The 56,144-nt window shown below is 60.8% G+C and carries 54 protein-coding genes and 2 tRNA genes (1 of these 56 running past the window's edge); 34 read left to right on the top strand and 22 right to left on the bottom strand.

All coding sequences use genetic code 11. The features are described 5' to 3' along the window. The 7 genes from pntA to G5149_RS10485 all read left to right on the top strand — a co-directional run. On the top strand, positions 1–822 hold the 3' portion of the coding sequence (pntA, locus tag G5149_RS10515; protein ID WP_040070064.1) for a Re/Si-specific NAD(P)(+) transhydrogenase subunit alpha. It extends 705 nt beyond the left edge of the window; the window shows 822 of its 1,527 coding nt (coding positions 706–1,527); the start codon falls outside the window, past its left edge; it ends in the stop codon at positions 820–822. Positions 823–833: 11 nt separating this feature from the next. Continuing rightward, entirely contained in the window at positions 834–2,318 is a 1,485-nt protein-coding gene (gene pntB, locus G5149_RS10510) for a Re/Si-specific NAD(P)(+) transhydrogenase subunit beta (protein WP_069526987.1), read from the top strand. Between the two features lie 98 nt (positions 2,319–2,416). After that, positions 2,417–3,196, top strand: coding sequence for a substrate-binding periplasmic protein (locus G5149_RS10505; protein ID WP_421212407.1), 780 nt, complete (start codon positions 2,417–2,419; stop codon positions 3,194–3,196). A 147-nt stretch (positions 3,197–3,343) separates the two neighbouring features. Beyond that, a complete protein-coding gene (locus tag G5149_RS10500) occupies positions 3,344–4,012 on the top strand; it encodes a helix-turn-helix transcriptional regulator (RefSeq protein WP_158113519.1) in 669 nt (222 codons plus the stop codon). 21 nt (positions 4,013–4,033) lie between these two features. Then, positions 4,034–5,335 (top strand): serine dehydratase subunit alpha family protein, encoded by a 1,302-nt coding sequence (locus tag G5149_RS10495; protein WP_041234985.1) that lies wholly within the window; start codon positions 4,034–4,036, stop codon positions 5,333–5,335. A gap of 133 nt (positions 5,336–5,468) precedes the next feature. Next, a complete protein-coding gene (locus G5149_RS10490) occupies positions 5,469–6,869 on the top strand; it encodes an L-cystine transporter (RefSeq protein ID WP_337073283.1) in 1,401 nt (466 codons plus the stop codon). A gap of 98 nt (positions 6,870–6,967) precedes the next feature. Continuing rightward, positions 6,968–8,296: a CoA-disulfide reductase gene (locus G5149_RS10485; protein ID WP_421212406.1), complete on the top strand. Its 1,329-nt coding sequence runs from the start codon at positions 6,968–6,970 to the stop codon at positions 8,294–8,296. 77 nt (positions 8,297–8,373) lie between these two features. On the opposite strand, the gene arnF is transcribed toward G5149_RS10485, so the two are convergent. Genes arnF through arnB form a run of 7 tightly spaced genes read right to left on the bottom strand, consistent with a single transcriptional unit; the run spans position 8,374 to position 15,800 of the window. Beyond that, on the bottom strand, positions 8,374–8,781 hold the full coding sequence (gene arnF, locus G5149_RS10480) for a 4-amino-4-deoxy-L-arabinose-phosphoundecaprenol flippase subunit ArnF (RefSeq protein ID WP_337073285.1): 408 nt from the start codon (positions 8,779–8,781) through the stop codon (positions 8,374–8,376). Beyond that, complete coding sequence (locus G5149_RS10475) at positions 8,778–9,122, bottom strand: EamA family transporter (protein ID WP_421212405.1); 345 nt, start codon at positions 9,120–9,122, stop codon at positions 8,778–8,780. The genes arnF and G5149_RS10475 overlap by 4 nt, the downstream gene beginning before the upstream one ends. Next, entirely contained in the window at positions 9,122–10,765 is a 1,644-nt protein-coding gene (arnT, locus tag G5149_RS10470; protein WP_421212404.1) for a lipid IV(A) 4-amino-4-deoxy-L-arabinosyltransferase, read from the bottom strand. The genes G5149_RS10475 and arnT overlap by 1 nt, the downstream gene beginning before the upstream one ends. 31 nt (positions 10,766–10,796) lie before the next feature. Then, positions 10,797–11,696 carry a 4-deoxy-4-formamido-L-arabinose-phosphoundecaprenol deformylase gene (arnD, locus tag G5149_RS10465; protein ID WP_337073287.1) on the bottom strand — a complete coding sequence of 300 codons (900 nt, stop codon included), beginning with the start codon at positions 11,694–11,696 and terminating at the stop codon, positions 10,797–10,799. Further along, positions 11,689–13,680 carry a bifunctional UDP-4-amino-4-deoxy-L-arabinose formyltransferase/UDP-glucuronic acid oxidase ArnA gene (arnA, locus tag G5149_RS10460; protein WP_421212403.1) on the bottom strand — a complete coding sequence of 664 codons (1,992 nt, stop codon included), beginning with the start codon at positions 13,678–13,680 and terminating at the stop codon, positions 11,689–11,691. The genes arnD and arnA overlap by 8 nt, the downstream gene beginning before the upstream one ends. Then, positions 13,677–14,657: an undecaprenyl-phosphate 4-deoxy-4-formamido-L-arabinose transferase gene (gene arnC / locus G5149_RS10455; protein ID WP_421212402.1), complete on the bottom strand. Its 981-nt coding sequence runs from the start codon at positions 14,655–14,657 to the stop codon at positions 13,677–13,679. Before arnC ends, arnA begins: the two co-directional genes overlap by 4 nt. Positions 14,658–14,663: 6 nt before the next feature. Next, complete coding sequence (gene arnB / locus G5149_RS10450) at positions 14,664–15,800, bottom strand: UDP-4-amino-4-deoxy-L-arabinose aminotransferase (RefSeq protein WP_216979921.1); 1,137 nt, start codon at positions 15,798–15,800, stop codon at positions 14,664–14,666. Between the two features lie 399 nt (positions 15,801–16,199). Here arnB and G5149_RS10445 point away from each other — a divergent pair, with 399 nt between their 5' ends. Together G5149_RS10445 and G5149_RS10440 are read left to right on the top strand one after the other, a co-directional pair. After that, entirely contained in the window at positions 16,200–17,567 is a 1,368-nt protein-coding gene (locus G5149_RS10445; RefSeq protein ID WP_421212401.1) for a UDP-glucose dehydrogenase family protein, read from the top strand. A 25-nt stretch (positions 17,568–17,592) separates the two neighbouring features. After that, on the top strand, positions 17,593–19,236 hold the full coding sequence (locus G5149_RS10440) for an ArnT family glycosyltransferase (RefSeq protein WP_421212400.1): 1,644 nt from the start codon (positions 17,593–17,595) through the stop codon (positions 19,234–19,236). A 290-nt stretch (positions 19,237–19,526) separates the two neighbouring features. On the opposite strand, the gene G5149_RS10435 is transcribed toward G5149_RS10440, so the two are convergent. Beyond that, positions 19,527–20,282, bottom strand: a complete 756-nt coding sequence (locus G5149_RS10435; RefSeq protein ID WP_005339769.1) for an outer membrane protein assembly factor BamD — start codon at positions 20,280–20,282, stop codon at positions 19,527–19,529. A 117-nt stretch (positions 20,283–20,399) separates the two neighbouring features. Between G5149_RS10435 and rluD the strand changes: the two genes are divergently transcribed. The 3 genes from rluD to clpB all read left to right on the top strand — a co-directional run bounded on the left by rluD (position 20,400) and on the right by clpB (position 25,107). Then, a complete protein-coding gene (gene rluD / locus G5149_RS10430; RefSeq protein ID WP_227341786.1) occupies positions 20,400–21,380 on the top strand; it encodes a 23S rRNA pseudouridine(1911/1915/1917) synthase RluD in 981 nt (326 codons plus the stop codon). 213 nt (positions 21,381–21,593) lie between these two features. Continuing rightward, the gene (gene pgeF / locus G5149_RS10425; protein ID WP_421212399.1) at positions 21,594–22,331 is read left to right on the top strand and encodes a peptidoglycan editing factor PgeF; all 738 of its coding nucleotides are present in this window, start codon (positions 21,594–21,596) and stop codon (positions 22,329–22,331) included. A gap of 202 nt (positions 22,332–22,533) precedes the next feature. Continuing rightward, entirely contained in the window at positions 22,534–25,107 is a 2,574-nt protein-coding gene (gene clpB, locus G5149_RS10420; protein WP_337073294.1) for an ATP-dependent chaperone ClpB, read from the top strand. 279 nt (positions 25,108–25,386) lie between these two features. On the opposite strand, the gene asnA is transcribed toward clpB, so the two are convergent. Further along, on the bottom strand, positions 25,387–26,379 hold the full coding sequence (gene asnA, locus G5149_RS10415; RefSeq protein WP_058058982.1) for an aspartate--ammonia ligase: 993 nt from the start codon (positions 26,377–26,379) through the stop codon (positions 25,387–25,389). A 154-nt stretch (positions 26,380–26,533) separates the two neighbouring features. On the opposite strand from asnA, the gene asnC reads away from it, so the two are divergent. Continuing rightward, the gene (gene asnC / locus G5149_RS10410; protein WP_005339783.1) at positions 26,534–26,995 is read left to right on the top strand and encodes a transcriptional regulator AsnC; all 462 of its coding nucleotides are present in this window, start codon (positions 26,534–26,536) and stop codon (positions 26,993–26,995) included. Positions 26,996–27,003: 8 nt separating this feature from the next. Here asnC and G5149_RS10405 read toward each other — a convergent pair whose 3' ends face one another. Continuing rightward, positions 27,004–27,768, bottom strand: a complete 765-nt coding sequence (locus G5149_RS10405; RefSeq protein WP_337073295.1) for a substrate-binding periplasmic protein — start codon at positions 27,766–27,768, stop codon at positions 27,004–27,006. Between the two features lie 87 nt (positions 27,769–27,855). Between G5149_RS10405 and G5149_RS10400 the strand changes: the two genes are divergently transcribed. Next, positions 27,856–28,392 carry a DUF2301 domain-containing membrane protein gene (locus tag G5149_RS10400; protein WP_421212398.1) on the top strand — a complete coding sequence of 179 codons (537 nt, stop codon included), beginning with the start codon at positions 27,856–27,858 and terminating at the stop codon, positions 28,390–28,392. Here the strand turns inward: G5149_RS10400 and G5149_RS10395 are convergent. Next, positions 28,389–28,793: a CBS domain-containing protein gene (locus G5149_RS10395; RefSeq protein WP_421212397.1), complete on the bottom strand. Its 405-nt coding sequence runs from the start codon at positions 28,791–28,793 to the stop codon at positions 28,389–28,391. The two genes, G5149_RS10400 and G5149_RS10395, sit on opposite strands and share 4 nt — an antisense overlap. A 162-nt stretch (positions 28,794–28,955) precedes the next feature. Between G5149_RS10395 and G5149_RS10390 the strand changes: the two genes are divergently transcribed. Then, on the top strand, positions 28,956–29,660 hold the full coding sequence (locus tag G5149_RS10390; RefSeq protein ID WP_421212396.1) for an SDR family oxidoreductase: 705 nt from the start codon (positions 28,956–28,958) through the stop codon (positions 29,658–29,660). Here the strand turns inward: G5149_RS10390 and G5149_RS10385 are convergent. Further along, positions 29,586–30,146, bottom strand: coding sequence for a 2-amino-4-hydroxy-6-hydroxymethyldihydropteridine diphosphokinase (locus G5149_RS10385; RefSeq protein ID WP_421212395.1), 561 nt, complete (start codon positions 30,144–30,146; stop codon positions 29,586–29,588). The genes G5149_RS10390 and G5149_RS10385 overlap by 75 nt on opposite strands. 124 nt (positions 30,147–30,270) lie before the next feature. Between G5149_RS10385 and G5149_RS10380 the strand changes: the two genes are divergently transcribed. The 4 genes from G5149_RS10380 (at position 30,271) to G5149_RS10365 (ending at position 33,668) form a co-directional block, all read left to right on the top strand. Next, a complete protein-coding gene (locus tag G5149_RS10380; RefSeq protein ID WP_005341891.1) occupies positions 30,271–30,363 on the top strand; it encodes a YnhF family membrane protein in 93 nt (30 codons plus the stop codon). 103 nt (positions 30,364–30,466) lie between these two features. After that, on the top strand, positions 30,467–31,876 hold the full coding sequence (locus tag G5149_RS10375) for a sensor histidine kinase (protein WP_421212441.1): 1,410 nt from the start codon (positions 30,467–30,469) through the stop codon (positions 31,874–31,876). Next, positions 31,873–32,391: a hypothetical protein gene (locus G5149_RS10370; RefSeq protein WP_421212394.1), complete on the top strand. Its 519-nt coding sequence runs from the start codon at positions 31,873–31,875 to the stop codon at positions 32,389–32,391. The genes G5149_RS10375 and G5149_RS10370 overlap by 4 nt, the downstream gene beginning before the upstream one ends. After that, entirely contained in the window at positions 32,388–33,668 is a 1,281-nt protein-coding gene (locus G5149_RS10365) for a sigma 54-interacting transcriptional regulator (RefSeq protein WP_236347909.1), read from the top strand. Before G5149_RS10370 ends, G5149_RS10365 begins: the two co-directional genes overlap by 4 nt. 1 nt (position 33,669) lies before the next feature. Here the strand turns inward: G5149_RS10365 and G5149_RS10360 are convergent, their stop codons facing one another. After that, positions 33,670–34,152 carry a DUF1097 domain-containing protein gene (locus G5149_RS10360; protein WP_005341883.1) on the bottom strand — a complete coding sequence of 161 codons (483 nt, stop codon included), beginning with the start codon at positions 34,150–34,152 and terminating at the stop codon, positions 33,670–33,672. Positions 34,153–34,520: 368 nt separating this feature from the next. On the opposite strand from G5149_RS10360, the gene msrP reads away from it, so the two are divergent. After that, positions 34,521–35,522: a protein-methionine-sulfoxide reductase catalytic subunit MsrP gene (gene msrP / locus G5149_RS10355; protein ID WP_337073302.1), complete on the top strand. Its 1,002-nt coding sequence runs from the start codon at positions 34,521–34,523 to the stop codon at positions 35,520–35,522. After that, positions 35,513–36,139: a protein-methionine-sulfoxide reductase heme-binding subunit MsrQ gene (locus tag G5149_RS10350; RefSeq protein ID WP_421212393.1), complete on the top strand. Its 627-nt coding sequence runs from the start codon at positions 35,513–35,515 to the stop codon at positions 36,137–36,139. Before msrP ends, G5149_RS10350 begins: the two co-directional genes overlap by 10 nt. Here G5149_RS10350 and G5149_RS10345 read toward each other — a convergent pair. Further along, complete coding sequence (locus tag G5149_RS10345) at positions 36,136–36,384, bottom strand: PepSY domain-containing protein (protein WP_041209565.1); 249 nt, start codon at positions 36,382–36,384, stop codon at positions 36,136–36,138. The two genes, G5149_RS10350 and G5149_RS10345, sit on opposite strands and share 4 nt — an antisense overlap. A gap of 63 nt (positions 36,385–36,447) precedes the next feature. Between G5149_RS10345 and G5149_RS10340 the strand changes: the two genes are divergently transcribed. Genes G5149_RS10340 through G5149_RS10325 form a run of 4 tightly spaced genes read left to right on the top strand, consistent with a single transcriptional unit; the run spans position 36,448 to position 39,313 of the window. After that, a complete protein-coding gene (locus G5149_RS10340) occupies positions 36,448–36,786 on the top strand; it encodes a PepSY domain-containing protein (RefSeq protein WP_421212392.1) in 339 nt (112 codons plus the stop codon). 21 nt (positions 36,787–36,807) lie between these two features. Continuing rightward, positions 36,808–37,464 (top strand): response regulator transcription factor, encoded by a 657-nt coding sequence (locus tag G5149_RS10335; RefSeq protein ID WP_005339826.1) that lies wholly within the window; start codon positions 36,808–36,810, stop codon positions 37,462–37,464. Continuing rightward, a complete protein-coding gene (locus tag G5149_RS10330) occupies positions 37,461–38,810 on the top strand; it encodes a sensor histidine kinase (RefSeq protein ID WP_236347911.1) in 1,350 nt (449 codons plus the stop codon). The genes G5149_RS10335 and G5149_RS10330 overlap by 4 nt, the downstream gene beginning before the upstream one ends. Before the next feature lie 41 nt (positions 38,811–38,851). Next, the gene (locus G5149_RS10325; protein WP_005341871.1) at positions 38,852–39,313 is read left to right on the top strand and encodes a hypothetical protein; all 462 of its coding nucleotides are present in this window, start codon (positions 38,852–38,854) and stop codon (positions 39,311–39,313) included. 85 nt (positions 39,314–39,398) lie between these two features. Here the strand turns inward: G5149_RS10325 and torA are convergent, their stop codons facing one another. Together torA and G5149_RS10315 are read right to left on the bottom strand one after the other, a co-directional pair. Then, on the bottom strand, positions 39,399–41,879 hold the full coding sequence (gene torA, locus G5149_RS10320; RefSeq protein ID WP_421212391.1) for a trimethylamine-N-oxide reductase TorA: 2,481 nt from the start codon (positions 41,877–41,879) through the stop codon (positions 39,399–39,401). Between the two features lie 23 nt (positions 41,880–41,902). Next, the gene (locus G5149_RS10315; RefSeq protein WP_005339847.1) at positions 41,903–43,033 is read right to left on the bottom strand and encodes a NapC/NirT family cytochrome c; all 1,131 of its coding nucleotides are present in this window, start codon (positions 43,031–43,033) and stop codon (positions 41,903–41,905) included. A gap of 276 nt (positions 43,034–43,309) precedes the next feature. Here G5149_RS10315 and G5149_RS10310 point away from each other — a divergent pair, with 276 nt between their 5' ends. The 3 genes from G5149_RS10310 (at position 43,310) to G5149_RS10300 (ending at position 47,871) form a co-directional block, all read left to right on the top strand. Continuing rightward, on the top strand, positions 43,310–45,277 hold the full coding sequence (locus G5149_RS10310) for an ATP-binding protein (protein WP_421212390.1): 1,968 nt from the start codon (positions 43,310–43,312) through the stop codon (positions 45,275–45,277). Positions 45,278–45,332: 55 nt separating this feature from the next. Next, a complete protein-coding gene (locus tag G5149_RS10305; protein ID WP_421212389.1) occupies positions 45,333–45,830 on the top strand; it encodes a response regulator in 498 nt (165 codons plus the stop codon). A gap of 67 nt (positions 45,831–45,897) precedes the next feature. Next, a complete protein-coding gene (locus G5149_RS10300) occupies positions 45,898–47,871 on the top strand; it encodes a DNA topoisomerase III (protein ID WP_421212388.1) in 1,974 nt (657 codons plus the stop codon). Positions 47,872–47,911: 40 nt separating this feature from the next. Here the strand turns inward: G5149_RS10300 and G5149_RS10295 are convergent, their stop codons facing one another. Together G5149_RS10295 and G5149_RS10290 are read right to left on the bottom strand one after the other, a co-directional pair. Next, positions 47,912–48,352, bottom strand: coding sequence for a DUF417 family protein (locus tag G5149_RS10295; RefSeq protein ID WP_236374765.1), 441 nt, complete (start codon positions 48,350–48,352; stop codon positions 47,912–47,914). Positions 48,353–48,365: 13 nt separating this feature from the next. Continuing rightward, on the bottom strand, positions 48,366–48,899 hold the full coding sequence (locus tag G5149_RS10290) for a carboxymuconolactone decarboxylase family protein (RefSeq protein ID WP_236301802.1): 534 nt from the start codon (positions 48,897–48,899) through the stop codon (positions 48,366–48,368). 101 nt (positions 48,900–49,000) lie between these two features. On the opposite strand from G5149_RS10290, the gene G5149_RS10285 reads away from it, so the two are divergent. Further along, positions 49,001–49,831, top strand: coding sequence for a cupin domain-containing protein (locus G5149_RS10285; protein WP_421212387.1), 831 nt, complete (start codon positions 49,001–49,003; stop codon positions 49,829–49,831). A 41-nt stretch (positions 49,832–49,872) separates the two neighbouring features. Here the strand turns inward: G5149_RS10285 and G5149_RS10280 are convergent, their stop codons facing one another. Both G5149_RS10280 and G5149_RS10275 read right to left on the bottom strand, forming a co-directional pair. Then, positions 49,873–51,228, bottom strand: a complete 1,356-nt coding sequence (locus tag G5149_RS10280; RefSeq protein ID WP_005339856.1) for a TrkH family potassium uptake protein — start codon at positions 51,226–51,228, stop codon at positions 49,873–49,875. Then, entirely contained in the window at positions 51,225–51,878 is a 654-nt protein-coding gene (locus tag G5149_RS10275; RefSeq protein ID WP_005339863.1) for a potassium channel family protein, read from the bottom strand. The genes G5149_RS10280 and G5149_RS10275 overlap by 4 nt, the downstream gene beginning before the upstream one ends. 127 nt (positions 51,879–52,005) lie before the next feature. Here G5149_RS10275 and murB point away from each other — a divergent pair, with 127 nt between their 5' ends. After that, on the top strand, positions 52,006–53,043 hold the full coding sequence (gene murB / locus G5149_RS10270) for a UDP-N-acetylmuramate dehydrogenase (RefSeq protein ID WP_216952231.1): 1,038 nt from the start codon (positions 52,006–52,008) through the stop codon (positions 53,041–53,043). After that, positions 53,040–54,005 (top strand): bifunctional biotin--[acetyl-CoA-carboxylase] ligase/biotin operon repressor BirA, encoded by a 966-nt coding sequence (birA, locus tag G5149_RS10265; protein ID WP_421212386.1) that lies wholly within the window; start codon positions 53,040–53,042, stop codon positions 54,003–54,005. Before murB ends, birA begins: the two co-directional genes overlap by 4 nt. Positions 54,006–54,085: 80 nt before the next feature. Here the strand turns inward: birA and coaA are convergent, their stop codons facing one another. Together coaA and G5149_RS10255 are read right to left on the bottom strand one after the other, a co-directional pair. Next, positions 54,086–55,024 (bottom strand): type I pantothenate kinase, encoded by a 939-nt coding sequence (gene coaA, locus G5149_RS10260; RefSeq protein WP_216979945.1) that lies wholly within the window; start codon positions 55,022–55,024, stop codon positions 54,086–54,088. After that, entirely contained in the window at positions 55,021–55,170 is a 150-nt protein-coding gene (locus tag G5149_RS10255; protein WP_337073311.1) for a hypothetical protein, read from the bottom strand. The genes coaA and G5149_RS10255 overlap by 4 nt, the downstream gene beginning before the upstream one ends. A gap of 117 nt (positions 55,171–55,287) precedes the next feature. On the opposite strand from G5149_RS10255, the gene G5149_RS10250 reads away from it, so the two are divergent. The 3 genes from G5149_RS10250 to G5149_RS10240 all read left to right on the top strand — a co-directional run. After that, positions 55,288–55,372, top strand: a tRNA-Tyr gene (locus G5149_RS10250). 38 nt (positions 55,373–55,410) lie between these two features. Then, positions 55,411–55,485 (top strand) — tRNA-Gly (locus G5149_RS10245). A 168-nt stretch (positions 55,486–55,653) separates the two neighbouring features. Further along, positions 55,654–56,144: GTP-binding protein (locus G5149_RS10240; RefSeq protein ID WP_411600400.1), on the top strand; the 491-nt coding region annotated here is incomplete at its 3' end.

Raw genomic sequence — 56,144 nt, 5'->3', positions numbered from 1 at the left:
GCCGAGATGGAGCTGTTCGCCCAGCAGGCCAAAGAGGTGGATATCATCATCACCACCGCCCTGATCCCGGGCAAGCCGGCTCCCAAGCTGATCACCAAAGAGATGGTCGACAGCATGAAGCCGGGCTCCGTCATCGTGGACATGGCCGCTCAGGCTGGCGGCAACTGTGAATACACAGTGCCGGGTGAACTGCATGTCACCGCCAACGGTGTCAAGGTGATCGGTTACACCGATCTGCCGGGCCGTCTGCCTGCCCAATCCTCCCAGCTCTACGGTACCAACCTGGTCAACCTGATGAAGCTGATGTGCAAGGAGAAGGACGGCAACGTTGCCATCGACTTCGAAGACGTGGTTCAGCGCAACATGACGGTGATCCAGGCCGGTGAAGTGACCTTCCCGCCGCCCGCCATCTCCGTCTCTGCCGCCCCGCAGAAACCGGCCGCCGCCAAACCGGCCGCCAAGAAGGAAGAGGCCAAGCCTTCCAACAAGAAGTTCGTGTTCGGTGCCCTCGGCATCGCCGCCTTCGGCTGGATCGCCTCCGTTGCCCCGGCAGCCTTCCTCTCCCACTTCACCGTATTCATCCTGGCCTGTGTGGTCGGTTACTACGTGGTGTGGAACGTCTCTCACGCCCTGCACACGCCGCTGATGTCGGTCACCAATGCCATCTCCGGCATTATCGTGGTCGGTGCCCTGCTGCAGATCGGGCAAGGGTCGACCCTGGTCACCGCGCTGGCGTTCATCGCCGTGCTGATTGCCAGTATCAACATCTTCGGCGGTTTCACCGTCACTCAGCGCATGCTGAAGATGTTCCGTAAGGATTAAGGGGGTTTAACGTGTCTCAAGGACTGGTAACAGCATCCTATATCGTTGCCGCCGTGCTCTTCATCCTCAGTCTCGCGGGACTGTCGAAGCAAGAAACGGCCAAGCATGGCAACCTGTTCGGTATCGCGGGTATGGCTATCGCCCTGCTCGCCACCGTATTCAACCCGGAGACCAGTGGCGTTCACTGGATCATTCTGGCCATGGTGATCGGCGGTGCCATCGGCGTGCGTCTGGCGCTCAAGGTCGAGATGACCGAGATGCCCGAGCTGGTGGCCGTGCTGCACAGCTTCGTGGGTATGGCGGCAGTGCTGGTGGGCTTCAACAGCTTCATCGATCTGCACCCCTCTGCACCTGCTGAGGTGGTCGTCTCCGTCGGTTCCAACCTGGATGCCACCCTGGCAGCCGCCCGTGCGGCGTTCGAGCAGGCCAACAGCGTTGCCCAGGTCGAGCACCTGACCGGCGCCATGCTGAACATCCATCTGGTCGAGATCTTCCTGGGCGTCTTCATCGGTGCCGTGACCTTCACCGGTTCCGTGGTTGCCTTCGGCAAACTGCGCGGTCTGATCTCCTCCAAGCCGCTGATGCTGCCGCACCGCCACAAGCTGAACCTGCTGGCCGTGGTCGCCTCTCTGGCGCTGATGGTCTACTTCGTCAACGCCGGCGGCTCTACCTTCGCCCTGCTGGTGATGACCTTGATCGCCTTCGCCTTCGGCTGGCATCTGGTTGCCTCCATCGGTGGCGCCGACATGCCGGTGGTGGTCTCCATGCTGAACTCCTACTCCGGTTGGGCGGCGGCGGCGGCGGGCTTCATGCTCTCCAATGACCTGCTGATCGTCACCGGTGCCCTGGTGGGTTCCTCCGGTGCGATCCTCTCTTACATCATGTGTAAGGCGATGAACCGCTCCTTCATCTCCGTGATCGCCGGTGGCTTCGGCTCCGATGGCGTGGCCTCCACGGCTGATCAGGAGATGGGCGAATACCGCGAAACCAGCGCCGAGGAAGTGGCTGACCTGCTGAAGAACTCCAGCTCCGTCATCATCACCCCGGGCTACGGCATGGCGGTGGCACAGGCTCAGTATCCGGTTGCCGAGATCACCCAGAAGCTGCGTGACCGCGGCGTCAAGGTGCGCTTCGGTATCCACCCGGTTGCCGGTCGTCTGCCTGGCCACATGAACGTGCTGCTGGCGGAAGCGAAAGTCCCGTATGACATCGTGCTGGAAATGGACGAGATCAACGAGGACTTCGCCGATACCGACACCGTGCTGGTGATCGGTGCCAACGACACCGTCAACCCGGCCGCGATGGAAGATCCGGGCAGCCCGATCGCCGGTATGCCGGTGCTGGAAGTGTGGAAAGCGCAGAACGTCATCGGCTTCAAGCGCTCCATGAACACTGGCTACGCCGGTGTCCAGAACCCGCTGTTCTTCAAGGAAAATACCCAGATGCTGTTTGGCGATGCCAAGGCCAGCGTCGAGGCAATCCTGAAAGCACTGTAAGTGCCATTCAGAGAGTGGATATTAAGGAGGCTTCGGCCTCCTTTTTTATTGCCCATCCCTTGTATATCCTCAATCCATACGGACCATGAGGGATCTCCATGATGTGGTGTCAGGGTTGGCGAAGGATCGGGTGGTACGGCTGGCTGCTGGCCTCCCTGTTTGGTGCTGGTTCGGCCGTGGCGACGAGCGAGCAGCCGACCCTGACGCTGCTGACCGAACTGTGGCCCCCTTATGTGATGCGTGGTGACAATGGCGAGCTGGCCGGCGCCGATCTCGATCTGGCCTGTACCGTGTTGCGCCAGATGGGTTATCGCACTGAAATCAGGGTGCTGCCCTGGAAGCGGGTTCTGCAGCAAGCCCGTCTCAAGCAGGGGGATGCGGTAGTCGACGTCTTCTTTGAACCTTCCCGCCAGCAGTGGCTCCACTACCCCGAAGAGCCGCTCTCTTACAGCGGTGAAGTGCTCTTCTATCCGACGGTTCGTCCGGTGGATTTCAGTCAGCTCTCCGACCTCAAGGGTCTGCGGATAGGTATTCAGGAAGATTATGCCTACAGCCCCGATTTTCTGACCGATCCCGGGGTGATCCGGATGCCGATGACGGGGGAGGGGAATGCCATCAAACAGCTGCATTTGATGATGGCCGGTCGGCTGGACGGGGTGGTGCTCAACGAGCGGGTCGGTCGCTACTTGCTGCATACCCAGGGGCTGCAGGATCAGGTGAGCCACGGCTCGCGCCTGCTGACCGACGACAACCGCAATTTCCTCGCGTTTACCCACAAGCCCGGCCACGATCAGCTGGCTATCCGCTTCTCCTCTGCCCTCAAGGCATTCAAACAGACTCCCGCCTACAAGCAGCTGCTGGCCCGCTATCACCTCTGAGTTGCCGCCCTGCTGTGCGCCGCTTCACAATTTGTCGCACTTTGTTAAAAGGTGGGCATAATGGCGAGCAAAAAGGGGATGCCGCTCAACATTAGTTGATCTTGTTGATAGTAGAATCAACTGCGGTTTACTCAGAGTTACTCATATATGTCCACAGCAGCCACCACTGACCAGATCAATTCGTTAACGGATGAAGAACGTCATCTGATCGCCAGTTTCGAGCCCGCGGTCGAGGCGCTGGCCGCGCTGTTTGGCGCAGGGTGCGAGGTGGTGTTGCATGCGTTCGATACGCTGGATGCGTCGGTCATCAAGATTGCCAACGGCCATGTCACCGGTCGTCGGGAGGGGGCGCCGGTCACCGACTTTGCCCTCAACCGCTTGCAGGGGGAGGCGGGCAGCCAGTGGAGCAGCTACTTCAGCCGTACCCGCGACGGGACGCTGATGAAGTCCTCTTCCATCACCATCAGCAACCGGCAGGGCAAGCCCATTGGCATGCTCTGCGTGAACTTCAGTCTGGATACCTCCCTTGGCTGCCTGCTCGATACTTTTGCGCTGCCCACGGCACCGGCTCCGCTCAACAACGAGACCTTTGCCAGCTCGGTGGACGATCTGGTGACCCAGGTGATTGAGAAGGTGGATCGGGACGATTCGCTCTCCTGCACGGTGCGCAACAAGGAGATAGTGACCCGGCTCTTCGACATGGGGATCTTCGAGATCAAGGAGGCGGCCCAGCTGGTTGCCCGGATGCTCGGCATCTCCCGTCATACTGTTTATCTGCATATCCGTAATCACAAAGCGGATCTGAACAAGCAATAACTGCCTGCGGGCACCCTGAACATGAGAAACACTGCGATGAAAGCACAATGGACCGACTTTATTACCCTGCTCAAGCGTGAAGTGGTGCCGGCCCTGGGCTGTACCGAGCCGATGTCGGTGGCGCTGGCGGCGGCCAACTGCCGCAAGCTGCTGGGGGAGACCCCGACCCGCATCAGCGTCTGGGTCAGTGGCAATCTGTTCAAGAACGGCATGGGGGTCGGGGTGCCGGGCACCGGCATGATCGGTCTGCCGGTGGCTGCTGCGGTCGGCATCACAGGGGGCAATCCCGATGCCGGGCTGGAGGTGCTCAAGACCCTCACACCAGAACAGGTGGAAGCGGCCAAGGCGTTGCTGCCGGTCATCAAGGTGGATGTGAAGGATGTACCGGATGTGCTCTACGCCGAGGTGCTGGCCGAAGTGGAGGGTCATAGTGCCCGGGTGGTGATCTGTACAGACCACACCCGCATCATCCTGATGGAGAAGGATGGCGAGGTGCTGATGGAGCAGGCCAGTGCCCCCGGCGTGCAGATCCAGCCAGCCAAATCCGCCAAACCGGCCATGACCCTGCGGGAGATCGTCGATTTTGCATTGGAAGTGCCGCTGGCGGAGATCGACTTTATCCGCGAGGCCGCCACCATGAATCAGGCGCTGGCGGACGAAGGGTTGCAGGGTTACGGCCTGAAGATTGGCAAGATCCTTACCGAGCAGGTGGAGCGCAAGCTGCTCTCCGATGACCTGATGACGCTGGCGATGCGCCTCTCCTCTGCTGCCTCCGATGCACGGATGGATGGCGCCATGCTGCCCGCCATGTCCAACTCTGGTTCCGGCAATCAGGGCATTGCCGCCACCATGCCGGTGGTCGCGGCCGCCCGCTTCCTCAAGGCGAGCGACGAGCAGCTGACCCGGGCGCTGGTGATGAGCCATCTGGTGGCCATCTACATCAAGACCTATCAGAACAAGCTGTCTGCCCTCTGCGCCGCCAGTACCGCCGCCATGGGGGCCGGTGCCGCCATCACCTGGCTGCTGGGCGGCCAGTATCAGCAGATCAGCCACTGCATCAACAACATGATTGGCGATGTCTCCGGCATCATCTGCGACGGCGCGGGCAGCGCCTGCTCCATGAAGGTCTCCACATCCACCTCGGCGGCGGTTAAGTCTTCGCTGATGGCCATCAACAACCTGCATGTCCCCCAGAGCGAGGGGATCGTCTCCGACGATGTAGACCAGACCATCGCCAATCTGGGCCGCCTCTCCAAAGAGGGGATGCTGGATACCGACATCGAGATCATCAACATCATGCGAGCGAAACAGCAGAAGCAGTGAATCTGTGACAAGGGGGCGATAGACCCCCTTGTTCTTGTCACGATGGCGCAGACCGTCTGACACGGTTGCCAGGGCAAGCATGGCGCTTGCTCTTGTTTCTCGGGCGCAAGCCCGCTTTTTGGGGAGTCATACCATGACATTTAGCGTTATCGGCAATCTGGCCATCGCCGCCATCTTGCTGTTCTTTCTCTACCGGTTACAGGAAAAACATGTGAGCTTCACCCGCCGGGTATTTGCCGGTCTGGGGCTCGGTATTCTGTTCGGCGCCGCCCTGCAGCTGCTCTACGGAGCGGGTTCTGCGGTGATTGGCCAGACCATCGACTATCTCGATATCGTCGGTAGCGGCTATGTGAAGCTGCTGCAGATGATCATCATCCCGCTCATCATGGTCTCCATCATCAGCGCTATCTTGAAGCTCAATGGTGGCACCGCGCTGGGCAAGATCAGCGCCATGACCATAGGCGTGCTGATCTTCACCACCGCCATCGCCGCCGGGGCGGGCATCCTGATGTCCAACCTGTTTGGCCTGACCGCTGAAGGGCTCACCTCCGGGGCCGCCGAGAGCGCCCGGGGCGCCGCGCTGCAGACCACCCTCGGCAGCGTCGAGAGCATGTCTTTCGCCAAGATGATGCTGGAGTTCATTCCCGCCAACCCCTTCCTCGACATGACCGGGGCGCGCAAGACCTCCACCATCGCCGTGGTGATCTTCTCCATCTTCATTGGCCTCTCCGCTACCGGCATCGCCCGCAAGAAGCCGGAGATCTTCGCCAGCTTCAGCCACTTCGTGGCCGTGGCTCATGCCATCGTAATGCGAATGGTGACCCTGGTGCTGCGCCTGACCCCGTTCGGTGTGCTGGCCCTGATGACCAAGGTGGTCTCCGGCTCCAACTATGCGGATATTCTCAACCTGCTCAGCTTTGTGATGGCCTCTTACGGTGCCATCGCCATCATGTTTGCTGTGCACCTGCTGCTGGTGAGCATGGTCGGCATCAACCCGTTGCGCTTCCTCAAGAAGATCACTCCGGTGCTGGCGTTTGCCTTCACCTCGCGCACCAGTGCGGGCTCGATTCCGATGAACGTGCAGACCCAGACCAAGTCGCTGGGTATTCCTGAGGGGATCGCCAACTTCGCTGCCTCCTTCGGTTCCACCATCGGCCAGAACGGCTGCGCCGGCATCTATCCGGCCATGTTGGCGGTCATGATTGCGCCGACCGTCGGGGTCAACCCCATGGAGCCGGGCTTCATCATGACCCTGATCGCCATCATCACCGTCAGCTCCTTCGGGGTGGCCGGGATTGGCGGTGGCGCCACTTTTGCCGCGCTGATCGTGCTCTCTGCGCTGGACTTCCCGGTGGCGCTGGCCGGGCTGCTCATCTCCATCGAGCCGCTGATCGACATGGGTCGTACCGCGCTCAACGTCTCCGGCTCCATCACCGCAGGGACGGTGACCAGCCGCCTGCTGGGGGAGACTGACATGCATGTGTTCAACAGCGATCACGAAGTGAGTCTGGACGGCGAAGAGTCCACCGTCTGATTTGCTATCGGTTGATCTGGACGTGGGAAGGGGCGACTCTTTCCCGTCATAGACCGCAGGGAGGGCATGCCCTCCCTGCGCCATTGAGAGGAAAAACTATGAGAATTCTGATCATCGGTGGCGAAGCCGCCGGTATGAGCGCGGCCGCCAAGGCACGCCGTCTGGCCATCGATGCCGAAATCGTGGTGTATGAGGCCTCCGAGGTGATCTCTTTCGGTGCCTGCGGCCTGCCTTACTTCGTCGGTGACGAGTTTCAGGAGCCCGGTTACATGGCCGAGTTCACCCCCGAGCAGTTCGCCGCCAAGGGGATCGAGGTCAAGATTGGCCATCGGGTGCTGAGCGTTGATGCAACTGCTCAGACCCTGGTGGTGGAGCATAACGGCGACACCTTCACCGATCGCTACGATCGGCTGATGATCGCCACCGGTGCCCGTGAAGTGATGCCTCCCATCCCCGGTTTGCAGCAGCAAGGGGTATTCGGTCTGCGCCGGATGGCCGACGGACTGGCGCTGAAGGCTGCGGTACAAGACAAGAACAATCGCCGCGCCGTGGTGATCGGCTCCGGCTTTATCGGGCTGGAGGTGGTCGAGGCGCTGGTCCATCAAGGCAAAGAGGTGCGTCTTATCGAGCTGGCGGATCGGGTCATCCCCGACGCGTTTGATGGCGAGATCACCCAGCACATCGAAACCGAACTGCGCGAGCAGGGGGTCTCTCTCCATCTGGGTGAGCGAGTTGAAGCGCTGCTGGGGGATAGCCGGGTGACCGGCGTGCGCACCAGCCAGGGTGAGTACGAGGCCGATATCGTGGTGGTCTGCACCGGGGTCAAGCCCAACACCGAGTTTCTGGCCGATACCGGTATCGAGCGGCTCGGCAACGGCGCCATCAAGGTGGATCGTCAGGGACGCAGCTCGCTGGCCAATGTCTGGTCGGCCGGTGACTGTGCCAGCGTCTGGCACAGCGTGAAGCAGCAGCAGGTCTATGTGCCGCTCGCCACTATCGCCAACAAGCTGGGTCGTATGGTGGGTGAGAACCTGGCCGGGGCTGAGCAGGAGTTCCCGGGCACCCTCGGCTCTGCCGCGCTTAAGGTGCTGGGGCTGGAGGTGGGCCGTACCGGCCTCTCCGAGCAGGAAGCCAAGGCGATGGGCATCGATTACCGCACCGTGGTGATCAAGGACAAGTGCCACACCAACTACTGCCCTGGTCAGTCAGACATCCACGTCAAGCTGGTCTATGAGGCGGGCAGCAAGCGGCTGCTGGGTGGTCAGATCCTCGGTCGCAAGGGGGCGGTCCACCGCATCGACGCGCTGGCGGTCGCCATCACCATGGGGGTGACTACCGAGCAGCTCGGCATGCTGGACTTTGCTTACGCGCCCCCCTTCTCCCGCACCTGGGATGCCCTGAACGTGGCGGGTAACGTCGCCAAATAAAGGGGGGCAGGCCAACCTGACAGTGGCAAGAGGCGGCACAGGGTGCCGCCTCTTTTTTCGCTTAACCTTGCCCTTTGTCAGGAACCGGCAGGGGGAGTCTGCCGCTCCGGCTTGCTTGCCGCAGGTTTGCTGCCGACCAGCACTGCGCCGAAGAAGATAAGCGCAACGCCTGCCGCCTTGCTCGCCACCAGCGGTTCGGCAAAGGCCGGCATGCTCACCGCCAGCAGATAGACCAGCCCGTAACTGGTGCTGAGCAGCGGGTAGGCGATATTGAGCGGCGTCGAGTGCAGCGCCGCCAGCCAGCAGAGCAGCGACAGCCCGTAGCAGAGGATGCCGATGGCGATGGTGAGGAGCGGCAGGGGGTGAGCCAGCATCACGGCGGGATCGGCTTGCCACTCAGGGAGGCTGATTGCCCCCCACTTCATGCAGAGTTGCGCCACCGTCACCAGCACTATGCTGCCCAGTACGTAGAGATAACCCTTCATAGCAGACCTCCCAACAACAGGGCGCCGACGATGATGGCGGCAGCCCCCAGCCAGTTGCGGTTGCTCACCGGCTCGCGGAAAAAGAGGCGCGAGCCGAGCATCACCAGCACCAGATTGAGGCTGAGCATGGGGTAGGCCATGCTCAGTGGCAGCCGCTGTAGCAGGTAGATCCAGAGCAGCATACCGCTGCCAAGGGCTGCAACGCTCCCCAGCAACCAGGGGGAAGCGAGCTTCTGCCAGTGGTCGTGCGGTGTGCGTTGCCAGCTGATGACCGCCTGCTTTTGCAGCATCTGTCCCGCACTGGTGAGGAGGCTGACCAGCAGGAGGAGCAGGATATCCATCAGCGACTCCCGTGGTAGACGAGCAGAGTGAAGCGGTGACTGCGGATGGTCTGGTCTGCCGGAGGCAGCGCAGCGATCTCCTCGTCATCATTGGTGCGCAGCAACAGGGCTAACTGCCCCTTCTTGCGTGCCTGTGCCAGCCAGTTCGGGAACTCCTCTTGCGTGATGTAGCGCCCCTTGCCATCGGGATAGTCAAGGCCATATCTCAGCTCACCCATGCTATCGAGCAGGTTGACCTCGCTGCGTTTGGTCTCCCAGGCGATGGAGGAGGCGGTACCCACCTCGTTGGCCAGCAGGGTGTGGGACTCCATCAGGATCTCCCGGTTGGCCTTGATGAAGTGCTCCGGCAGTTTGGAGTCCACCAGCGATAACGGCAGCGCCAGCGGCAGGGCGATGGCCAGCACCATGGGACAGAATGCACTCAGCTGCCAGCTACGGGCGGGGGCTACCAGCTGGATAAAGCCAAGCAGCGACCAGCCGACGAAGATGGCCATGGCGATGGCCAGCTTGCCCATCTCGTGGCGGCCGTAGACCGCATGTTGCGGCGAGAAGGCCAGTACCGCCAGCACTCCCACGCAGATCAGGCCAAACAGGCCGTTGATCCAGGCGTTGAGGCGAAATGGCTGATCCCGTCCCTCCTTCAGGGCATTGACCGCGCTGTTGGCGAGCAGGATGGCCAGCGGGGCGAAGCAGGGCAGAATATAGGTGAGCAGCTTGCCCTTGGCGATGCTGAAGAAGATGAAGGGCAGTACCAGCCAGGCCAGCAAATAGAGAGTCTGCGGACCTACCTTGCGCTCCTGCCACCCTTGTCGGAATGCTCCCGGCAGTAGTCCCAGCCAGGGCAGGGTGCCGAGCAGTCCCATCGGCAGGTAGTACCAGAAGGGGGATTTGTGTTGGGCATCTTCCGAGGCGAAACGCTGGATGTGCTCAATCCAGAAGAAGTAGTGCCAGTAGTCCGGCTCCCGCTGATGAATGGCGATGGCCCAGGGGGCGGCCAGCAGGGCGGCGCTCAGGATGGCCAGCGGCCCGAAGCGCACCAGCTCGAGCAGGCGTCCCTGGGTCAGCATATATGGGACAAGTACGATTACCGGCACCGCCAGCGCGATAAAGCCCTTGGTGAGGAAACCCATACCGCAGGCGAGACCAAATAGCAGATAGCCCGCCATCCTGCGACCGGGTGGCCCCTCCTGCCGGATGAGGTAGAAGCTCACCATGGCGGCGTTGAGCCAGAGGGTCACCATGGCATCCAGCACACTGTAGGTGCCGATGCCGTAGACAATCAGGGTCGAGAGATAGATGAGGCTGGCGAACCACGCCTTGCGCCGGCACTGCCAGAGCTGGAGGGTAAACCAGAAGACCAGCAACGCGCTCAGCCCGGTCGAGGCGGCTGAGGCGAAGCGGACGGCAAAGTTGCTCTCGCCGAACATCAGCTGGCTGAGGCTGTTGAACCAGTAACCGGCGATGGGTTTCTCGAAGTAGCGCAGGCCGAGGAAGTGGGGCACCACCCAGTCACCCGTGGTGAGCATCTCCCGGCTGATTTCGGCGTAACGGTTTTCGTCCGGGCTCCACAGCATCCGCTGGTTGAGCGGCAGCAGGTAAAAGAGCAGAAAGAAAAGGGGCAGGGCCCATCGGGTCATCTTCATGAGATCCTCGGTTGCAATCTGGTGAGCGGGTTCATGGGGCTGCCTTGCAGCCGAGCCACCCTTCGCGTCCCGGCAGGGTGCCGCGCAGCAGATGACCGGTCGGCAGTTGAGTCGGGTCGGACGGGAGCAGCTCGCCAAGGGGGACGAAGCGGATACCACGCGCTTTGGCCTCACCGAGCAGGGCATCGAACTGATCCGCCATGACGATCCCCTCCACCTCGGCGTGGATGGTGTAGACATGGGGTCCCGGTTGCGGTGTCGCGCTCAGCTGCTCCAGCAGGAAATGGTTGAAACCGTCGACCGTCACCTGATGCCCCACCACCTCGTCGAAGGTGGGCAGGTTGACCGGGATCTGCGGGGTGCCGGGCCGTCCATCCTCCAGAATGGGGCGGAACAGGCCGCAGCCGCGGCAGTCGCTGTTGTAGCGAAAGCCGAACTGCTCCTTGGCTTGGGTGGTGAGCGGATCGGCCCGCCAGCCGGCGGCGGCGGAGCAATCCACCGCGTGCCCCAGGATCTCGCTCAGGGCATCGACTCCGAGCCGGGTCTGGCGGATCAGCTCGGCCTCGTTCCAGCGACCGGTGTTGGCCTGCCAGCCGTGGTGATCCCAGGCGTGCAGCCCCACCTCGTGGCGGGCGCTGTCGGTGTCGCGCATCAGGGAACCCAGCTCTCTGCCGATAGGCTTGCCGGGCCAGGCGGTGCCGGCCAGCAGGATATCGAGCCCATACAGGGATGCTGCGTTGGAACGCAGCATCTTGAGCAGGAAGCGGGGCTTGAGCAGGCGCCACAGGTGGCGCCCCATGTTGTCGGGACCGACCGAGAAGAAAAAACTCCCCTTCACCTGATGCCGGTCGAGCAGTTGCAGCAGGCGGGGCACCCCGTCACGGGTCCCCCTGAAGGTATCGACGTCGATCCGCAGACCCACTTCAGTCATGCTCGACTCCTGTGGTGACCGCCCCTTGCAGGAAGAAGTCCAGCGTCTTGCCGATGGTCTCTTCCATCTCGATGGTCGGTTCCCAGTCGATCAGCTTGCGGGCATTGCGGATGCTCGGACGACGGTGGGAGACATCCTGATAGCCGTCGCCGTAGAAGGACTTGCTCTCCACCAGCTTGAAGCCGGCGAACGGCGGGAAGTGGTCGCGCAGCGGGTGGGCATCGAACTTGGCGAGCAGCACCTCCGCCATCTCGCGAATGCTCGCCTCGTTGTCCGGGTTGCCGATGTTGATGATCTGGCCGTTGCAGCGATCGTTTTTGTTCTCGACGATGCGGAACAGGGCTTCGATGCCATCCTCGATATCGGTGAAGCAGCGCTTCTGGGCGCCGCCATCCACCAGCTGGATCGGGGTACCGTCCACCAGATTGAGAATGAGCTGAGTAATGGCGCGAGAGCTGCCGATGCGGGCAGAGTCCAGACTGTCGAGGCGCGGCCCCATCCAGTTGAAGGGGCGGAACAGGGTGAAGTTGAGCCCCTCTTTCTTGCCGTAGGCCCAGATGACCCGATCCAGCAGCTGTTTGGAGACGGAGTAGATCCAGCGTTGCTTGTTGATGGGGCCGACGATGAGGCGGGATTCATCCTCGTCGAAGCTGTGATCGTCACACATCCCGTACACCTCGGAGGTGGAGGGGAAGATGATGCGCTTGTTGTACTTGACGCAGTAGCGGACGATCTTGAGGTTCTCCTCGAAATCGAGCTCGAACACCCGCAGCGGGTTGCGGGTGTACTCGATGGGGGTGGCGATGGCCACCAGCGGCAAGATCACGTCGCACTTCTTGATGTGATACTCGATCCACTCGGTATGAATGCTGATGTCCCCCTCCACGAAGTGGAAGTTGGGGTGGCCGATGAAGCGATCCACGGCGCTGGAGCCGATGTCGAGGCCATACACTTCGTAGCCGCCATCCTTGAGCAGACGCTCGGTGAGGTGGTTGCCGATAAAGCCGTTGACGCCGAGGATCAGCACCCGGGTCAGGCGCGCCTTGCGCAGGGCATTGCTCGCCTTGGCGCCTATCTTCATTCCTTCGACCAGCCCCAGTTCGCGGGCAAGTTGGGCACCGCGTACATAAAGTCCCCCTTCGGCCTGGCCGGTCAGGATCTCCAGCACCCCCTCACCACAGGCCACCCGCAGCGGGTCGTGGGAGAGAATGGTGCCTGGCTGCAGGTCGCTCTGGATCGCCAGTGGCTTCGCCTGCCAGACCGTCAGCTTGCGATCACCGGCGAAGCTGAAGGCGCCCGGGTAGGGCTGGGTGACGGCGCGTACCAGGTTGTAGAGATCGCTGGCGGGCTTATCCCAGCGCAGCTCGCCATCGGCCGGGGTACGGCGACCATAGTAGCTCGCCTTGCTCTCGTCCTGCGGGGTGAAGGTGGCGTCCCCGCGCTTGAGTTTGACCAGCTCCCCTTCGAGCAGGGCGCGGGCAGCCTGGCGCATCTTGCCATGCAGGGTGAGTGCGGTGTCATCGTGGGCAATGGTTACTGCCTGCCGGGCAAGGATATCGCCGGCATCGGCACGGGCCGTCATCCGGTGCAGGGTCATGCCGGTCTCGGTCTCGCCGTTGACCAGACACCAGTTGATGGGGGCGCGGCCGCGATAGGCTGGCAGCAGGGAGCCGTGCAGGTTGAAGGCCCCGACGGTTGGGATATCGAGGATCTCCTGCTTGAGCATGTTGCGGTAGTAGAAGGAGAAGATGGCCTCCGGTGCCAGCTCGCGAATGCGCTCAATCCAGAGCGGATGGTTCACATCTTCGGGAGAGAAGACCGGCAGGTCGTGATCGGCACAGAGTTGGGCGACCGAGTCGAAGAAGCGGTTCTCGCCCGGATCGTCGGCATGGGTAAAGACCGCCTGGATCTGGTAGCCGGCCTGAAGCAGGGACTCGATACCGGTGCAGCCGATATCGTGATAGGCAAAGACGACAACGTTCATGATTGAGTTTCCTGTTGCGAAGCATCCGAGGTGGAGCGAACGATTTGGTGAATGAAGTAGCGGGGACGGGCGCGCACATCGGTATACATTCGGCCTATGTACTCACCCAGCAGTCCCATCCCGATCAGCTGTACGCCGACAAAGGTGAAGAGAATGGCAAACAGGGTGAAGACTCCATCTGCTGCCCAGTCGGCACCCAGTAACAGGCGCAGCAGCAGCAGCAGGATCGAGAAGATGAAGCCGATCCCCGCCACCACGCTGCCGACGATGCTGAGCAGGCGTAGCGGGGCCGTGGTCATGCAGGTGACCAGGTCGTACATCAGGTTGATAAGGTGCATCAGGCCGTATTTGGATTCGCCGTGGGCCCGCTCGGCGTGGCCCACCTCCAGCTCTGTGGTACGGCGGGCAAAGCTGTTGGCCAGGATGGGGATGAAGGTGCTGCGCTCCTGACAGCAGAGCATGGCGTCGATGATGTGGCGGCGATAGGCGCGCAGCATGCAGCCGTAGTCGCTCATCTGGACGCCGGTCGCCTTTTGTACCGACTTGTTGATAAAGCGCGAGGCCGTCTTGCGAAACCATGAATCCTGCCGGTTTCGGCGGATGGTGCCGACCACGTCATACCCTTCCATGGCGGTGGCGACCAGCCGCGGGATCTCTTCCGGCGGGTTCTGCAGATCCGCATCCAGAGTGATCACCAGATCCCCAGTTGCCGTCTCGAAGCCCGCCATGATGGCGGCATGCTGACCATAGTTGCGGTTGAGCAGCACGGCGACCAGCTTGCTCCCTTCACGATTGGCGGCTTCGCTGATGATGGTGGCGGATCGGTCATTGCTGCCGTCGTCGATCAGGATCACTTCGTAATCCTGGCTCAGCTGCTCGCAGGTGTCGGTCACCCGTTGCAGCAGTTCCGGCAGGCTCGCCTCCTCGTTGTAGATGGGGATGATGACTGAGACCCGTTTGATGTCGTTATGGTTCACGTATTGTTACTCCAGTATGTCGGTCAGGGCTGCCACGACCCGATCCACGTCGGAGAGCGTCATGTCGGGGAAGAGGGGCAGGGTGCAGAGCCGTGACGAGTTCCACTCTGTGTTGGGTAGCGAAAGATCCGGATAGCGCTCCCGGTAGTACTTCTGGGTGTGTGCAGCGCGAAAATGCAGGCCACTACCAATGCCTCGCTCCTGTAGCGCCTGCATCAGCTGATCGCGATTGAGGCCGCACTGCTCGGGGTCGACCCGCACCATGAAGAGGTGCCAGGCATGCAGATGGGGGTAGGTGGGAATGGCAAGCGGTGCCAGCGGCAGGTTGGCCAGACGTTCATGGTAGCGAGACACCAGCTCGACCCGCTTGGCATTGAGCTCGGGCAGTCGGGCCAGCTGCACCAGAGCGATGGCGGCGTTGATGTCGGCCAGGTTGTATTTGAAGCCCGGCATCAGCACCTCCGCCTGCGGCTTGCGTCCCAGCGTCATGCGGTCGAAGGCATCGACCCCCAGGCCGTGGAATTTCAGCATGCGAGCCTTGTCGGCCAGCACCTGGTCATCGGTCACCAGCATGCCTCCCTCGGCACAGGTAAGATTTTTGATGGCGTGGAAGGAGAAGATGGCGGTGCCGGTTTCCCCGACCCAGCGCGCGCGATAGCGGGTGCCGACTGCATGGGCGGCATCTTCGATAACTGGAATATCGTGCTGGCGACCCAGGGCGAGGATGGGGTCGAGGTCAACCGGTGCCCCTGCGTAGTGGACCGGGATGATGGCCCGGGTGTTGGGAGTGATGAGCGGTTCTATCTGGTCGGCGCTGACCATCAGAGTATTCCTGTCCACATCGACAAAGACCGGGGTGGCCCCCAGCAGGGTGATGATGTTGATGGTGGAGACCCAGGTCTGGGAGGGGGTGATCACCTCGTCACCCGGGCCAATCCCCAGCGCCATCAGGGTGACATGCATGCCCGCGGTCGCGGAGCAGAGCGCGACCGCATGCTGGCAGCCAAAGGTCTCGCAGAAACGCTGCTCCAGCTCATGATTTTTCGGACCCGTGGTGATCCATCCCGATTGCAGCACCTCGCTGACGGCACGGATCTCGGCCTCGCCCATGGCAGGCTTTGAGAATGGCAGAAAGTCTTTCATACGACTCCGGTCTTAATGTCGCAAAAAATAAAATGACGATGAAAATCGGCATTACCGATTTTCACTGGAAATATGCCTGGGGAAAGTGTCGAGATTGCTCGATATATTTTGAAAGTAGCTGAATAACGAGTTTTTATTCAAGCGCACAGCAACACTTGGTAACAATTACTGCCGCTTTGGTGATGTAAGTTAATATGGAAATATCTCGTAACAAAAAATTGCTTGGTTTTGTTTTGGGTTGGTGTTTAGCCATTTGCCTGGGTTCACAACCAGAATTATCAGCTGTTGCTGAACGGGTTGGTTGTCGTTCAAATTGACACTGCTTGTTACAAATTGCCCATAGTGCAATTGGGTAAAGGATGTAAAGTTTCCATCATTACGCATTATGGGAAGGTTGTTATGAATATCACAGTATTTGGCAGTGGTTATGTTGGACTGGTACAGGCAATTGTATTGGCTGACGTGGGACATCAAGTTGTCTGTATCGATCTTGATGCAGATAAAATAAATAAATTATCCCATGGCGAATTACCAATATATGAGCCGGGACTGGATGTGTTATTACACCAGACATTGCAAAATGGCTCGCTGACATTCACCACGGATATTCCCATGGCGGTTACCCACGGTGACGTGCAATTTATCGCCGTCGGTACGCCCCCTGATGAGGATGGTTCGGCCGATCTGAGCGCCGTCAGGGCGGTGGCGAGATCGATTGCCCAGCATCGTTCAGATGAGGTGATCATCGTCAACAAATCCACCGTGCCGGTCGGTACGGCAGACAAGGTATTCCACTGGGTCATGGAGCAGCAGGCCGAGCTTGGCAAGCAGTTCGAGTTCGATGTGGTCTCCAATCCCGAGTTTCTCAAAGAGGGGGCGGCCGTCCGTGATTGCCAGCGTCCGGATCGCATCGTCATCGGCACCGGTAAGGAGCGCTCCAGAGCCGTCATGCGTGAGTTGTATGAGCCATTCAATCGCAATCACGACCGCATTCTGTTTATGGATGTTCGCAGTGCCGAGCTGACCAAGTATGCCGCCAACTGCATGCTGGCCACCAAGATCAGCTTTATCAACGAGATGGCTGGACTGGCCGAGCGGGTCGGTGCGGATATCGAGCTGGTGCGGCAGGGGATTGGTGCCGACCAGCGTATCGGCTACCAGTTTATCTATCCCGGTTGTGGTTATGGCGGGTCCTGTTTCCCCAAGGATGTGAGGGCATTTCTGGCGACTGCAGCGGCCCTCGACTACGACACGCCGCTTATTCGTGCGGTGGAGCGGGTCAACGAGCGGCAGAAGTTCAAGCTCTTCGACACCCTAGCCTGCCACTTTCACGAGCAGGGCGAGTCGCTGGTAGGCAAGACCATTGCCATCTGGGGACTCGCCTTCAAGCCCAATACCGATGACATGCGCGAAGCGCCGAGTCGGGTGCTGATGGAGGCGCTGTGGCAGGAGGGGGCGCGGGTGCAGGCCTTCGATCCGGTGGCGATGAAGGAGGCCCAGCGTATCTATGGTTGCCAGCCCGAGCTGTCGCTGATGGGGACCAGGGAGGCGGCGCTGGCGGGGGCGGATGCGTTGGTCATCTGTACCGAGTGGAACGAGTTCAAGGCGCCCGATTTTGCCCAGATCAGGAAGATGCTGGCGCACCCCCTCATCGTCGATGGTCGCAATCTCTACGATCCGCTCAAGATGAAGGGGCTGGGTTTTTCCTACTATGCCATCGGGCGTGGGGAGACCATTGCAGAAGGGATGAGCCATGCAGAGTGCTGATATTTCGCAGCGCACTCTCTGCTGGATGTTGCTGCTGGTTGCACTGGTGCTGCTGTCTGGCCAGTTTGACCATCAGCTCTGGACGCCTGATGAACCCCGCGAAGCGGCTATTGCACTCGAGATGTATCGCAGTGGTGACTGGGTGGTACCGACCCTTGGCGGGCGCAGCTTTGTCGAGAAGCCACCACTCTTTTACATGGCCGCTCTGCCGTTTCTTGATGGGTTTGAATCCTGGCTGGGGGTGACCAATAGCCTGCGGTTGGCGGGCGTGGTCTGGGCGGCGGGTATACTGCTTTTTACCGGCCTGCTGGCCTATCGCCTGCTTGGCAATAGATCGGCCGCGATCTGGTCGGTGATCGCACTGGGCACCATGGAGGGATTTATTATCAACACGCACTGGATCAGAACGGACAGTGCGCTCGCCTTCTTTGTCATATTTACCCTCTGGGCATTTTCAGAATATTACCTTGCACGCCGTTGGTGGATGGCGATATTGGCCGGAATAGGGCTGGCGGGCTGTTTTATGGCAAAAGGTCCTATCGGGCCGCTGACAGTGTTTTTTGGCTGGCTCCCGCTATTCTTCTTCGCTGCAAGATGTGCCACCATCGACAAAAAACTGCCCGAATTTATCTGGCAGCATCTGTTGATACTGCTCTGTTTTATATTGCCAGTGGCAGCATGGATCCGTGAATTAATTAATCATGTTGATGGCGATGCCTTATGGGATGAGTGGTTCTGGCAGAATCAGGTTGGCCGCCTGACAGGCACCTCTACCGAACTCGGCCATATCAAGAAAGGGGCCTATCTCTATTATTTATGGGGGATGGCTGAGTATACCATCCCCTGGTTGCCATTCATTTTCTATTGGGGTTGGCAAACCATAAAACAGCGACGCTGGAGTCGTGAGCGAATATTTCTCTTGTGCTGGGCAGTAGGAACACTTGTGCTGTTAACCCTGTCATCCACCAAGCGTACCCTCTACCTTTTTCCGTTGTTGCCGGTATTTGCCATCATGTTGGGTCAGGTCAGCCTGAACTGGCCGGGATGGACGGCTCGCTATGGTCGGGGATGGCTCTGTTTCATGCTGCTGTTTTGTGTCGTGGTTACGGGGATCACTCTGCTCGGCCCTTCACTACCAGGTACCAGCCATATTCCGGCAGACGTGCTCCACATCGCCGGCAAGCTGGGGTGGCGTTACATTCCCGCGATTACCCTGTTCGTGATAGCGCTGGAGCTATTGTTGCGGCGCAAGGAAGTACATGGTGCCATTCATATCACCAGCTCGGTAGCGATCATCTTTCTGCTTACTTTTACACTGGTTTACCCCTTGATCGATGCCGCCAAGGGGGTATCGGGAAAGATGGCCCTGTTGCTTGATAGGATCCCGCCCGAGACGCGGGACCGCATTGCCGGCTGGCGATTGGGGGAGACGGAGCTTGGTCTGCTATCTGCCTATGAAGAGATGCGGGTAATGAATCTGGACAGGGAGAAAGTGAGGGATGTGGTTGCCTGTCGTGATGCCCGGTTTGATGCCGTGTTGGTCAATGGTACGGCCGGGGAGAGGGTCAAGCTGCTGGAGGGGATTCCCTATCAGTTGCTGGCCCAGACCGCTCTGCGCTCGGACAAAGGGCAACTACTGACTCTGGTGACAGGATTACAGTGCCATTAAGCCATCTATTCCCATTCAGGGGCACTGTATGAGGCAATATGGCCGTGTGGTGACGGTTCCGCTCTTCCCGGCCTGGCGTCGGGCTGACAGCGGGTTTGCAACCCTTGGTGATAAGCGAACTTCACGATGCGGCCATCTCGCAGGTGGCTAATGAATGGGATAGATGGGGTGTGAGGGGCCGCGACCGCTATGGGTTGCAGGAACTTCACCCAGCCGGATTGGTGGATTGCAAAGATAAAAAAACCGATGCCTTGGCATCGGTTTTTTTATTACCGGTTTATCCGTATCACTCAGCCACGGCCGAGGCGGTTCTCCGGGTAGTTCTTGGCCAGCACTTCGCGGGCATGCTTGGCCAGCTGCGGCATCTTCAGGGCGTCGTAAGACTCGACCATGATCTCCAGTGCCTTCTCGGTTTCGGCTGTGTCGGGGTAGGTTTCGACAATCAGCTTGGCCCGGTTGGCGGCTGCGACCAGTGCATCACGCTTCACGTAATACTCGGCCACGCTCAGGTCATATCGGGCCAGACGATTCTTCAGGCCAATCATGCGGGCGCGGGCATCGGCGGCATAGACACTGTTGGGGTAGTTCTGCAGCAGGGTCTTGAAGTCCTGGAATGCCTGACGGGCATAAGCAGGGTCTTTGTCGTCCCGACCGATACCGAACAGGCTCTGGAAGAAGTTGTAATCCGCCGCCATGTTGGTCAGGCCGCGCATATAGAAGACGTAATCGATATTTTTATGCGCCGGATTGAGGCGGATAAAACGGTCGATATTGGCGATCGCCTGAGCGGTATCATCCTGCTTGTAGTAGGCATAGATGAGGTCAAGCTGCACCTGGTTGGAGTAGGCACCGAACGGATAGCGAGAGTCCAAAGCCTCCAGCAATTCAGTGGCTTGCACGTAATTGCCAACGTCCAGTTTGAGGCGTGCTTTCTGGTACAGGGTCTCCGGCGGTTCGTCGGGTACCTTGGGTTTGGTGCTGGAACAGCCTGTGATCAAGGTAGCGACCAAGGCGAGCGACATCAGCAGGTGAGACTTCTTTCCCATCAACAACATCCGGTCCATTTCCACGAAATTGGCAAAGTATCCGTTATGCTTGGCTAAAAGAAAAGCTAGAATACCCGGATTATTTCGAATTGATACCCCCCGCTCAAGAGACCATACATGAGCCAGCATATTGAACTGACAGGCGAATTCCAGGATCACCAATTCGGGCAGCGACTCGACCAGGCCCTGGCCGAATTGTTTCCAGACTACTCCCGCACCCGCATCAAGGAGTGGATTTTACAGGACAGAGTGACCCTGGACGGTCAGGTTGCCAACACCCCGCGCGAGAAGATTTTGGCCGGGCAGCAGGTGCATGTGAATGTCGAGCTGGAAGATGATACTCGCTGGGATGCCCAGGATATCGAGCTCAACATCGTTTATGAAGATGAACACATTCTGGTGATCGACAAACCAGCCGGTCTGGTGGTTCACCCGGGCGCAGGCACGCCGGATGGCACCATCCTCAACGCCCTGCTGCACCGCTACCCCGGCATTGCCGAGGTACCCCGCGCCGGTATCGTGCACCGTCTGGATAAAGACACCACAGGTTTGATGGTGGTTGCCAAAACCGTACCCGCCCAGACCCATTTGGTGGAAGCGTTGCAGGCGCGCCAGATCACCCGTGAGTACGAAGCGATCGCCATCGGTCACATGACCGCAGGTGGTACGGTTGATGCGCCCATAGGCCGTCACCCGACCCAGCGTACCCATATGGCCGTGGTGCCCAATGGCCGCCCCTCTGTGACCCACTACCGGGTGCACGAGAAGTTCCGTGGCCACACCCGTCTGCGTCTGCGTCTGGAAACCGGCCGTACCCACCAGATCCGTGTCCACATGGCGCACATCAAACACCCGCTGGTGGGGGATCCCGCCTACGGTGGCCGTCTGCGCCCGCTGCGCAACGCGACCCCCGAGCTGACCGAGGCGCTGCGCAACTTCCATCGTCAGGCGCTGCACGCCACCATGCTGCAGCTGGCTCATCCCATCACGGGTGAAGTGATGCAGTGGCACTCCCCCACGCCGCAAGACATGGTGGCGCTGATGGAGGTGCTGCGTGCCGACACCCTCGCCAATCCGGATGAATTGGTCTGGAAATAGTGGCTTGATTGAGGCACTGCACTCCTGAATAGCCCTCGCCAACCCGGACGAGCTGGTCTGGAAAGGGTGATGAATCTGGCGGTATTGCGACAACTTCTGCCGTAACCCGCCGATACAGCGCGTAGCACACAGAACCTTGAAACGGGGCGTCTTGACTGGTTGCAGCCAAGCGCCCCGTTTCCATTTGAACGATAGAGCGTGAAGGAGTGAGCAATGAAATGGCTTGAACCCGACTGGCCGGCACCAGCGTGCGTCCGTGCCCTTTCGACCACCCGGGATGGCGGAGTAAGTGAAGGGGTCTTTACCGGTCTCAATCTGGGGGCCCACGTGGGTGACGAACCGGTGCGAGTCGAGGCCAATCGGGCCCGGCTGCAGCAGGCGGCTGCCATCCCGGGGCCCCTCAACTGGCTTAATCAGGTGCATGGCACCGTGGTTCATCCGGTCAGCAGCCATTATCAGCAGGCGCCGGATGCTGATGCTGCCTGCGCCCATGAGGCGGAGCAGGCCTGCATCGTGATGACTGCTGACTGTCTGCCGGTGTTGTTCTGCGATCGGGCCGGTACCGTAGTGGCTGCCGCCCACGCGGGCTGGCGTGGACTGAAAGAAGGCGTGCTGGAGGCGAGTATCGCTGCCATGGGTTGCGAGCCGGGTGAGATCCTGGCCTGGCTTGGCCCAGCCATCGGCCCCACAGCGTTTGAAGTGGGTGGCGAGGTGCGCGAAGCCTTTATGGCTGAGCAGGCTGAAGCAGAAGCGGCGTTCGTCCCTTCGTCCAACGATGGCAAATGGTTGGCGGATATCTACCAGCTGGCGCGGTTGCGCCTCGCCCGTGCTGGCGTTACCGCCGTCTATGGCGGCGAATACTGCACCTTCAGCGATAGCGAGCAGTTCTACTCTTATCGTCGCGACGGCCAGACCGGCCGTATGGCCTCCCTCATCTGGTTGGCCCGCTAAGCAATCACCCGCCAACTAATACCCCGTCTCTCTCAAGAACAGATCCGTATGAGAGAGGCGGGGATCCTGCCCTCTCCCCGCTTTGCAGAAAAAATAACCAGCCCATGCCCTTGAAATAGCCCGTACGGGCCTCATCTTTCATCTCAGAAAGTTATGTTGTTTGCCGCGCAAGCGGCGTCTGCCTGTTTGAAGGGGGAGTGCAATGCGCCTCGATCGCCTTACCAGCAAATTCCAGATTGCTATTTCCGATGCCCAGTCTCTTGCGCTGGGTCGTGACCACCAATTCATCGAACCCGTTCACCTGATGACCGCACTGGTCAATCAGGATGGCGGCTCTATCCGTCCGTTGCTCACCCTGACCGGGATGGATATCAATGCCCTGCGCTCCCGCCTTGGCGAGGAGCTGGATCGCCTGCCGCGCGTCAGCGGTGTGGAAGGGGATGTGCAGCTCTCCAACGGCCTCGGCCGGCTGCTCAACGTCTGCGACAAACTGGCCCAGCAGCGCAAGGACCAGTTCATCTCCTCCGAACTGTTCGTGCTGGCGGCCCTTGACGAGAAGGGCACGCTGGGCGAGCTGCTGCGTGCTCAGGGGCTGACCAAAGAGAAACTCGAAGCGGCCATCGACAAGGTGCGTGGCGGCAAGAAGGTTGAGGATGCCAACGCCGAGGAGAACCGTCAGGCGCTGGAGAAGTACACCATCGATCTGACCGAGCGGGCCGAACTCGGCAAGCTCGACCCGGTGATCGGCCGGGATGACGAGATCCGCCGCACCATTCAGGTGCTGCAACGCCGTACCAAGAACAACCCCGTGCTGATCGGTGCACCCGGTGTCGGTAAAACCGCCATCGTCGAGGGGTTGGCTCAGCGCATCATCAACGGCGAGGTGCCGGAAGGGCTCAAGAACAAGCGGGTGCTGTCGCTGGACATGGGGGCGCTGGTGGCCGGTGCCAAATATCGCGGCGAGTTCGAGGAGCGGCTCAAGGCCGTGCTGAGCGATCTCGCCAAGGAGGAGGGCAACGTCATCCTCTTTATCGACGAGCTGCACACCATGGTCGGCGCCGGCAAGGGCGAAGGGGCCATGGATGCGGGCAACATGCTCAAGCCTGCGCTGGCACGGGGCGAGCTGCACTGCGTCGGTGCCACCACCCTGGACGAGTATCGCCAGTTTATCGAGAAGGATGCCGCGCTGGAGCGCCGTTTCCAGAAGGTACTGGTGGAGGAGCCGACAGTCGAAGATACCATCGCCATCCTGCGCGGCCTGAAAGAGCGTTACGAGCTGCACCACCATGTGCAGATCACCGACCCCGCCATCGTGGCTGCGGCCCAGCTGTCGCACCGCTATATCGCGGATCGCCAGTTGCCGGACAAGGCCATCGATCTCATCGACGAGGCGGCGGCCAGCATCCGGCTGCAGATCGACTCCAAGCCCGAGGCGCTCGATCGTCTCGAGCGGCGCATCATCCAGCTCAAGCTGGAGCAGCAGGCGCTGATGAAAGAGGACGATGACGCCAGCCGCAAACGGCTGGAGCTGATCAATCAGGAGATTGGCGAAAAAGATCGGGAATACAACGAGCTGGACGAAGTGTGGAAGGCCGAGAAAGCCGCCCTCGCCGGTACCCAGCATATCAAGGCTGCGCTGGAGCAGGCCCGTCAGGATCTCGATGTGGCACGCCGCGCAGGCGACCTGGGCCGGATGTCCGAGCTGCAGTACGGCCGCATTCCGGAACTGGAGAAACAGCTGGATCTCGCCACTCAAGCCGAGATGCAGGAGACCAGCCTGCTGCGCAACCGGGTCACTGACGTAGAGATTGCAGACGTCTTGGCTCGCTGGACCGGCATTCCGGTCGCCCGCATGCTGGAAGGGGAGCGCGACAAGCTGCTGCGGATGGAAGAGCAGCTGCACAGCCGGGTGATTGGCCAGGAGGAGGCGGTCGATGCGGTCTCCAACGCCATTCGCCGCTCCCGTGCCGGACTTTCCGATCCGAATCGCCCCATCGGCTCCTTCCTGTTCCTGGGGCCCACCGGGGTGGGCAAGACCGAGCTGTGCAAGGCGCTGGCCGAGTTCCTGTTCGATACCCAGGACGCCATGGTGCGGATCGACATGTCGGAGTTCATGGAGAAACACAGCGTGGCCCGTCTGGTGGGGGCGCCTCCGGGATACGTGGGTTACGAGGAGGGCGGTTATCTGACCGAGGCGGTACGCCGTCGCCCCTACTCGGTGATCCTGCTGGATGAAGTGGAGAAGGCACACCCGGACGTGTTCAACATCCTGCTACAGGTGCTGGACGATGGCCGCCTGACCGATGGTCAGGGTCGTACCGTCGATTTTCGCAACTCGGTGGTGATCATGACCTCCAACCTCGGGTCGGATCTCATTCAGGAGCACCACTCCGAGAAGGATTACGACGAGATGAAGGGCATGCTGATGGAGGTGCTGACCCGCAGCTTCCGGCCGGAGTTCATCAACCGGATCGACGAGACCGTGGTGTTCCACCCGCTCGGCGAGGAGCACATCAAGTCCATCGCCCGCATCCAGCTCAAGAGCCTGATGGGCCGACTGGAGGCTCAGGGTTACGAGGTGGAGGTGAGCGAGGCGCTGCTCGAGAAGCTGGTGCACGCCGGGTTCGATCCCGTCTACGGGGCGCGTCCCCTCAAGCGGGCGATCCAGCACAAGGTGGAGAACCCGCTGGCGCAGGCGCTGCTCTCCGGCCGCATCGTCCCCGGCAAGAAACTGCTGCTGGGAGCCGACAGCAATGGCCTCACCATGACCCAGTAACCAGTCTCGTATCTATGTTTGCAACGCCAGCCCTCGGGCTGGCGTTGCCATATCTGGGCGATGGAAAATAAAAAACGGCAATCCGAAGATTGCCGGGAGGAATGTAGTGAAGCGACCTGACGTGGGTTGAGCGGGTCGCAGGGGCAAGCCCCCGATTGCGAAGCGCGGCCACTGCTGGCCTCGCTTCTTACAGCCTGCCGGGGATGCGCTCGCTCAACCCCGACGGCCACCTGCCTGTTGCCATGCCGACTGTGATGGCGCCGGCATGGCCTTCATTCGTTACAGCATGCCTTGCACGGCGGCTTTCATCTCGGCCGGCCAGACGCCGACCTGAACCTGACCGATGTGCTCTTTTTGCAGCAGCAGCATGGCCAGACGGGATTGGCCGATGCCGCCACCGATGGTTTGCGGCATCCGTGCGGCCAGCAAATCCTGATGCCAGTCGTACTGCAGACGATCCTCGTCGCCGGTGATGGCCAGCTGGCGACGCAGCGCCTCGGCATCGACCCGGATCCCCATGGAGGAGATCTCGAAGCTGTCTTGCAGCACCGGGTTCCACACCAGAATGTCGCCGTTCAGACCTGCCAGACCCAGCTCGCTGTGGCTGCTCCAGTCGTCGTAGTCCGGGGCGCGCACATCGTGGCGCTCACCGTGGGAGAGGGCACCGCCGATACCGATAAGGAACACGGCACCCAGCTCCTTGGCGATGGCGCGCTCGCGCCCCTTGGCATCGAGGTCCGGGTAACGGGCCAGCAGCTCTTCGCTGTGCAGGAACTGGATCTCGGCCGGCAGGAAGGGGGTCAGCTCGTGCTCGGCGCAGACCGCGCGCTCGGTGGCCTTGATGGCGGCCCAGATGCCGCGCACGGTTTCCTGCAGGTAGGCCAGATCGCGGCGCTCGCTCGGCATCACCTTCTCCCAGTCCCACTGATCCACGTAGACGGAGTGGATGGGAGTGAGGCGATCCTCGTCCGGACGCAGCGCCTTCATGTGGGTGTAGATCCCTTCGCCCGGGCCGAAGCCGAAGCGTCCCAAGGTCTGGCGCTTCCATTTGGCCAGTGAATGGACCACTTCGTAGCTGTGCTCCGGCAGGGTCTTCACCTTGACCTGCACCGCATTCTCGTGGCCAGAGAGGTTGTCTTGAGTGCCATCACCGACCCGGCTCAGGATGGGGGCTTGCACCTCCATCAGACCCAGTTGCTGGGCGAGCTGGCGGGAGAACATCTCTTTGACGAAGCTGATCTGCTGTTGGCTGCGAATGTAGTGCTGTTTCATGCTGAATTCCTGTTTCAAACCCCGTTGGATGTGGTGATTCTTCAACGGATTGCCAACTAAATTCAATATTCGATAATAGAAATAGGCTTTTTATATTTTTTTCTTCAAAATTAGCGAGCGTTTAATGAGATATCGCTAACGGGAGTGCAAAAAAATGCCGGAAAATTACCGGATCGATAATCTCGATCAGGCCATCCTCACCGCCCTGATGGAGAATGCGCGTATTCCTTATGCCGAACTGGCCAAGCAGCTGGCAGTCAGCCCGGGTACCATCCATGTGCGGGTGGAGAAGATGAAGCAGGCGGGGATCATCGAGGGGACGCGGGTGCAGGTTAACCCCAAGAAGCTGGGCTATGACGTCTGCTGCTTTATCGGCATCAATCTGAAGAGCGCCAAGGATTACCCCTCGGCGCTGGCCAAGCTGCAGGCGCTGGACGAGGTGGTGGAGGCCTACTACACCACCGGCCACTACAGCATCTTCATGAAGGTGATGACCCGCTCCATCGACGAGCTGCAGATAGTGCTGATCAACAAGATCCAGACCATCGACGAGATCCAGTCCACCGAGACGTTAATCTCGCTGCAAAACCCGATCTTGCGGGATGTGAAACCCTGACCTGTTGATCAGGGTTCGATATAGGGGATGCTGTACTTGTCGTAGAGGGTTTTGAGGCTGCCGTTGCGCTTCATGCGCAGCAGCTCGGCATCGTAGGCGGCCATCTGGGCGGGCGTGTTCGCGTCGGCCCGTGCGCGGGTCCAGGTGTTGAAGTAGGGGCTGCTTTTGAGTGGCTTGGGCAGGTAATCGACTTTGCCCGTCAGCCCCTCCTCCTTGATCTGGGCGAAGGCGGTGACCAGCGGCATGGGCACGGTATCGATCCGCCCGGCCAGCAGTTTGCGCAGTTGCAGCTGGTTCATGGTGATCTCCTGAAACTGATAGGCCGGGTCGGTCATCGCCGCCGCCAGTTCTGGGGTATAGGAGAAATCCTTGGTCACGCCGATGCGCCAGGGTTTGAGATCGGCCAGCGTCTCGTAGCGGATCTTCAGCAGGTCGGCCTTGCGCACGAAGAAGTGCCAGCTGTGGCGTAGATGGGCCTGTTGGGGATAGATGAGATAACTCTCCCGCTCCGCCTTGTAGGAGTGGGTCATCACCAGGTCGCAGGCGCCGGTTCCGGCATTGCGGGTGAGGCGGGCTCCCGAATCGGCCAGTTCAATCCGGAAGGGCATCTCCAGCTTGTCGAAGATGGCGGTGACGATATCGATATCGAGCCCACGGGGTTTCTGATCGGCATCGAGAAACTTGAGCGGGGGCTCCATGGTGCCGCAGATCACCAGCTCCTTGGCCGGCAATCCGAGTGGAAACAGCAACCAAAACAGGGGGATCACACGCAAACTACGTCTCCTGAGCCCGTTTGAAGATATTCCAGAACCTGATTCCAGTATATTGGATGGCACCTGATCCGTTAGAAGCGACTGTTTATGGCAAACCCTGAAATCGAAAGTACGCTGGACGGGATCGACAAGTTGACCGTCTCGATCTACCGTCTGGGCCTGAGTGTGGCAGCCCTGTTGCTGCTTTGCCGTGGTGCGGCGCTGCTGAGCGGGTTGGCACTGCTCCCGTCGGCACAATGGTTGATGTCGCTGGCAGTGGCAAGCGCAATCTGCGGCTTCTCGCTGCATATCTACGACAAGCGGATTCGCCTGATTCTGCAGGGGTTTGGTTGGGGCTCGCTGGCGCTGGCTGCGGTGGGGGCACCGGATGCACTGGTGCTGGGAGCCGCGTTGGCAACCCTCTCCGGGCTGGCGTTTAAGGAGCAGTTTTGCTTCGCCATTCCCGGCATCAAGCTGGTGCCCATTTTGCTGCCGGTGTTATGGCTGCTGGAGTGGTTGCGGGTGGAGTGGGCCGCCGCACTGGTGGCGCTGGTCTGCGGGGCCCTGTTGACCTTGCTGGCGCTGGCCAAGTGGCGGATGCCCCTGCACTTCGATATCGGTGACAAGGGGCGTTACCAGATCTAGGTCTGCTGGCACACCTTCATCTGCTGGTTGAGGGCCTGCATCACCTGACGGCGGCTGATGATGCCGATCACCTTGCCCTGTTGCAGCACCGGGTAGATCTTGGGCTTGGCATCGGCCATCTGGCGGGCCAGCTCCAGAATACAGTCATCCGGCCCGACCGAGAGGGGCGAGCGGTTCATCAGATCCTCCACCCGGGTGCGGGTATCGCAGTGGTAGCTGCCGGTGAGCAGGCTGGGAATGCAATCTTGTTCGGAGAGAAAGCCGATCAGCCGTTTCTGCTCATCCAGCACCGGCAAGCCGCCAAGGCCCGATTGATGCAGGCGATCCAGCGCCTCGGCCAGGCCAAGGCCGGCTGTGAGGGAGTGGGTCAGACGACCCATGTGATGGTGTACTTTCAGCATGGTGGTGACTCCGCAAGAGGGGGATGTCGCCACTATGAGGCGGGTGGGTGGTCCGCGACCAATGGCTTGTGCCGCAGGGATTGATAGGCACCGGCCATCGGCGGTGATCCGCTGGCAGGCGGGCTTCGTTCATGCAAGACCATGAAAGGGAAAGGAGATCGTATGCGTGCATTGGTAACGGGCTGTGGCCGTCGACTCGGATTTTATCTCTGTGAACAGCTGGTGGCAGCGGGTTGGCAGGTGACGGGCAGCTATCGCAGCGAGCGGCCGGAGCTGGCCACGTTGGCTGCATTGGGGGTCGAACTGGTGCAGGCGGATTTTGGCCGGGAAGCGGACGTTGGCAAGCTGCTCGATCTGCTGGCTGCCCATCAGGATCTGGCGCTGGTGATTCACAACGCTTCGGCCTTCGAGCCGCAGGCAACTGATCCGGCGGCGCAACTGGCCCAGTTCGAGCAGTTCTACCGGGTACACATGGCGGCCCCCTTCCAGCTAAACCGGGCGCTGGCCCCCCGGCTGGCCAGCAATCCCAACGCCAGCATCATTCACATCACCGATATCTATATCCATGCCCCGGCCCCCCGTTTTGCCAGCTATGTGGCGACCAAGGCTGGAGCCCATTCGCTGGCCATGAGCTTTGCCCGGGAGCTGGCGCCTGCGGTTCGGGTCAACACCATAGAGCCGGGTCCCATCCTGTTTCTCGACGAGCATGACGAAAGCTGGCGCCAGCAGGTGTTGGCGAAAACACCGCTGGCGCGGGAGGGGGGGCTTGAGCCCATCTGGCAGGCGGTGCAGTTACTGATGGGGAACAGTTATATGACGGGGGCCAGCATCAAGGTGGATGGCGGGCGCGCGCTGGCCACTCTCTGAGGGGCTGCCGAGCACCAGCGGCTCCAGACCGACCTGTCGGGTCAGCAAGCCCTTGCCAGACAGACCTGGCAGTTCCACCAGCAGCGCGACCTTGGGGTCATGCACTTCGCCATGGCCGTAGAGTTCCGCCAGCAGCTCCGCCAGATAGGAATCGACCTCTGCCGTGGCAAAATCACCGTGCGTGTTGCTGGCCAGAATATCGATGTCGAGCGGCCGATCGTGCACCTTGCAGAGCGGGTCGCTGCGATCCCGGCCGTGAGCCACTTCGAGGGCGACAAAGCGCTGCTTGAGGCGGACGGCATCGAGCGGGCTCTCCACCACCAGCAGGCAGTTGAGAAAGTCGTGGCTGGAGTGCATTCCCACCGGCTTGGTGCGGATCACCGAACTCAGTTGCAGGGGGCCGACGTGCGCAAGCAGCTCGGCCAGCGCACGGCTGACATGGATATGCGGATCAAGATTGGAACCAATGCTACACAGATAGAACATGCTCACCTTCCCGGGGTTGGGCTCATCTGAAATGTATACGCAGCTCACGGTTATCGGATTAACTATGGCTTAACATTGTCTTATCTATTGTGATCCGGCACTGATTGGCAGAAAGGAGGTTTGCATGAGTGTGGAGCTGAAATGGGCGCTGTTGACCGCTTCGGGTGCATTGGCGATGATCCTGACCATCTGTCTGGCCTCTGTCGCGTTAGCGTGAATCATCACAATCCAGATAATCCAAACCGGCCCGTTGGCCGGTTTTGTTTTTCGGGGCGCTGCGGCTATGCTGGCGCACCGGTGAGAAAGCAAGAGAAGAGATGATGACCAAGGTTCGCCCACGCTCCCTGCTGCAAGTGGTATTGATGGGATTCGTGCTGGTGCTGATGCCGCTGGGCGGGATGATCTGGCACAACAGTACTGCCCTTGCCCACCTCAGCCAGCTCACCAGTGACGAGATGGAGCGGGCGGTCAAGGATACCCGTCGCGCCACCCTGCTGACGGCGCAGGTTATCGACATTGAACGTACCTTGCGCCGCTTCGCGGTGCTGGGGGATCGCCGCAGCCTCACCAGCTATCAGCAGCAACTCGACGGGTATCGGGTATTGCTGGCAGAGCATCGCAACTCCATCTCCGACGGCCAGCTCTATAGCGGGCTCGACCAGGGGCTGGCCTGGCTCGACAGCTTGCAGGATGCCGCGTTGGCACGAGCGGCAGTGGCTGGCGACAAGCTAGAGCTGTTTAACGATGCCAACAAGCAGCTCGAAATGGTTACCCGCAGCCGGGTTGATGAGCACATGGATCGGGTACGTCTCACCATCGCCGGATTGACCAGGGAGCTCTGGTGGGTGAGCGGTGCCGTGGCAGCCATCAGCTTGCTGCTGGTCTTTATCTTCACTTACCTCATCATCCACCCGGTACGACAGATTGAGTCGCGCATCTTGAGTCTGGGGGCGGGGGTGGAGCCCGATCCTCATCCGGTCGATGGCCCTGCCGAGCTGGTGTTGCTGGGGGAGAGGATCCTCTGGTTGCACGACAAACTCAAGGAGCTGGAGCAGCAGAAATACCAGTTCCTGCGCCATGTCTCCCACGAGCTCAAGACCCCGTTGGCAGTGCTGCGGGAAGGCTCGGATCTGCTCTGCGAGCAGTTGGTCGGGCCGTTGACGCCGGATCAGCTGGAGATCTGTCAGATGCTTGACGAGAGTAGCCGTCGTCTGCAGACCCTGATCGAGCGGTTGCTCGACTTTAATCGCCTCAGCCAGCAGGAAGCCTTCGAGCTGGAGTCCGTTCCCCTGCAGCCCATGCTGTCAGAACTCATCGTGGAATATCGGCTTGCATTGGAGTCCAAGCAGATCCGTGTACACTTGCCGACTGGGCAGGTTGCCCTGTGGGCGGAGCCTTACCGGCTGCGACTGATCCTCGATAACCTCTTCTCCAATGCCGTCAGTTACGGCGCCAGCGGGGGCAATATCTGGATCAGGGCAGGACAGGACAAACAGATAAGCTGGCTGGAGGTAGCCAACGAGGGGCCAGAGATCCCCGCTGCCGATCAGCAACGTATTTTTGAACCCTTCGAACAGGGCAGTACAGTGCGGCAAGGTGTATTGAAAGGCTCTGGTATGGGCCTCTCTATCGCCCGTGAGTCTGCCCATAGCCTCGGAGGTGAGTTGGTTCTGGTAAGAGATGAACAGGCAGATGTCTGCTTCAGGTTGACGTTGAAAAGAGAACTATGAAGATACAGCGCGTATTTCCAGCTCTGATGGCAGGGCTGCTCGCGGGTTGCTCCTTGCTGCCGCAGCAGGCACAGCGGGACTCCTCCGATATCGCTTTTGCCAAGCGGATGGAGTTTGCCAACAAGGAGATGCAGGTGCGTCTGCAATACTCCGACTGGCTGCTGGCCAGTCACCCCCAGCAACGGGTGCAGGAGCGTCAGCGTCTGAAAGGGGCCGACGATCTGGAGAGCCGGGTCAGTCTGGCCATGGTGGACTCCCACCCCGCCGAATCGGTGGCCAATCGCACCGCCGGTCTGGCGCGCCTGAAGCAGATGCTGCCCGAGCTGGGGCTCGATGCGCAGGCCTTTTTGCGCAGCTGGATCGCCCTCGGCGAACAGCTGCTGGCCCGCGACAGCCGTCGCGATGACCAGAGCCAGGAGATCCAGCGGCTGCGTCGTCAGATCGAGCAGCTGACTGCCATTGACGACCAGCTCAACCAGCGCAAGCTGAATGAGAATCGTGAGGCTATACCATGAGCCGGATCCTGTTGGTGGATGACGACGTCAGCCTGCTCAAACTGATGAGCATGCGGCTGCGCAGTCAGGGTTATGAGGTGGATACCGCCGACAGTGCGGAGGGAGCCCTTGATCGGCTTCGTCAGCAGCGGGCCGATCTGGTGTTGAGCGATTTGCGGATGGGGGGGATGGATGGCCTTGCTCTATTCGAGCGGATCCAGGCCCAGTGGTTGGGGCTGCCGGTCATCATCATGACTGCCCACGGCACCATACCGGACGCTATTCAGGCCACCCGCTCCGGCGTCTTCAGCTTTCTGACCAAACCCATCAACAAGGACGAACTACTGGCCACCATCGAACATGCGCTCAGCTTGACCCGGCCGAAACAGCAGCAGGAGTGGCAGTCGTTGATCCTGACCCGCAACCCCCAGCTGGAACAGTTGCTGATTCAGGCCCACAGCATCGCCACTATGGAGGTCCCTGTGCTGATCATGGGGCCATCCGGTTCCGGCAAGGGGGCAATGGCACAGGCGTTGCACCAGGCCAGCCAGCGGCGCGACAAGCCGCTCTATACCATCAACTGCGCCGCCATTCCCTGGGCTTCCCTCGATCTACAACTGTTTGGTGAAGATGGCCAATCCGGTCTGTTCGAGCAGGCCAAGGGGGCGACCCTGTTTCTTGACGAGATTGGCAGCTTATCTGAATCCTTGCAGGCCAAGCTGCTGCAGGTGATGGAAGAGTATGGCCAGGGCACGCCTGAGGTACGGGTGCTCAGCTCCAGCCATCAGGATCTGGTCAAGGCGATGGAGGAGGGGCGCTTTCGGGACGATCTCTTTTACCGTCTTAACGTTGCCAACATCACTTTGCCCTCTCTCAGTGCCCGTAGTGAGGACATTCCGCTGCTTGCCAGACAGGCGCTGGATGATTATCGCTGCCGCCACAGCGACTGTGCGGCTATGGGCTTCTCACCGGAGGCGCTGGCGATGTTGGCCGCAGCCGCCTGGCCGGGTAATGTGCGTCAACTCTGCAACCTGGTGGAGCAACTCGCCAGCCTCTGTTGCAGTCCGGTGATCGGGGTCTCCATGGTGGAGTCCGCGTTGAGTGGTGGTGGCGGCGGCATCCCCTCGTTCAACGAGGCGCGGGCCGAATTCGAGAAGGAGTATCTGATCCGTTTGCTGCGCACCACCGAGGGCAATGTGACCCTGGCGGCCAACATGGCGGGCAGAAACCGTACCGATTTTTACAAACTATTGAATCGGCACGGTATCGAGGCAGCAAACTTCAAATCGAAGGGATAAATCAGGCGGGATCAATCGCTGCCGGAGCAGCATCGGCTTTTTGGGTTTTATGGGAGAGCCATAAGCCGCTTGCCTTCATCAGGTAACCGAACAAGGCGCCGATGATGAGGGAGGGGAGGATCAACCGCCACTCGCCAGCCGCCCCGAAGGTGGCACAGCAACCGGCAAAGGTGCCTGGAATGTAGCCGAGCCACTGCTGCTTGGCCTGCACGCACATCAGGGTTGCGACTACCCCCGTCATCACATAACCCGCCACACCCGCCCCCCACAGACTGTCACCATGGATCAGCAGCAGTGCCCACAGCATGCCGCTGGTGTTGCAGAAGATGGTCTGCAACAGCGCCTTGTAGCCACCGCTTGACGCGAAATAGCTGGTGCAGCCGAGAAAGCCGACCCAGGAGATAAGGCCGAACGCGACGGCAATCCAGCCCCAGACGGCGGAGAGAATTCCAGTGGTGATGGCGATGGCGATCAGTGGGCTCATGGGGCGACTCTTCAGTTGGCTTCGCAAAAGGGGCAGCCTACCTCCGGCAATCGGGCCGGCAAGCGGGGGCCGAATTGTGTGTGATCTACATCACTCTTTTCAACTCAGGAATACGCTTGCGCTCGCGAAAAAAATTCATTGGTGACCGGCCTGACACTCGACCATAGTTAGAGGCCCTGTCCTGCTCATGGAGTGAGTCTGATGGCGCCCAATGTGATCGTTCCCCTGTTGGTGTTCGTAGTCCTGTTTCTGGTCGGCAATATGGCCAAGGCGCTGCCTCTGCACCACATAATGTAATCTTGTGTGAAATAAAAATCTGCCGGGGCGGGTCTTATCCATAGTGCCTCACTCAGCCCTGGGAGTTTTTCATGTTGATCAAGCGTCGTACCGCCCACCCCCTCACCGAACAGGATGTCACCCCGGAAGCCGTCTATCAGGACCGCCGCCTCATTCTCAAGGGGCTGGGTCTGGGGGCGGCCACCCTGGCGTTTCCCACTCAGGCCGGTGTACTCGATCTGCTGCGCGGTAAAGAGGATGCTCCCCAATTAGCCACCCAGCCGCTCAACAGCAAGCCTGCGGAGCACCCGGCCAATCTGGTGCTGACACCGGAAGAGAAGGCAACCAGTTACAACAACTTCTATGAGCTCGGCACCGACAAGTCCGACCCGGCTCGCAACGCACATTACCTCAAGCCCGAACCCTGGACCCTCAAGGTGGAGGGGGAGGTGGCCAAGCCCTTTACCCTAGATGTGTGGGATCTCATCAACAAGAGCGAGCTGGAGGAGCGGATCTACCGGCTACGCTGCGTTGAAGCCTGGTCCATGGTACTGCCCTGGAACGGCATCTCGCTGGCAGAGATCATCCGCCGCGCCGAGCCCACCAGTCGCGCCAAGTTTGTCGCCTTCGAGACCCTGTTTGACCCGAAACAGCTGCCGGGGCAGGCCTCCAGTCTGGGGGGCGGCATCGAGTATCCCTACGTGGAAGGTCTGCGTATCGACGAGGCGATGCACCCTCTCTCTTTCCTTGCGATGGGGCTCTACGGCAAGACCCTGCCCGCCCAGAATGGCGCGCCGATCCGGTTGGTGGTGCCGTGGAAGTACGGCTTCAAGAGCATCAAGAGCATCGTCTCGATCCGGCTGGTAGAGGAGATGCCTCCGACCACCTGGAACCTGCTGGCTCCTAACGAATATGGCTTCTACGCCAACGTCAACCCGCAGGTGGATCACCCGCGCTGGAGTCAGGCCAGCGAGCGCTTTATCGGCGAGGGTGGAGTGTTTGGCGCCAAGCGTCAGCCGACCCTGATGTTCAACGGCTATGGTGACGAAGTCGCCTCGCTCTATCAGGGGATGGATCTGCGCCAATGGTACTGAGATTGAAACCGGCCCATGTTAGCGGCTTGCGGGCGCTGGTGCATCTGGGCTCCCTCGGCTTCCTGCTTTGGCTGGTTTTTGCCATTCCGGCAGGTTTGCTGGGGGGCGACCCTGTACCCGAGCTTATCCACTACCTCGGCAAGGGGGCGCTCAACCTGCTGTTGCTCACCCTGCTGGTCTCGCCGCTGGCCAAACGCTGGCGGCAGGGGCAGCTCATCAAGCTGCGCCGCCCCCTCGGGCTCTGGTGCATGGTCTGGGCGTTGCTCCACTTCATGGTGTGGCTGGGGCTGGATCTGCAGTTTGACTGGGGGCTGATTGGTGGCGAGCTGGTCAAACGCCGCTATATCGTGGTGGGGATGGTGGCGCTGCTGCTGTTGCTGGCGCTGGGCATCACCTCGCTGCCGGCGTTGCAGCGGCGGCTGGGGGCTGCGTGGCAGAAGCTGCACAACTGGGTTTATGCGGTGGCCCTGCTGGTGCCGGTGCACTACTGGTGGTCGCTCAAGAGCGGTTGGCTGGAGCCGCTCATCTACCTGCTGCTGGCCTGCACCCTGCTCTGGCCGAGGCGGGAGAAGCTGCTGCGCCCGTGGCGGCTGCGCTGGAAAGCAAAAGAGGCCTAATCGGCCTCTTGTTTTTTGATCTCGCCAGTGTAGGCATCGACGATGAGATGTACCTTTTCATTCTGGCGGTCGAGGGTTTTGACCTCGAATTTGTCCCCTTCCAGCTCCACTTCGCGAATGTCGTGGTACCCTTGCGCCAGCAACAGTTTGACCAGCCCGGCCATGTCGAGGCGGCTCTGGGCAGCCCAGCTTGAGGCGCTCAGCAGGCAGAGGATCAGCAGGAAACTGCGCGGGATCATATTCATTCCGGATTCATGGCTGGCAGACTATAAACGCCATTATGTTAGGTTTTTGGAGATGAATCATCCATGAATAGAGCGCTCCCTCTGATCGGGTTGTTGTTGCCAGTGCTGGCGCAGGCGCTGACGCCTGACGAAGCCCTGTTGCAGCAAGCTGTCCATGAGGGACGGGCTCGGCCCTTCCACGAAATGATGGAGGTGGCATCCAGATTGCCGGTGCGGGTGTTGCGGGTCGATCTGGGGGAAGAGGATGGTATCTGGCTCTATGAACTGCGCGTGATCGATCGGGAGAACAGCGTGCTCAAGGTGGCCTATCGGGCCGACAACCTGGAGATGGTGTGGGCCAAGGGCCACCATCTGGAGCGGCTGTTCGAGCCACCCAAGCCCCCGGTCGAGGATGATGAGTAACCTCTTTGTGGAAGCCTGTTCATGCGAATTCTGATTGTTGAAGACGAAAAAATTCTGGCCGGCCAGCTGGCTGAACAGCTGCGCCTCTCCGGCTTTGTCACCGACCTCTGCCACGATGGCAACGAGGCCGGTTTTCTCGGCGAGACCGAGCCCTACGACGCCATCATTCTCGACCTCGGTCTGCCGGGTCGCGATGGCCTGAGTGTGCTGAAGGAGTGGCGCAGCAAGGGGATCGATACCCCGGTGCTGGTACTGACCGCTCGTGGCCAGCTGCACGAGAAGATCGAGGGGCTCAACGCCGGTGCCGACGACTACCTCACCAAGCCGTTCCAGGTGGCCGAGCTGGTGGCGCGGGTGCATGCGCTGGTGCGCCGGGCGGCGGGCAACGCCAGCTCCATTCTGGAGATCGGCGGGGTGCGCCTCGACATGGCTGCGTCGCAGGTGTGGTACGAAGGGACCCCCATCAAGCTGACCGCCCACGAGTTCCGGGTGCTCGGTTATCTGATGCAGCATCGGGGCAAGGTGGTGTCGCGCAGCGAGCTGATCGACCACATCTACGCTCAGGATTTTGACCGCGACTCCAACACCGTCGAGGTGTTCATCGGCCGGATCCGCAAGAAGACCAACCCTGATCTGATTGAGACAGTGCGCGGCCTCGGGTACCGGATCAACGAATGAGGCTGGTGAGAACCCTGCGGGGGCGACTGCTCGCCATCGCGCTGGTGTGGTGCGGGCTGTTTCTGTTCGCTACCGGCTTCAGCCTGCAGACCATGATGCGCAACTACTGGCAGGAGGCAGAGGCTGACGGCTTGCGCCTGCAACTCTACGATCTGCTCTCCCGGTTGGAGGTGGAGAAGAGTGGTCTGCCTGTGGTGATCGAACCGATGGCCGATCCCCGTTTCAGCCAACCTTACTCCGGCTACTACTGGCAGCTGGAACTGGGGGAAAATGTGGTGGGCCGCTCCCGCTCCCTGTGGGACACCCATCTGGTGAGCCATGGCCTCAAGTCTGCCTTTGGCGATCCTGACCTCTTTTTTGGCAAGGGACCCAACAAGGAGCCGCTGCTGATCATGACCCGTACCGTGCTGTTGCCCGGTTCGGATCGGGTCTTTACCCTGGTGATGGCCAAGGACAGCAGCACCCTGATCCAGACCCTGAAGAAAACCCGCATCAGCCTGTTCCTCGGTCTCGGTTTTGCCGCCGCCGGTCTGGTGCTCGGCTTCATGTTCCAGATCGTCTACGGTTTGCGGCCGCTGCACCTGCTACGCCGTGAACTGGGGCGGGTTCACGAGGGTCATCAGGAGGGATTTCGGCTGCGCTATCCGCTGGAGATCCAGCCGCTGGTGGAGGATATCAACCGGCTGCTGCACCACTACGGCGAGCTGCTGCAGCGGGCCCGTGCCCACACCGGCAATCTTGCTCACGCCCTCAAGACGCCGCTCAGCATCATGCGCAATCAGGTGGCACAGTTGCCGCCGGAGGATCAGGCCGCCATCGGCGAGCAACTCGACCAGATCCAGCGCCATATCGACTATCACCTCGGCAAGGCGCGGGTGACCGGCGCCGCCAAGATCCTCGGGGTCTCGACCCCGGTGCGGGCGCGGGTGGAGTATATCTGCCGCGCCTTCTCCCGCCTCTATCCGGGCAAGACGGTGGATCTGCAGGTGCCCGCCAATCTGGCGGTCGGGGTGGAGGAGCAGGATTTCGACGAGATGGTGGGCAATTTGCTGGAGAACGCCTTCAAGTGGTCAGCCAGCGAGCTGCGTATCTCCAGCGCCGAGCTGGGGGGCTGGATCACCCTGCGTATCGAGGATGACGGCCCCGGCATGAGCGAGGATCAGATCGCCAAGGCGGTGCTGCGCGGGGTGCGGCTCGACGAGAAGGTGCCGGGTTCCGGTCTCGGTCTCAACATCGTATCCGATCTGGCGGAAGCCTATCGAGGCAGCTTTATTATGGGCCGCGCCGAACTGGGCGGGCTGGCCGCCTCCCTCTCGTTGCCCAAGGTGGCAAGGGTCGAGAGCTAGGCATAAGATATGGCATTTGTTTTAGCCTGAGGAAGAGAACCATGACCGACGATCCGTGGGCCCTGTGCCATCTTGACGATTCATTCGATGCCTCTGTACTGGGGGTCAAGGGCGCCCAGATCCAGTGGTTTGAAGATCGGGATGGCCTGATTGCCTATCTGCTGGAAGATTATGTCGATCTGCTGGCCGATGTGGGCGAGCTGGACGAGGAGCAGACCGAGCAGGCGCGTGAGCGCTTCACCCTGCTGGTGGAGCAGAGCTTTGACGATCGCACCCTGATGGATGCCATCAACGATCTCGCCTCCGGCTTGCGCCGCATCGCCTGGTTGGGGCCACTCTCGGAGCTGGCGGAGATCAGCGACGACTTTGCTTCCGGTCTGCGCCGTTACTTCTGGAGTCAGTACGATGGCGATGAAGATGACCCGGACGCCTGGGTGCCGGAAGAGCTGTGGCCGCAGCTGGTGGAGTGCGCGCAGGAGTATATGGAAGAGGGGGATTTTTAAATCTGTCCGGACTATGTGTGCTCTTTGGCAGACAGATAAAGAAACGGCGCCTTGATGGCGCCGTTTTTATTGGGTGGCAATCGCCTTAGCCGTTGGCCGGTACCGCGTGGGCGGTGTTGGCCAGCACAGGTCCTGTGTACTTCTCGATCTGCAACTGGGCCATGTGGCCGCAGTTGCCCTGTGCCAGACTGGACGAGCCTTCGTCGAAGGTGAGGCAGTTGACGTTGCCGTTTTTGCAGATGCTGCCCGCTTCGCCCGGCTTGGCCGGGTCGTACCAGGCCCCTTCGCAGATCCGCACCACCCCTTGGCGCACATCTTCGGAGAGCAGGGCGCCCACCAGGATCTGGCCGCGCTCGTTGAAGGCACGCACCAGATCCCCCTGGGCGATACCACGAGCCTTGGCATCCAGCGGATGGATCATGATCGCCTCGCGGTCGGCGATGGCGAACTTGTCCCGCAGCGGAGTGTTGTCGAGCTGGGAGTGCAGCCGCTGGGTCGGGTGGGAGGTGTTGAGCGACAGCGGATAGCGCGCCGCCACCTCGCTCTTCACCCACTCTTTGGGCTCATACCACTTGGGATGGCCGGCGCAGTCGGCATAACCCATCCCGGCTACCGTGTTGGAGAAGATCTCGATCTTGCCGGACGGGGTACCGAGCGGGTTGAGCAGCGGGTTCTCGCGAAAATCGGCGTGACGGATCCACTGGCGGTTGGCCTCCGGGATCGGGAAGCGGATGTAGTTGTTGGATTCCCAGAACATATTGAACGGCGGCAGCGCCACGCGGGCGCCGCGGGCCTGTGCCGCCATGCCGTCGTACATCTGCTTGAGCCACAGCATCTCGTCCTTCCCTTCGGTGTACTGCTCCTGCACGCCCAGCTTGGCGGCGATGGCGCTGAAGATGTCGAAGTCGTTGCGGGCTTCAAACTGGGGCGGTACGCACTGGTGCATCGGGAACACATAGCGCTGGGAGTAGTCGCCCCCCATCTCCAGATCATTGCGCTCGTAGCTGGTGGTGACCGGCAGCACGATATCGGCGTGCTTGGCGGTAGCGGTCCAGTAAGGCTCGTGAACGATCACGGTCTGCGGTTTGCGCCACGCCAGCAGCAGGTTGTTGGTGTCCTGATGGTGGTGGAAGGGGTTGCCGCCCGCCACGTAGACCAGCTTGATGTCCGGATAGGTCACCTTGCGGCCGTTGAAGTCGATGGTCTTGCCCGGATTGGCGAGACAGTCGGCGATGCGGGCCACCGGGATCGGTGCCGGGCTGTTCTTCGGTGCGTTGCCGGCGGAGATACCGGCCAGAATGCCGCCCTTGGCGGTGGGGCTGCCACCGGAGGAGTAGTGGTAGCTGAAGCCGTAGCCGCCGCCTGGCAGGCCGATCTGGCCCAGCATGGAGGCCAGAGTGACCAGCATCCAGTTCGGCTGTTCGCCATGCTGCTGACGCTGCATGCCCCAACCGGCCATGATCATGGTGCGCTTGGCGGCCATGTCGAGGGCCAGCTGGCGGATCACCTTGGCATCGACGCCGCAGACAGTGCTCGCCCACTCGGCGCTCTTCGGCTGACCATCATCCTTGCCGAGCAGGTAGTTCAGGAACTTGTCGAAGCCGACGGTATAGCGATCGAGGAAAGCCTGATCGTGCTTCTTCTCACTGTAGAGGGTGTGGGCCACACCCAGCATCATGGCCACGTCGGTGTAGGCGTTCGGCGCAATCCACTCGGCACCGACCAGCTTGGCGGTCTCGTTGTAGATGGGGTCGATGCTGATGACGCGGGTGCCTTTCTCTTTCAGCGCCATGAAACCGGCCTGACCTTCGTGATCCGGCATGTTCCAGCTGTTCTTCAGAGTTACTTGAGCGTTGACCCCCCACAGCACCACCAGTTCGGCGTTCTCTACCACGTTGGGCCAGGCGGTCTGCTGCTCGTACACCTCGATGGAGCCCATCACGTGGGACATGATCACTTGGGCCGCGCCGGTGGAGTAGTCACCGGCATAACCGGTGAAGCCGCCGGAGAGGTTCATCAAGCGGTGCAGCAGGGTGCGGCTGTTGTGGAACATGCCGACGCTCTTCCAGCCGTAGGAACCGGCGTGGATCGCCTGCGGGCCGAAGTCACTCTGCACGCGCTGGATTTCACCGGCCACCAGTTCGATCGCCTTGTCCCAGCTCACTCGCACCCACTCGTCTGCGCCGCGCAGTTCGGGTTTGGCGCCCGGGCCATGCTCCAGCCAGCTCTTGCGTACCATGGGGTACTTGATGCGGTTCTTGGCGTGCACCTGGAACGGCGCCATGTCGATGAGATCGTTCGGCGCCGGATCATCGGCCACCGGCTGGACGCGCACCATGCGGCCATCTTCGACGATCGCCTCGAAAGCCCCCCAGTGGGCGCCGGTCAGAATGCCCTTCTGGGCGGGCATCAGGGTCGGGAACTGACTCAATGCGGTGCTGATGGCTTGCGCCAGCGCACTCTTGGGAAAAATGCCGCCGAGCAGGGGCAGGGCTGCGCAGGCGCCGAGCCCCTTGAGCAGGTTGCGGCGGGACAGATTGGTCTTCTTGTCATTGAAAAAAGTCATAACGGTTTTCCTCTGTGCCAGCCTTAGTGGGCCGCGCTCATGTCACTGGCGTGTTTCTGGACATACTGGGTCAACATGCGAGCCTGTTCCGGGGTCAGGGAGGTACGAGATTCCATCCCCTTGATGACGCCGATCCACTGGTTGGCATTAAAGTGATCCAGCGCGGTGAGGCCGTGGCAGCCGGTACAGTTGTTGGACATCAGGGTGGAGGCGTATTGCCACAGCTTGCCCTGATCGCCGATAAGCTGGCTCTGGTCGACCCAGGCGGTCAGCTTGACCTGATGCCAAGTGAGGTTGGTGGCGCTGTCGGTTTCGCTCTGGCCGGTGACCAGCGCTTTCTTGGCGGCATCGCCGACCAGTACGCTAAGGATCCGTTTGCCCGGTGCGGCGTAGAATACTTCGCTCACACCATCCTGTTGCCAGCCTTCGATCTGCACCTTGGCTCGGCCGTTTTCGTTGGCCAGCACTTCCACCTTGGTGGAGGGCATCAGGGTGCCTTCGTCGGTCTTGGCGGCAGCATCGAGGAACAGCGGGGTGGTGGCGATGGCGTAACGGGTGGTGACGTTGGCCGGGGTCTGGGCCGCAGCCTGCGCCAGCTCGCTGGCACCGGCGGCAGCCAGGCCGCTCATGTCAGGCATGATGTGGGCGACACCGCGGTGGCAGTCGATACAGGTCTGACCCTCCTTGATGGCGACCGGGTGCTCGGCACGGGCATTGGGGCGCTGGGCCAGAATATCCATCGCCTCGTAGCTGTGGCAGCTGCGGCAGGTGGCGGAGTCGTTGGCTTTCAACTCGTCCCAGACGGACTGGGCCATCCGCAGCTTGTGGGCTTCATACTTTTCCGGGGTATCCAGGGTGCCGATCGCCTCGTGATAGATATCCTTCACGGCGCGGATCTTGGTCCACAGGTAGGAGGTGGGATCGCCCGGGATGTGGCAGTCGGCGCACTCGGCGCGGATCCCCTTGGTGTTCTGGAAGTGGACACTGCCCTGATACTCGGCGAGCGGAGTCTGCATGGAGTGGCAGGAGACGCAGAATTCGGTGGAGCTGGTCTTGTGCAGCACGGTCACGGTGACACCCAGTGCCGCGACACCCAGCAGGGCCCCGAGCAGCAGGAGCCAGAACCAGGTTTTTCTTATCAGTTTTCCAATCATGGCGGCGTTTTCCTACGGTCAATAATTACCTACATAGTACTAGTCCAATAGTAGTAGTAATGACAGGGATAAGGCGTTGACCTCCATCATGGTTTATATTTTTGATTGTTGTCACATTTTGTCTTTTATTTTGTTATTGATTTAATTGTCGAATTAAATTCAGTTGTTTTCTGTTTTATCTATTTGTGCACTTTCCGCGACAGCTGTTAGCGCCCTCGCAAAACCCCACAAGATTCGCTGATATAGTGAGCAGTGAGCCTCAACGGAGTGTCGCTGATGAGCCCTTTCTCACTGCTGTGTGTCGCCGCCAACGTGCAACTGCTGGCCGAATTCGAACAGGAGTTGGCTCCGCTGCTCGGCCATTTCGCGCTGGTGGTGGTGGTCGGTCAGGGGTCGGCGGAGCTGGCATTGGACGAACTGGATCGCAAGGGGCAGCCACCCGCCGTGGTGGTGTGTGACAGCGAGCTGGGGGATGGGCGAGGGGCCGATTTTCTGATCCGCCTCGGCAGCCGTCACGAGGCGTGCCGCAAGATCCTGCTCGGCAGCCAGCCGGAGATGAAATCGATCATCGAGGCGGTGAACCTCGGTCGTCTCGACTACTACCTGCAACGCCCCTGGCGCGATGGCAGCCTGCGCCGGGCGGTGATCGAGCAGGCCAGCCATTTTGTATTGCAGCGTCCCGAGGCGGACCTGCTGAGCTATGCCGCCGTGCTCGACAACCAGAAGCTGCTGCGAGCCCACGTCGATCGCCAGTTGGCTGCCTATCGGCAGGGCTTTATGGATTACACCCACTGCAGCGATGAAGAGCTGTCGCGGGTGGTGATCGACGGCCTCTACCAGTTTTTCGAGGGCAATGACGAGGAGCGGGTCTGCCGCCACTACAGCCCGGGCCATGTGCTGACCCGCGAGGGGGAGCCCAACAGCTTCCTCTGGTTTATCGCCAAGGGGGAGGTGGTGCTGCGCAAGCGGGACGAGCAGGGGATCGATCAGGAGGTGGTGCACTACCGTACCGGCTCGCTGGTGGGGGGCATGTCATTTGTGACCGGCGAACCCGCCTTCACCACCGGCGTGACTCTGACCGGCGCCGAGGTGATCAAGCTCGACAAGCTGCAATTCTCCCGGGTGATGCAGGCGCGCAGCGAACTGCTCCCCTCCTTTACCAACCTGCTGCTGCGCCACTTCAACCGCCGTCTGCAAAACAGCATCCGCACCGAGATGCGGCTGCAACAGACCCTCAACTCCCTCGATGCCGCTTACGCCCAGCTGGTGGAGAGCGAAAAGATGGCGATGCTGGGTCAGCTGGTGGCCGGTGTCGCCCACGAGCTGAACAACCCGGTGGCGGCCATTATCCGTGGCAGCGAGACCCTGCGGGCCGCCATCCCCGATCTGGTCAATCTCGAGCTGCCTGCCCCCATCAAGGGGCTGGGCAACCAGACCCTCTGTCAGGCGCTCTCCTCCCAGCCGGTCTCGACCAGCGAGATCCGTGACAAGACCCGGCAGGCAGAGGGGCGCTTTGGTGATCGTCAGCAGGCGCGGCTGGCGGTGCAGATGAATCTGGATGACGAGCTGAACTGGCAGCGCTGGTTTGCCAGCCGCACTGCCGACGAGCGGGAGGCGCTGCTCTCCCGGCTGGAGCTGTTCCAGCAGACCGGCAGCTTCCTGCGCAATATCGAAGTGTGTGCCCGTCGCATCGGCGATCTGGTCAAGAGCCTCAAGCAGTATGCCCGGCAGGATCGGGCCGAGCCCTCGCTGGTGGACTTGCACGAGGGGCTGGAAGATACCCTGATGATTTTCGAAAACCGCCTCAAGCATCATGAGCTCTGCAAGGAGTACCAGCCGCTACCGCTGGTGCGCTGTCACCCCATCGCCCTGCAACAGGTGTGGACCAACCTGATCGCCAACAGTCTGGATGCTATGAGCGGCCCGGGGCGACTCACCATCCGTACCGGATTGCTGGATCCCGAGTGGGTCATGGTGGAGATAGAGGATAGCGGTTGCGGCATCGAGCCCGAGTTGTGGCAGCGGATCTTCGATCTCAACTTCACTACCAAGCGGGAGGGACATTTCGGCCTCGGGATTGGTCTGAGCGTCTCACTGCAGATAGTTCAGCAGCACCACGGCCGGATTGAGGTGGCCTCCGAGCCGGGCCGTTACACCCGGATGCGGGTCTGTCTGCCGCTGGACGGCATGGGGCAGGCCGGTTACGGGGGCGAACCTCATCACAACAAGGAGCATGCGGCCTGAGCCGTCGCCAGCATCAATCGCGCGGCGTGCCAAACCATGTCGCCAAGGAGGAGCAATGAACAAACACTATCTGATCCTGTGTGTGGACGATGAGCGGGAGGTGCTGGATGCGGTGATCCACGATCTCGCCCCGTTCCGTTCCCACTTCGAACTGGAAGCCGCCGAGAGCGTCGATGAGGCGCGTGCGGTGGTGGAGGAGTGGGAGCGCAACGGCAACAAGCTGGCGCTGATCCTCTGTGACCACATCATGCCGGGAACCCTGGGGGTCGATTTTCTGGTGGAGCTGAACCGGCGTGCCACCACTCGGGCCAGCCGCAAATTGCTGCTGACCGGACAAGCGGGGCTGGAGGCCACCGTCGAAGCGGTCAATCGCGGCGGGTTGCACTACTACCTCGCCAAGCCGTGGAAGCTGGAGACCCTGCAAGAGGCGGTGCGCGAACAGCTGACCGACTACCTGCTGGCGGAAGATGGCGAAAATGCCTTCCACTATGCGCCGCTGCTCAATCAGGCGCGGCTGTTTGCCGCCATCCACGATCACCCGTTCGACGAGTAGGGGCAGTTGGGCTTTCGCGGTGGCAGTTGTATACTGTCTGCATATACAGTATTGCAGGTAGCCACCGATGCGACTCTTTATCGCCGAGAAGCCCACGCTGGGCCGCGCCATTGCCGATGCCCTGCCCAAGCCCCACAAGAAGGGCGACGGTTTTATCGAAACAGCCCAGGGGGATGTGGTCACCTGGTGCATCGGCCATCTGCTGGAGCAGGCCGAGCCCGATGCCTATGACGCCGCCTTCAAGCAGTGGCGGATGGAGCATCTCCCCATCATCCCCGCCCAGTGGCAGCTGGTGGCCAAGCCCAAGACCAAAACCCAGCTCACCGTCATCAAGCGGCTGATCAAGCAGGCCGACTGCGTGGTCAACGCCGGTGACCCGGACCGGGAAGGACAACTGCTGGTGGACGAGGTGATCGACTTTCTCGGCTACCCGAAAACCAAGCCGGTGCAGCGCTGCCTCATCAGCGATCTCAACCCGCCCGCAGTGCGCCGTGCCCTAGACAAACTGAGGGATAACAAGGAGTTCGTGCCGCTGGCGGTTTCCGCACTGGCCCGCAGTCGGGCCGACTGGCTCTACGGCATCAACATGACCCGCGCCTATACCCTGCTCGGGCGCAAGGCCGGTTGCAGCGAGCTGCTCTCGGTCGGTCGGGTGCAGACCCCGCTACTCGGGCTGGTGGTGCGGCGGGATCTCGAGATCGAGGCCTTCGTGCCCAAACCCTTCTACGAGGTGCTGGCCCATCTGCTGACCGACGGCAACGAGCGCTTCACTGCCAAGTGGCTGCCATCGGAAGCCTGCCTGCCGTGGCAGGATGAGGAGGGGCGGGTGCTCAACCGGGCGCTGGCCGACAAGGTGGTGAGCCGGATCAACGGCCAGAGCGCACAGGTTGAATCGGTGGAGGAGCAGGCCCGCAAGCAGGCGGCGCCGCTGCCCTATAACCTCTCCAGTCTGCAGATCGATGCCGCCAAGCGCTTCGGCATGGATGCCAAGCGGGTGCTCGATATCTGCCAGAGCCTCTACGAGCGTCACAAGCTCATCACCTATCCGCGCTCCGACAGCCGCTATCTGCCGACCGACCACTTCAAGCGGGCCGAGCAGGTGCGCGGCGCCATTGCCGTTACTGCGCCCGCGCTGGCCAAGGCAGTTGCCGAGGCGGACGGCAAGATCCGCAGCAAGGCGTGGAACGACAGCAAGGTGGATGCCCACCACGCCATCATCCCCACCGAGAAGCAGGGCAACCCCGCCACACTGGGGGCCGACGAGGCGAAGCTCTATGGCCTGATTGCCCGACAGTATCTGCTGCAGTTCTATCCCCCGTTCGAATACAACGACAGCAAGGTGCTGCTGCGCATCGCCGGTGGCCTGTTTCAGGCCAAGGCGCGGCGCATTCTCAAGGCGGGCTGGAAGGCGCTGCTCGGGGTGGAGGAGGATGACGACGAAGAGAAGGCGGGCACGCTGCCTGCCCTGAAAGAGGGAGAGCAACTGCTGTGCGAGCGGGGCGAACTGCAGGAGAAGATGACCCAGCCACCCAAGTCGTTCACCGATGCCACCCTGCTGGCGGCTATGACCGGCATCGCCCGCTATGTGCAGGATCCCGAGATCCGCAAGACCCTGCGCGACACCGATGGTCTCGGCACAGAAGCGACCCGTGCCGGTATCATCGACCTGCTGTTCAAGCGCCGCTTTCTGGTGCGTCAGGGCAAGAGCATCAAGGCGACCCCGACCGGGCGGGCGCTGGTACAGGCGCTGCCTGCGACGGCCACCACGCCGGATATGACGGCGCTGTGGGAGCAGAGCCTCGGCCAGATCGCCGAGCGCCACGGCAGCTATCAGCAGTTTATGGGGCCGCTCACCGAGCAGCTCAACGGCCTGATCGAGGGGGTGCGGCAGGACTCTGGCGCCAGCTTCAGCGCCCTGCCCAAGGAGGCGCCGGGTGCCGGCAAGCGGCGTTTTACCAAGCGAAAGAGTCCGGCGGCCAGCACGACTGGCGGGCCCCGACCGCGCAAGACGGCCAGCAAGCGCCAGACCAGGGCTGCATAACGAAAAAAGGCGCCCATCCCGGGCGCCAAAGGCATTGTTGTCAGGCTGCCTGAGTGGACAAGCTGGCACGGATCCTGTGCTGGTAGTGCAGAACCACACCGAGAAACACCAGATCCTTGAACAGGAAGAACTCGGTGACTGGCACGCCATCAACCACTTTCCAGACACCTGTCAGAGTCAGCAGGAAGCTCAGCGTCGCCAGGAAGGTGACGATAGCCCCCATGCTGCACCAGTAACCGATGCGAGGTTGCCACAGACCCACGACCAGTCCGATGGCGATCACTATCTCGACCACCCCGATCAGGTTCGATACGCTCTGTTCCGACAGGGGGCCATAGAGCCAGCTCATCAAGGGGTGGCTGGCTACCAGTGGTTTGATGGCGGCGGCCTCTGTCGGGGTAAACTTGAAGACGCCGATCCAGAGCAGGGTCAATACCACGCCCGTCAGGGCGACCAGAAAGCCTTTGTCATGTTGCTGCATGGGGGCTCCTTGTTTAAGGGGTCAGAGTGACGGGCGGGAAGTCGATCTCGGTCGCCGCCAGGTGGTTGCCATAGTTGGTCAGGGTATTGACCACCACCTGGCCGAGTACTTCCAGCAGCAGCTCGTCATCTACGCCTGCGGCACGGGCGCTAGCAAGCTGCTCGTCACTGATCACCCCGCGCTGACTGACCAGCGCTGTTGCCAGTTGCAGCAGGGCGTGATCAAGGGGAGCCGAGGCCTGGCCGAGCCGGGCAGCCCGGATCTCCTGAGCCGAGAATCCGGCCTTGCCCGCCAGTAGTGTGTGGGCAGACAAACAGTATTGGCAGGCGTTGGCTTGACCTATGGCCAGTGCCAGCAACTCCCGTTGTGGGGCAGTGAGGCGCCCCTTGCCAAGCGCCTCGGCAAAGCCCAGGAAGCCATTGAGCAGGGCTGGCGAGTGGGCCAAGGTGGCGTAGAGGTTGGGCACCATGCCCAGATTGCGTTGCAGGGTGGCCAGGGTCTGGGCGGCTGCGGGTTGTGGCTGGGATACGGGTTGGATACGGCTCATGATCTTCTCCTGTGGTAGTGAAGGTACGGGAGACAGTGTGCCGTCATTCGTGATACGGTTTATCACTCATCGTCTGCAAATAAATACTATTCATCTCAAATATGGATCCGCTCTCTGCCCTGTTGGTTCATGCCTCCCCCGAAGCCAAGATCTTCTTCGCCGGCAACCTGTGCCAGAACTCCTCCAGTGATGATTATCCGAGTGGCGGACATCTTCATCTGCTGCGCAGCGGTGCCGTCATGCTGCGTGAAGAGGGGGGAACCAGCTTGCTGCTCGAGGAGCCGACCCTGATCCTGTTCCCTCGGGGACGTCCCCACAAGCTTGAACCCAGAACGCTGGGGGGTTGTGATTTGGTGTGCGCCAATGTCGCATTCGGCAAGGGGGGAGCATCGCCGTTGCAACTGGCATTACCGGGCTCGCTGGTGCTGCCGCTACGTGAGTTGCCTGCCCTGACGCCGGTGCTGAACCAGCTGTTTGACGAGGCGTTTCACCCCCGCTACGGGCAGGATCCGCTGATCTCCCGCTTGCTGGAGGTACTGTTGATCCTGCTGCTGCGTCATCTGGTCGAGCAAGGGGTGTGTCAGCAGGGGATGCTGGCAGGTATTTCCGATCCCCAGTTGGCCAAGGCGATCTCGGTGATGCATCAGCGTGGGGATGAACCCTGGACGGTGGCCACGCTGGCGCGGGAGGCCGGCATGTCGCGGGCCCGTTTTGCCGCGAGGTTTCAGGAGCGGGTTGGTCAAGCGCCGCTGGGTTATCTGACCCGCTGGCGCATGGCGCTAGCCTGCCAGCAACTGCTGGCGGGGGAGCCCATGATGCAGGTGGCGCTGGGTGCGGGGTACAGCAGCAGTGTCGCCTTTGGTCGGGCATTCGAGCGGGAGCTGGGGGTGAGCCCGGGGCGCTGGCTCAAGGCGCAGCAACAAGCCGAATAAAAAAACGGGGCAGCCAATGGCTGCCCCGTGTTCATGGCTGGTCAGCCGGTATAGACGTTCTCTTCCGGATAACGGATGCGGGTCTCGACCGGGCGGGCCAGCATAAAGGCCAGGGTCAGGGGGCCGAGACGGCCGCAGATCATCACAAGCACCAGGATCAGCTTGCCCGGCTCGCTCAGGGAGGCGGTGATGCCGGTGGAGAGGCCGACGGTGGCAAATGCCGAGATGGTCTCGAACATGATTTTGTCGAACGGCAGATCCTCGGTCACCATCAGCAGGAACATCGCCAGCATCAGCACCATGGTGCTGACGATAATGATGGCCAGCGAGCGGGTCACGATCTGGGGCGACAGGGTGCGGCCAAAAGCGGTGACATGGGGCCGTTTGGTCAGAAACGCCTTGGTCGCCAGTAGCACCACGGCGAAGGTGGTGACTTTGATACCACCACCGGTCGAGGTGGCACCGGCACCGATAAACATCAACATCATCAGGAACAGCAGCGCCGCCGGGGTCATCAGCCCGATATCTATGGTATTGAAACCGGCGGTACGGGCACTGGCAGACTGGAAGAAGGCAGCCAGCAGCTGGCCACCGACACCGGCCTTGCCGAGGGTGCCCGGGTTGTTGTGTTCCAGCAGCCAGAACATCAGGGTACCGGCCAGCAGCAGTGCCGGGGTCATCAGCAGCATCAGCTTGCTGTGCAGCTTGAGCTTGCGCCAGCGGCGGTTGCGCACCAGATCGACGATGACGGTAAAGCCGATCCCCCCCAGGATCAGCAGACCGGCGATGGTCAGGCTGATGATGGGGTCGTCCCTATAGTCGATGAGGTTGTTGGCAAAGAGCGAAAACCCGGCGTTGTTGAAGGCCGATACTGCGTGGAAGAAGCTGACATAGAGGCCGTGCACCCACCCCATCTCGGGCACCCAGCGGATCGCCATGATGCCGGTGCCGATCAGCTGGGCGATAAAGGCGAACAGCACGATCCGTTTGACCAGCTGGATGATGTTGACCGAGCCCTCCTGTCCCAGCGCCTCCTTGGCCAGTACCTGCTGGCGTAGGCCGACCCGTTTGCTGAAGATGGCGATCAGCAGCAGGGTCATGGTCATCTGGCCCAGACCGCCGATCTCCATCAGCATCAGCAGGAAAATCTGCCCCTGCAGGGTAAAGGCGGTGCCGGTATCCACCACGCCAAGACCTGTCACGCTGATGGCCGAGGTGGCGGTAAACAGGGCGTTGACGAAGGTGACCTCGCCATTGTGGCTGGAGGGTTGCACCAGAAAGATGGTGCCAATCAGCAGAATGATCAGAAAGCTGCCGAGGATCAGCCGGGCTTCGCTCCAGCGAGAGTCCTGCTCCCGATGGAGGGCGAAGGCGTAGCTGCTGCGCCAGTTGATCATAGGGTTTCGAGCCAGTGGTCGATGGCGTGCTTGTTGCCCGCCAGGATCAGGATGTCGCCCAGTTGCAGCTCCATCTTGCCGGTCAGCACGTTGTGCAGCACGTCACCACGCTTGATGGCGAGCAGCTGGAAATCGCTCTGTTGCAGCAGATGGAAGTCGCCCAGTTCCCGGCCGTTCTGTTGCAGGCCAATCACGAACTCGGTCAGCACCATGTCGTGGCCCAGCTCCAGATAGTCGAACAGCCGGTTGTCCAGCATGCTCTGGGCGACCCGGCGGCCCATGTCCCACTCCGGGTTGATCACCTTGTCGGCGCCCACTTTCTGCAGGATCTTGGCGTGGAACTTGTCGCGCGCCTTGACCCACACCTTCTTCACGCCCGCCTCTTTCAAGACGAGGGTGGTGAGGATGCTGGTCTCCAGGTTGTCACCGATGGCAACGAAGACGATATCGAAATTGGCCAGTCCCAGCTCGGCCACGGTGGCCTCATCGGTGGCGTCGGCCACGATAACGTGATTGCAGAGGGCGGCGATTTGCCGGGTCTTGCTCTCGTCGATATCGATGGCCAGTACTTCGGCATCTTGCCGTTGCAGCTCTTCGCACAGCGCGCTGCCAAACAGGCCCAGGCCGATGACGGCAAACTGGTTGTTCATGAGTTATTCCTCAGCAGTTGAAGTCGCCTACTCTAAACCACTGCTATTCCCCCGAAAAGGGCTCGGGTTTTTCGTCATGGGGCAACTTGAGGTAGACTACGCCCTTGCACCAAGCCGGGATAGACCGATGAAACTGAATGCCAACGCCTCCTTGTTGAAGCTCAACACCCTTGCCCTCGATGCGTATTGCCTCTGGCTGGCCGAGGTGGAGCAGGTTGCCGATCTGGCGACCCTGCGTGCTGATCCACAACTCAACCAGTTGCCTCGCCTCAATCTGGGCGGCGGCAGCAATATGCTCTTCACCACCGATTTTCTCGGTCTGGTGGTGCTCAACCGGCTCAAGGGGATTACCGCTGAAGATGGTGGCGATCACTGGTTGCTCCATGTGGCGGCCGGTGAAGATTGGCATCAGCTGGTGCGCCATACCTTGCAACAGGGCTGGTTCGGGCTAGAGAATCTGGCGCTCATTCCCGGTACGGTCGGTGCCGCGCCGGTGCAGAACATCGGTGCCTATGGCGTTGAGCTGGCCGACTTCTGCGCCTATGTCGAGGCGTTCAACTGGCAGAGTGGCGAGATTGAACGGATCGCGGCGGCAGAGTGCCGCTTCGGTTATCGCGACAGCATCTTCAAACACGAGTATCAGGATTCCCACCTGATCACCGCCGTCGGGCTCAAACTGCCCAAGGCGTGGCAACCGGTGCAGGGCTATGGCCCACTGGCTGCGCTCGGTGACGCGCCTTCGGCGCAGGCCATCTTCGATACCGTCTGTGCCACCCGCATGGCCAAACTGCCGGATCCTGCGGTGCTCGGCAATGCGGGCAGCTTCTTCAAGAATCCGGTGGTGCCTGCCGCGCTGGCGGAGTCGCTCAAGTCGCGCTATCCGCAGATGCCCTGCTATCCGGCCGGAGAAGGGCAGTCCAAGCTGGCGGCGGGCTGGCTCATCGATCAGTGCGGTTTGAAAGGTTTCGCCATTGGCCGTGCCGCTGTTCATCAGGAGCAGGCGCTGGTGCTGGTCAATCTGGGGGGCGCCAGTGCCATGGAGCTGATCGCGCTGGCGGCCCATGTCCGCGACTGCGTGGAGCAGACGTTTGGCGTGGTGCTGGAGCACGAGGTGCGCTTTATGGGCGCGCACGGTGAAACCTGGCTCGACGAGGTGCTCTCATGACGTTGACTCCCATCAGACAGACCCTGATCACCCTGCTTAGCGACGGCCAGTTTCACTCCGGCGAACAGTTGGGCGAGCAGCTCGGCATCAGCCGGGCGGCGGTGAGCAAACACATGGCGGCGCTCAAGGAGCTGGGGCTGGATCTCTTTAGCCTGACCGGCAAGGGCTACCGGCTGGCGGTGCCGATGGCGCTCTATGATCAGGCCACCTTGCAGGCACAGGCCCCGATGGCGCCGGTGCACTGTTTTCCGGTCATTAGCTCGACCAACCAACACCTGCTGGATCGGGTCAATGAGCTGCGCTCTGGCGAGAGCTGTCTGGCCGAGTGCCAGACAGCCGGGCGCGGTCGTCGTGGCAAACCCTGGATTTCGCCGTTTGGTTGCCAGCTGATCCTCAGCATGTACTGGCGACTCGAACAAGGCATGGCGGCGGCCATGGGGCTGAGTCTGGCGGTCGGCGTGGCAGTGGTTGAAGCGCTGGAGTCCCTTGGCTATCAAGGCGTCGAGCTCAAGTGGCCGAACGACCTCTACTATCAGGGCCGCAAGCTGGCGGGCATTCTGGTAGAGATGAGCGGTAGCGCCGGGGCCAGTTGTCATCTGGTGATCGGCATCGGTCTCAATCTGGCGATGCCTGCCCGCGAAGGTGAGAAGATTGATCAGGCCTGGGCCGAGCTGCGCCACATCAATCCCGAGCTGGTCGACCGCAATGAGCTTGCCGCCCGGATGATCGTCTATCTGCAGCAGGCGCTGCAGACCTTCGAGCAACACGGTCTGGCGAGCTTTGTCGAGCAGTGGAATCGGCTCGACCATTTCGCTGGTCGCCCCGTCCGTCTGTTGATGGGGGAGCAGGAGATCCGCGGTATCGCCCGTGGTATCGACGATCGCGGAGCCCTGCGGCTGGAGACGGGCGAAGGGGTCAAATTCTATCTGGGGGGGGAGCTCTCCCTGCGCCGGGGCGACTGAGGTTCAGCAAGGCCGCTCATGATACCAAATAGAAGAGGGGGCCCGCGGGCCCCCTCTTCGTTATCCGGCAACGGCAGTCATCATTTGCGCAGCTTGATCTGCTCGATGGCGTGCTCATGGCCCTTGGTCATGATGAGGTTGGCTCGCTCACGAGTTGGCAGGATATTCTCTTGCAAATTCAGATAGTTGATATCTTGCCAGATATTGCTGGCGATCCGAGTTGCCTCACTCTCCGTCAGCTTGGCGTAGTTATGGAAATAGGAGTCGGGATCCGAGAAGGCGCCGCTTCTGAACTTGAGGAAGCGTTCGATATACCAGGTACGCAGCAGGTCGGCATCGGCGTCCACATAGATGGAGAAGTCGACGAAGTCCGATACGAAGACCCGATGGGGCTCCTGAGGGTAATCCATGCCGCTTTGCAGCACATTGAGCCCTTCCAGGATCAGGATGTCCGGTTGCTCTACCACCTTCTTCTCGTCAGGGATGATGTCGTAGATAAGGTGGGAGTAGACCGGTGCTTCCACCTTCTCGTGACCGGCGCGGATATTAGCGACAAACTCCACCAGATGGCGGATGTCGTAGGATTCCGGGAACCCCTTGCGGCGCATCAGGCCGCGCTCTTCCAGTACCTTGTTGGGATAGAGGAAGCCGTCGGTGGTGACCAGCTCCACCCGAGGGTGTTCCGGCCAGCGCTCCAGCAGCGCCTGCAGAATACGGGCCGTGGTGCTTTTGCCCCCCGCCACGCTGCCGGCAATGCTGATGATATAGGTGCCCTTGCCGCGGGACTGACCGAGGAACTGCTCCAGTACCCGGCTACGACGCTGCTTGGCTTTGACATAGAGATTGAGCAGGCGGGAGAGGGGCAGGTAGATCTCTTCCACTTCCCGCAATGACACCTTCTCGTTGATCCCGCGCAGGGTCTGCAGATCGTGTTCGGTCAGGGTCAGGGGGACCGAATCGCGCAATAACGCCCATTGATCGCGGGTGAATTGCAGATAGGGGTTATGCTCTGTCGTCATGGTGTCATCACTGTTTCTTGGGCAGGGCGACCATACACCAAGGGTGGGGGGGCGACAAGGGACGCAGCAGGATTGGCTGATTTCCAGCCGCTTTTTTGCAAACTTCCCAGCAATAAAGCGTATTTTGCCAGGTTCAATGGTTGCATCCCCCAAATCCTTACAATAAAATGCGCGACGCTTGGATGTCTGTCGTCTATTTGCCGTGCAAAAGCGATAAAAACAGTGGGTGCAAGCAGAATTACCGCTGTGACAATCTGGCGTCTGGAGGGGTTCCCGAGCGGCCAAAGGGATCAGACTGTAAATCTGACGGCTCTGCCTTCGAAGGTTCGAATCCTTCTCCCTCCACCATATTTCTCTGCGGTTTGAGTTCTTTGGGTTAGAGAAATGCGGGCATCGTATAATGGCTATTACCTCAGCCTTCCAAGCTGATGATGCGGGTTCGATTCCCGCTGCCCGCTCCAAGATGCTGATATGGCTCAGGCGTTAGCAGAGCCGCACCCTAGGGTGAGTTCGGCAAGCGAACCAGCCATCAGTACCTCTCTCTTTCCCACCAGATTCAAATCCATCATATAAACTGTTCTGTGGTTAGCTTGCCACCGCGTACTCAGCGTTAGTTTAGAGGGACGATCATGTCTAAAGAAAAATTTGAGCGTAATAAACCGCACGTTAACGTGGGTACCATCGGCCACGTTGACCACGGTAAAACCACCCTGACTGCAGCTATCACCAACGTGCTGGCCAAGCATTTCGGTGGTAAAGCTTTCGCCTTCGACCAGATCGACAAGGCACCGGAAGAGCGTGAGCGTGGTATCACCATCAACACTTCCCACGTAGAATACGACACCGCTACCCGCCACTACGCCCACGTAGATTGCCCGGGTCACGCCGACTACGTTAAAAACATGATCACCGGTGCTGCCCAGATGGACGGCGCGATCCTGGTAGTAGCAGCGACTGACGGCCCGATGCCGCAGACTCGTGAGCACATCCTGCTGGGTCGTCAGGTAGGCGTTCCGTACATCATCGTGTTCATGAACAAGTGCGACATGGTAGATGACGAAGAGCTGCTGGAACTGGTCGAGATGGAAGTTCGCGAACTGCTGTCCGAGTACGACTTCCC

Origin of the sequence: Aeromonas sp. 600479, assembly GCF_049175515.1 — a bacterium.
Lineage (GTDB): Bacteria > Pseudomonadota > Gammaproteobacteria > Enterobacterales > Aeromonadaceae > Aeromonas > Aeromonas veronii_A.
Note: the sequence above shows the minus strand (reverse complement) of the source record. Positions and strands in the feature narration are given on the sequence as shown.

Coding starts and splice junctions, on each gene's coding strand:
- G5149_RS10505 (WP_421212407.1), top strand. CDS start 2,417: ATGATGTGGTGTCAGGGTTGGCGAAGGATCGGGTGGTACGGCTGGCTG.
- G5149_RS10500 (WP_158113519.1), top strand. CDS start 3,344: ATGTCCACAGCAGCCACCACTGACCAGATCAATTCGTTAACGGATGAA.
- G5149_RS10495 (WP_041234985.1), top strand. CDS start 4,034: ATGAGAAACACTGCGATGAAAGCACAATGGACCGACTTTATTACCCTG.
- G5149_RS10490 (WP_337073283.1), top strand. CDS start 5,469: ATGACATTTAGCGTTATCGGCAATCTGGCCATCGCCGCCATCTTGCTG.
- G5149_RS10485 (WP_421212406.1), top strand. CDS start 6,968: ATGAGAATTCTGATCATCGGTGGCGAAGCCGCCGGTATGAGCGCGGCC.
- arnF (WP_337073285.1), bottom strand. CDS start 8,781: ATGAAGGGTTATCTCTACGTACTGGGCAGCATAGTGCTGGTGACGGTG.
- G5149_RS10475 (WP_421212405.1), bottom strand. CDS start 9,122: ATGGATATCCTGCTCCTCCTGCTGGTCAGCCTCCTCACCAGTGCGGGA.
- arnT (WP_421212404.1), bottom strand. CDS start 10,765: ATGAAGATGACCCGATGGGCCCTGCCCCTTTTCTTTCTGCTCTTTTAC.
- arnD (WP_337073287.1), bottom strand. CDS start 11,696: ATGACTGAAGTGGGTCTGCGGATCGACGTCGATACCTTCAGGGGGACC.
- arnA (WP_421212403.1), bottom strand. CDS start 13,680: ATGAACGTTGTCGTCTTTGCCTATCACGATATCGGCTGCACCGGTATC.
- arnB (WP_216979921.1), bottom strand. CDS start 15,800: ATGAAAGACTTTCTGCCATTCTCAAAGCCTGCCATGGGCGAGGCCGAG.
- G5149_RS10445 (WP_421212401.1), top strand. CDS start 16,200: ATGAATATCACAGTATTTGGCAGTGGTTATGTTGGACTGGTACAGGCA.
- G5149_RS10440 (WP_421212400.1), top strand. CDS start 17,593: ATGTTGCTGCTGGTTGCACTGGTGCTGCTGTCTGGCCAGTTTGACCAT.
- G5149_RS10435 (WP_005339769.1), bottom strand. CDS start 20,282: ATGGGAAAGAAGTCTCACCTGCTGATGTCGCTCGCCTTGGTCGCTACC.
- rluD (WP_227341786.1), top strand. CDS start 20,400: ATGAGCCAGCATATTGAACTGACAGGCGAATTCCAGGATCACCAATTC.
- pgeF (WP_421212399.1), top strand. CDS start 21,594: ATGAAATGGCTTGAACCCGACTGGCCGGCACCAGCGTGCGTCCGTGCC.
- clpB (WP_337073294.1), top strand. CDS start 22,534: ATGCGCCTCGATCGCCTTACCAGCAAATTCCAGATTGCTATTTCCGAT.
- asnA (WP_058058982.1), bottom strand. CDS start 26,379: ATGAAACAGCACTACATTCGCAGCCAACAGCAGATCAGCTTCGTCAAA.
- asnC (WP_005339783.1), top strand. CDS start 26,534: ATGCCGGAAAATTACCGGATCGATAATCTCGATCAGGCCATCCTCACC.
- G5149_RS10400 (WP_421212398.1), top strand. CDS start 27,856: ATGGCAAACCCTGAAATCGAAAGTACGCTGGACGGGATCGACAAGTTG.
- G5149_RS10395 (WP_421212397.1), bottom strand. CDS start 28,793: ATGCTGAAAGTACACCATCACATGGGTCGTCTGACCCACTCCCTCACA.
- G5149_RS10390 (WP_421212396.1), top strand. CDS start 28,956: ATGCGTGCATTGGTAACGGGCTGTGGCCGTCGACTCGGATTTTATCTC.
- G5149_RS10385 (WP_421212395.1), bottom strand. CDS start 30,146: ATGTTCTATCTGTGTAGCATTGGTTCCAATCTTGATCCGCATATCCAT.
- G5149_RS10380 (WP_005341891.1), top strand. CDS start 30,271: ATGAGTGTGGAGCTGAAATGGGCGCTGTTGACCGCTTCGGGTGCATTG.
- G5149_RS10375 (WP_421212441.1), top strand. CDS start 30,467: ATGACCAAGGTTCGCCCACGCTCCCTGCTGCAAGTGGTATTGATGGGA.
- G5149_RS10370 (WP_421212394.1), top strand. CDS start 31,873: ATGAAGATACAGCGCGTATTTCCAGCTCTGATGGCAGGGCTGCTCGCG.
- G5149_RS10365 (WP_236347909.1), top strand. CDS start 32,388: ATGAGCCGGATCCTGTTGGTGGATGACGACGTCAGCCTGCTCAAACTG.
- G5149_RS10360 (WP_005341883.1), bottom strand. CDS start 34,152: ATGAGCCCACTGATCGCCATCGCCATCACCACTGGAATTCTCTCCGCC.
- msrP (WP_337073302.1), top strand. CDS start 34,521: ATGTTGATCAAGCGTCGTACCGCCCACCCCCTCACCGAACAGGATGTC.
- G5149_RS10350 (WP_421212393.1), top strand. CDS start 35,513: ATGGTACTGAGATTGAAACCGGCCCATGTTAGCGGCTTGCGGGCGCTG.
- G5149_RS10345 (WP_041209565.1), bottom strand. CDS start 36,384: ATGAATATGATCCCGCGCAGTTTCCTGCTGATCCTCTGCCTGCTGAGC.
- G5149_RS10340 (WP_421212392.1), top strand. CDS start 36,448: ATGAATAGAGCGCTCCCTCTGATCGGGTTGTTGTTGCCAGTGCTGGCG.
- G5149_RS10335 (WP_005339826.1), top strand. CDS start 36,808: ATGCGAATTCTGATTGTTGAAGACGAAAAAATTCTGGCCGGCCAGCTG.
- G5149_RS10330 (WP_236347911.1), top strand. CDS start 37,461: ATGAGGCTGGTGAGAACCCTGCGGGGGCGACTGCTCGCCATCGCGCTG.
- G5149_RS10325 (WP_005341871.1), top strand. CDS start 38,852: ATGACCGACGATCCGTGGGCCCTGTGCCATCTTGACGATTCATTCGAT.
- torA (WP_421212391.1), bottom strand. CDS start 41,879: ATGACTTTTTTCAATGACAAGAAGACCAATCTGTCCCGCCGCAACCTG.
- G5149_RS10315 (WP_005339847.1), bottom strand. CDS start 43,033: ATGATTGGAAAACTGATAAGAAAAACCTGGTTCTGGCTCCTGCTGCTC.
- G5149_RS10310 (WP_421212390.1), top strand. CDS start 43,310: ATGAGCCCTTTCTCACTGCTGTGTGTCGCCGCCAACGTGCAACTGCTG.
- G5149_RS10305 (WP_421212389.1), top strand. CDS start 45,333: ATGAACAAACACTATCTGATCCTGTGTGTGGACGATGAGCGGGAGGTG.
- G5149_RS10300 (WP_421212388.1), top strand. CDS start 45,898: ATGCGACTCTTTATCGCCGAGAAGCCCACGCTGGGCCGCGCCATTGCC.
- G5149_RS10295 (WP_236374765.1), bottom strand. CDS start 48,352: ATGCAGCAACATGACAAAGGCTTTCTGGTCGCCCTGACGGGCGTGGTA.
- G5149_RS10290 (WP_236301802.1), bottom strand. CDS start 48,899: ATGAGCCGTATCCAACCCGTATCCCAGCCACAACCCGCAGCCGCCCAG.
- G5149_RS10285 (WP_421212387.1), top strand. CDS start 49,001: ATGGATCCGCTCTCTGCCCTGTTGGTTCATGCCTCCCCCGAAGCCAAG.
- G5149_RS10280 (WP_005339856.1), bottom strand. CDS start 51,228: ATGATCAACTGGCGCAGCAGCTACGCCTTCGCCCTCCATCGGGAGCAG.
- G5149_RS10275 (WP_005339863.1), bottom strand. CDS start 51,878: ATGAACAACCAGTTTGCCGTCATCGGCCTGGGCCTGTTTGGCAGCGCG.
- murB (WP_216952231.1), top strand. CDS start 52,006: ATGAAACTGAATGCCAACGCCTCCTTGTTGAAGCTCAACACCCTTGCC.
- birA (WP_421212386.1), top strand. CDS start 53,040: ATGACGTTGACTCCCATCAGACAGACCCTGATCACCCTGCTTAGCGAC.
- coaA (WP_216979945.1), bottom strand. CDS start 55,024: ATGACGACAGAGCATAACCCCTATCTGCAATTCACCCGCGATCAATGG.
- G5149_RS10255 (WP_337073311.1), bottom strand. CDS start 55,170: ATGCAACCATTGAACCTGGCAAAATACGCTTTATTGCTGGGAAGTTTG.